This window comes from Pseudomonas sp. NPDC078416, assembly GCF_050268485.1.
Classification (GTDB): Bacteria; Pseudomonadota; Gammaproteobacteria; order Pseudomonadales; family Pseudomonadaceae; genus Aquipseudomonas.
This window is the reverse complement of sequence record NZ_JBNNGV010000012.1, coordinates 1-56745: the sequence shown is the minus strand read 5'-3', so window position 1 is coordinate 56745 and position 56745 is coordinate 1. Positions and strand designations below refer to the sequence as shown.

General features: G+C 60.5%; 52 protein-coding genes, 2 pseudogenes and 1 riboswitch (1 of these 55 only partly in view). Of the genes and pseudogenes, 24 read left to right on the top strand and 30 right to left on the bottom strand.

The features are described 5' to 3' along the window. The 7 genes and pseudogenes from dgcB to ACQKEN_RS13285 all read right to left on the bottom strand — a co-directional run. On the bottom strand, window positions 1-1195 hold the 5' portion of the coding sequence (gene dgcB, locus ACQKEN_RS13315) for a dimethylglycine demethylation protein DgcB (RefSeq protein WP_427686060.1). It extends 767 nt beyond the left edge of the window; 1195 of the gene's 1962 nt are visible here — the first part of the coding sequence; the start codon lies at window positions 1193-1195; its stop codon lies off the left edge, out of view. Between the two features lie 156 nt (window positions 1196-1351). Further along, complete coding sequence (gene dgcA / locus ACQKEN_RS13310) at window positions 1352-3412, bottom strand: dimethylglycine demethylation protein DgcA (RefSeq protein ID WP_427686058.1); 2061 nt, start codon at window positions 3410-3412, stop codon at window positions 1352-1354. A 15-nt stretch (window positions 3413-3427) separates the two neighbouring features. Further along, complete coding sequence (locus tag ACQKEN_RS13305; protein WP_133775540.1) at window positions 3428-3958, bottom strand: 4-vinyl reductase; 531 nt, start codon at window positions 3956-3958, stop codon at window positions 3428-3430. Window positions 3959-4046: 88 nt separating this feature from the next. Next, entirely contained in the window at window positions 4047-5024 is a 978-nt protein-coding gene (locus tag ACQKEN_RS13300) for a dipeptidase (protein ID WP_074886739.1), read from the bottom strand. A gap of 291 nt (window positions 5025-5315) precedes the next feature. Beyond that, the gene (locus ACQKEN_RS13295) at window positions 5316-5720 is read right to left on the bottom strand and encodes a hypothetical protein (RefSeq protein ID WP_427686055.1); all 405 of its coding nucleotides are present in this window, start codon (window positions 5718-5720) and stop codon (window positions 5316-5318) included. A gap of 480 nt (window positions 5721-6200) precedes the next feature. Beyond that, window positions 6201-6578 (bottom strand): hypothetical protein, encoded by a 378-nt coding sequence (locus ACQKEN_RS13290; protein ID WP_427686053.1) that lies wholly within the window; start codon window positions 6576-6578, stop codon window positions 6201-6203. A 228-nt stretch (window positions 6579-6806) separates the two neighbouring features. Beyond that, window positions 6807-6971, bottom strand: a pseudogene (locus ACQKEN_RS13285) (type VI secretion system tube protein Hcp); the annotation flags it as partial. A 329-nt stretch (window positions 6972-7300) separates the two neighbouring features. Between ACQKEN_RS13285 and ACQKEN_RS13280 the strand changes: the two are divergent. Beyond that, on the top strand, window positions 7301-7705 hold the full coding sequence (locus ACQKEN_RS13280; RefSeq protein WP_192135020.1) for a lysozyme inhibitor LprI family protein: 405 nt from the start codon (window positions 7301-7303) through the stop codon (window positions 7703-7705). Between the two features lie 47 nt (window positions 7706-7752). Further along, on the top strand, window positions 7753-8172 hold the full coding sequence (locus tag ACQKEN_RS13275; RefSeq protein ID WP_427686051.1) for a DUF3010 family protein: 420 nt from the start codon (window positions 7753-7755) through the stop codon (window positions 8170-8172). Between the two features lie 9 nt (window positions 8173-8181). On the opposite strand, the gene ACQKEN_RS13270 is transcribed toward ACQKEN_RS13275, so the two are convergent. Beyond that, on the bottom strand, window positions 8182-9357 hold the full coding sequence (locus ACQKEN_RS13270) for a hypothetical protein (RefSeq protein ID WP_427686049.1): 1176 nt from the start codon (window positions 9355-9357) through the stop codon (window positions 8182-8184). 67 nt (window positions 9358-9424) lie between these two features. Next, complete coding sequence (locus ACQKEN_RS13265) at window positions 9425-10381, bottom strand: GlxA family transcriptional regulator (protein WP_427686047.1); 957 nt, start codon at window positions 10379-10381, stop codon at window positions 9425-9427. Between the two features lie 248 nt (window positions 10382-10629). Between ACQKEN_RS13265 and ACQKEN_RS13260 the strand changes: the two genes are divergently transcribed. The 3 genes from ACQKEN_RS13260 (at window position 10630) to ACQKEN_RS13250 (ending at window position 13245) form a co-directional block, all read left to right on the top strand. Further along, entirely contained in the window at window positions 10630-11517 is an 888-nt protein-coding gene (locus ACQKEN_RS13260) for a 3-keto-5-aminohexanoate cleavage protein (RefSeq protein WP_065991245.1), read from the top strand. Between the two features lie 136 nt (window positions 11518-11653). Then, window positions 11654-12619, top strand: a complete 966-nt coding sequence (locus ACQKEN_RS13255) for an L-carnitine dehydrogenase (protein WP_427686045.1) — start codon at window positions 11654-11656, stop codon at window positions 12617-12619. Between the two features lie 137 nt (window positions 12620-12756). Beyond that, window positions 12757-13245, top strand: a complete 489-nt coding sequence (locus ACQKEN_RS13250) for a thioesterase family protein (RefSeq protein ID WP_427686043.1) — start codon at window positions 12757-12759, stop codon at window positions 13243-13245. Between the two features lie 75 nt (window positions 13246-13320). On the opposite strand, the gene fba is transcribed toward ACQKEN_RS13250, so the two are convergent. From fba to tkt, 6 genes are all read right to left on the bottom strand, one after another. Next, entirely contained in the window at window positions 13321-14385 is a 1065-nt protein-coding gene (gene fba, locus ACQKEN_RS13245; RefSeq protein WP_065991242.1) for a class II fructose-bisphosphate aldolase, read from the bottom strand. Between the two features lie 121 nt (window positions 14386-14506). Further along, complete coding sequence (locus tag ACQKEN_RS13240; protein WP_065991241.1) at window positions 14507-14830, bottom strand: MliC family protein; 324 nt, start codon at window positions 14828-14830, stop codon at window positions 14507-14509. Window positions 14831-14958: 128 nt separating this feature from the next. After that, complete coding sequence (locus ACQKEN_RS13235; protein WP_427686040.1) at window positions 14959-15186, bottom strand: hypothetical protein; 228 nt, start codon at window positions 15184-15186, stop codon at window positions 14959-14961. A 24-nt stretch (window positions 15187-15210) separates the two neighbouring features. Beyond that, on the bottom strand, window positions 15211-16374 hold the full coding sequence (locus ACQKEN_RS13230; protein WP_133775550.1) for a phosphoglycerate kinase: 1164 nt from the start codon (window positions 16372-16374) through the stop codon (window positions 15211-15213). Window positions 16375-16393: 19 nt separating this feature from the next. Further along, window positions 16394-17440 (bottom strand): erythrose-4-phosphate dehydrogenase, encoded by a 1047-nt coding sequence (gene epd, locus ACQKEN_RS13225; protein WP_427686038.1) that lies wholly within the window; start codon window positions 17438-17440, stop codon window positions 16394-16396. A 185-nt stretch (window positions 17441-17625) separates the two neighbouring features. Next, window positions 17626-19623 (bottom strand): transketolase, encoded by a 1998-nt coding sequence (gene tkt / locus ACQKEN_RS13220; protein ID WP_427686036.1) that lies wholly within the window; start codon window positions 19621-19623, stop codon window positions 17626-17628. A gap of 258 nt (window positions 19624-19881) precedes the next feature. Between tkt and ACQKEN_RS13215 the strand changes: the two genes are divergently transcribed. Both ACQKEN_RS13215 and metK read left to right on the top strand, forming a co-directional pair. Then, entirely contained in the window at window positions 19882-20880 is a 999-nt protein-coding gene (locus ACQKEN_RS13215) for an ArsR/SmtB family transcription factor (protein ID WP_427686034.1), read from the top strand. 17 nt (window positions 20881-20897) lie between these two features. After that, complete coding sequence (metK, locus tag ACQKEN_RS13210) at window positions 20898-22088, top strand: methionine adenosyltransferase (RefSeq protein WP_065991235.1); 1191 nt, start codon at window positions 20898-20900, stop codon at window positions 22086-22088. Between the two features lie 97 nt (window positions 22089-22185). Here metK and ACQKEN_RS13205 read toward each other — a convergent pair whose 3' ends face one another. Further along, the gene (locus tag ACQKEN_RS13205; RefSeq protein WP_427686032.1) at window positions 22186-22806 is read right to left on the bottom strand and encodes a LysE family translocator; all 621 of its coding nucleotides are present in this window, start codon (window positions 22804-22806) and stop codon (window positions 22186-22188) included. A gap of 190 nt (window positions 22807-22996) precedes the next feature. Here ACQKEN_RS13205 and ligB point away from each other — a divergent pair, with 190 nt between their 5' ends. Further along, window positions 22997-24682 (top strand): NAD-dependent DNA ligase LigB, encoded by a 1686-nt coding sequence (gene ligB, locus ACQKEN_RS13200; protein WP_427686030.1) that lies wholly within the window; start codon window positions 22997-22999, stop codon window positions 24680-24682. A 57-nt stretch (window positions 24683-24739) separates the two neighbouring features. After that, on the top strand, window positions 24740-25159 hold the full coding sequence (locus ACQKEN_RS13195; RefSeq protein WP_427686028.1) for a DUF1090 domain-containing protein: 420 nt from the start codon (window positions 24740-24742) through the stop codon (window positions 25157-25159). Window positions 25160-25344: 185 nt separating this feature from the next. Here the strand turns inward: ACQKEN_RS13195 and ACQKEN_RS13190 are convergent, their stop codons facing one another. Beyond that, on the bottom strand, window positions 25345-25731 hold the full coding sequence (locus ACQKEN_RS13190; protein WP_074886691.1) for an MAPEG family protein: 387 nt from the start codon (window positions 25729-25731) through the stop codon (window positions 25345-25347). A gap of 301 nt (window positions 25732-26032) precedes the next feature. Between ACQKEN_RS13190 and ACQKEN_RS13185 the strand changes: the two genes are divergently transcribed. The 7 genes from ACQKEN_RS13185 to ACQKEN_RS13155 all read left to right on the top strand — a co-directional run bounded on the left by ACQKEN_RS13185 (window position 26033) and on the right by ACQKEN_RS13155 (window position 33511). Then, a complete protein-coding gene (locus ACQKEN_RS13185; protein ID WP_427686025.1) occupies window positions 26033-26854 on the top strand; it encodes a DeoR/GlpR family DNA-binding transcription regulator in 822 nt (273 codons plus the stop codon). Window positions 26855-27054: 200 nt separating this feature from the next. Then, window positions 27055-28077 (top strand): L-threonate dehydrogenase, encoded by a 1023-nt coding sequence (ltnD, locus tag ACQKEN_RS13180; protein WP_281248159.1) that lies wholly within the window; start codon window positions 27055-27057, stop codon window positions 28075-28077. 10 nt (window positions 28078-28087) lie between these two features. Next, window positions 28088-29380 (top strand): 3-oxo-tetronate kinase, encoded by a 1293-nt coding sequence (gene otnK / locus ACQKEN_RS13175; RefSeq protein ID WP_427686023.1) that lies wholly within the window; start codon window positions 28088-28090, stop codon window positions 29378-29380. Then, window positions 29377-30039 carry an aldolase gene (locus ACQKEN_RS13170; RefSeq protein ID WP_427686021.1) on the top strand — a complete coding sequence of 221 codons (663 nt, stop codon included), beginning with the start codon at window positions 29377-29379 and terminating at the stop codon, window positions 30037-30039. Before otnK ends, ACQKEN_RS13170 begins: the two co-directional genes overlap by 4 nt. A gap of 84 nt (window positions 30040-30123) precedes the next feature. Beyond that, window positions 30124-31581 (top strand): SLC13 family permease, encoded by a 1458-nt coding sequence (locus ACQKEN_RS13165; protein WP_427686019.1) that lies wholly within the window; start codon window positions 30124-30126, stop codon window positions 31579-31581. Between the two features lie 22 nt (window positions 31582-31603). Next, complete coding sequence (gene otnI / locus ACQKEN_RS13160) at window positions 31604-32392, top strand: 2-oxo-tetronate isomerase (protein ID WP_427686017.1); 789 nt, start codon at window positions 31604-31606, stop codon at window positions 32390-32392. 57 nt (window positions 32393-32449) lie between these two features. Next, complete coding sequence (locus ACQKEN_RS13155; protein WP_427686015.1) at window positions 32450-33511, top strand: alpha/beta fold hydrolase; 1062 nt, start codon at window positions 32450-32452, stop codon at window positions 33509-33511. A gap of 54 nt (window positions 33512-33565) precedes the next feature. Here ACQKEN_RS13155 and ACQKEN_RS13150 read toward each other — a convergent pair whose 3' ends face one another. Then, on the bottom strand, window positions 33566-33970 hold the full coding sequence (locus tag ACQKEN_RS13150; protein ID WP_032625250.1) for an acyl-CoA thioesterase: 405 nt from the start codon (window positions 33968-33970) through the stop codon (window positions 33566-33568). A 196-nt stretch (window positions 33971-34166) separates the two neighbouring features. Further along, a riboswitch (S-adenosyl-L-homocysteine riboswitch) is annotated at window positions 34167-34275 on the top strand. Between the two features lie 21 nt (window positions 34276-34296). Between ACQKEN_RS13150 and ahcY the strand changes: the two genes are divergently transcribed. From ahcY to ACQKEN_RS13130, 4 genes are all read left to right on the top strand, one after another. After that, window positions 34297-35706 carry an adenosylhomocysteinase gene (gene ahcY / locus ACQKEN_RS13145; protein ID WP_133775567.1) on the top strand — a complete coding sequence of 470 codons (1410 nt, stop codon included), beginning with the start codon at window positions 34297-34299 and terminating at the stop codon, window positions 35704-35706. Window positions 35707-35895: 189 nt separating this feature from the next. Beyond that, window positions 35896-36744 carry a methylenetetrahydrofolate reductase [NAD(P)H] gene (metF, locus tag ACQKEN_RS13140; RefSeq protein ID WP_427686012.1) on the top strand — a complete coding sequence of 283 codons (849 nt, stop codon included), beginning with the start codon at window positions 35896-35898 and terminating at the stop codon, window positions 36742-36744. A 152-nt stretch (window positions 36745-36896) separates the two neighbouring features. Continuing rightward, the gene (locus tag ACQKEN_RS13135; RefSeq protein ID WP_427686178.1) at window positions 36897-37706 is read left to right on the top strand and encodes a substrate-binding periplasmic protein; all 810 of its coding nucleotides are present in this window, start codon (window positions 36897-36899) and stop codon (window positions 37704-37706) included. A gap of 276 nt (window positions 37707-37982) precedes the next feature. Then, on the top strand, window positions 37983-39896 hold the full coding sequence (locus ACQKEN_RS13130) for a DEAD/DEAH box helicase (RefSeq protein ID WP_427686010.1): 1914 nt from the start codon (window positions 37983-37985) through the stop codon (window positions 39894-39896). 277 nt (window positions 39897-40173) lie between these two features. Here ACQKEN_RS13130 and ACQKEN_RS13125 read toward each other — a convergent pair whose 3' ends face one another. The 3 genes from ACQKEN_RS13125 to ACQKEN_RS13115 form a co-directional block, all read right to left on the bottom strand. Further along, window positions 40174-40770 carry a YceI family protein gene (locus ACQKEN_RS13125; protein ID WP_427686009.1) on the bottom strand — a complete coding sequence of 199 codons (597 nt, stop codon included), beginning with the start codon at window positions 40768-40770 and terminating at the stop codon, window positions 40174-40176. 31 nt (window positions 40771-40801) lie between these two features. Beyond that, on the bottom strand, window positions 40802-41353 hold the full coding sequence (locus tag ACQKEN_RS13120; protein ID WP_065991217.1) for a cytochrome b: 552 nt from the start codon (window positions 41351-41353) through the stop codon (window positions 40802-40804). 205 nt (window positions 41354-41558) lie between these two features. Then, a complete protein-coding gene (locus tag ACQKEN_RS13115) occupies window positions 41559-43379 on the bottom strand; it encodes an FAD-dependent oxidoreductase (RefSeq protein WP_427686006.1) in 1821 nt (606 codons plus the stop codon). Window positions 43380-43614: 235 nt separating this feature from the next. Here ACQKEN_RS13115 and ACQKEN_RS13110 point away from each other — a divergent pair, with 235 nt between their 5' ends. Both ACQKEN_RS13110 and ACQKEN_RS13105 read left to right on the top strand, forming a co-directional pair. Further along, window positions 43615-45021: an adenosylmethionine--8-amino-7-oxononanoate transaminase gene (locus tag ACQKEN_RS13110; RefSeq protein WP_346630939.1), complete on the top strand. Its 1407-nt coding sequence runs from the start codon at window positions 43615-43617 to the stop codon at window positions 45019-45021. A 188-nt stretch (window positions 45022-45209) separates the two neighbouring features. Further along, a complete protein-coding gene (locus ACQKEN_RS13105) occupies window positions 45210-45929 on the top strand; it encodes a 16S rRNA (uracil(1498)-N(3))-methyltransferase (protein WP_427686004.1) in 720 nt (239 codons plus the stop codon). 178 nt (window positions 45930-46107) lie between these two features. Here ACQKEN_RS13105 and hydA read toward each other — a convergent pair whose 3' ends face one another. From hydA to trhA, 8 genes are all read right to left on the bottom strand, one after another. Further along, entirely contained in the window at window positions 46108-47544 is a 1437-nt protein-coding gene (hydA, locus tag ACQKEN_RS13100; protein ID WP_427686002.1) for a dihydropyrimidinase, read from the bottom strand. A gap of 13 nt (window positions 47545-47557) precedes the next feature. Continuing rightward, window positions 47558-48454: an allantoinase PuuE gene (locus ACQKEN_RS13095; RefSeq protein WP_427686000.1), complete on the bottom strand. Its 897-nt coding sequence runs from the start codon at window positions 48452-48454 to the stop codon at window positions 47558-47560. 52 nt (window positions 48455-48506) lie between these two features. Continuing rightward, window positions 48507-49379 (bottom strand): MurR/RpiR family transcriptional regulator, encoded by an 873-nt coding sequence (locus tag ACQKEN_RS13090; protein WP_192173220.1) that lies wholly within the window; start codon window positions 49377-49379, stop codon window positions 48507-48509. Window positions 49380-49397: 18 nt separating this feature from the next. Next, a complete protein-coding gene (locus ACQKEN_RS13085) occupies window positions 49398-50645 on the bottom strand; it encodes a cysteine desulfurase-like protein (protein ID WP_427685998.1) in 1248 nt (415 codons plus the stop codon). A 21-nt stretch (window positions 50646-50666) separates the two neighbouring features. Continuing rightward, window positions 50667-51401 (bottom strand): amino acid ABC transporter ATP-binding protein, encoded by a 735-nt coding sequence (locus tag ACQKEN_RS13080; RefSeq protein ID WP_427685996.1) that lies wholly within the window; start codon window positions 51399-51401, stop codon window positions 50667-50669. Next, entirely contained in the window at window positions 51398-52075 is a 678-nt protein-coding gene (locus ACQKEN_RS13075) for an amino acid ABC transporter permease (protein ID WP_191944630.1), read from the bottom strand. The genes ACQKEN_RS13080 and ACQKEN_RS13075 overlap by 4 nt, the downstream gene beginning before the upstream one ends. A gap of 64 nt (window positions 52076-52139) precedes the next feature. Continuing rightward, window positions 52140-52916: a transporter substrate-binding domain-containing protein gene (locus tag ACQKEN_RS13070; protein ID WP_427685994.1), complete on the bottom strand. Its 777-nt coding sequence runs from the start codon at window positions 52914-52916 to the stop codon at window positions 52140-52142. Window positions 52917-53415: 499 nt separating this feature from the next. Then, on the bottom strand, window positions 53416-54033 hold the full coding sequence (gene trhA / locus ACQKEN_RS13065; RefSeq protein ID WP_074893516.1) for a PAQR family membrane homeostasis protein TrhA: 618 nt from the start codon (window positions 54031-54033) through the stop codon (window positions 53416-53418). Window positions 54034-54199: 166 nt separating this feature from the next. Here trhA and ACQKEN_RS13060 point away from each other — a divergent pair, with 166 nt between their 5' ends. Continuing rightward, a complete protein-coding gene (locus ACQKEN_RS13060; protein WP_427685991.1) occupies window positions 54200-55120 on the top strand; it encodes a LysR family transcriptional regulator in 921 nt (306 codons plus the stop codon). Window positions 55121-55452: 332 nt separating this feature from the next. Beyond that, window positions 55453-55911, top strand: coding sequence for an REP-associated tyrosine transposase (locus tag ACQKEN_RS13055; protein ID WP_074893518.1), 459 nt, complete (start codon window positions 55453-55455; stop codon window positions 55909-55911). Window positions 55912-56138: 227 nt separating this feature from the next. Here the strand turns inward: ACQKEN_RS13055 and ACQKEN_RS13050 are convergent. Continuing rightward, a pseudogene (locus ACQKEN_RS13050) lies at window positions 56139-56745 on the bottom strand (hypothetical protein); the annotation flags it as partial.

The window sequence follows — 56745 nt, the reverse complement described above, 5'->3', positions numbered from 1 at the left end:
TCCTGTGGCTCATGATGTCCAGATTCAGGTCTGCCGCCCAGTTCATGCGTCCGCCCGGGGCGAAGCCGCCCGGGTTGTCCGTTGCGATGAGGTTTTCCAACACCTCGGCGCCCTTGTTGGGCGTTGCGCCTTTTTCGAGGGTCAGATGCCGGCGCATGTCGACGATGGCGTCCACGTGCTCGATCATCATCGGGCACTCTTCCACGCAAGCCCTACAGGTCGTACACGACCACAGGGTGTCGGCGTCGACCAGTCCATTGACGATGGGTTGATGGGGATTGCCGCCATGCTCGCCAACAGGCTTGCCTTGGCCGTCAAGGGACGGATAGGGACTTCCCGCAAAGTTTGCATCAGTGCCGCCCGCCAGGCCGACGACCATGTCTTGAATCAGCTTCTTCGGGTTCAGCGGCTGGCCCGCAGCGAAGGCCGGGCACGCAGCTTCGCACTTGCCGCATTGCACGCACGCATCAAAACCAAGCAACTGATTCCAGGTGAAGTCCTTGGGTTTCTCCACGCCCAGAGGCGCAGTCCTGTCTTTCAGATCGAGGGGTTTCAGCCCTGTCGAGCGGCCTCCGCCGAAGCGCTCGGGACGACGGTGCCATGCCAGGTGCAACGCGCCGGCGAAGGCGTGTTTCATCGGGCCGCCCCATGTCATGCCGAGGAACAATTCGCAGACGCCCCACAGCACGCCAATGCCCAGAATGATCGCCAGCAACCAACCGCCGAAGTTCGCCGGCAGCACGCCCGCAACGGGCAACGTGACGATAAAGAACGAGCCCGAGAACGCCAGCAGGCTTTTCGGCAGGCGCATCCACGGGCCTTTCGACAGGCGGCTCGGCGGATGACGACGACGCAGGTACATGAAGATCGCGCCGACGAACATCACGGCCGACATCAGCAGCAGGGCATAGCCGAGGACACGGTTGTGCAGGCCAAAACCGTGCACCAGAATCGCAAGTACGATGGACGCGACCGCGCCGCCCGCCGTGGCAACGTGGGTGTTGGCGATGTATTTGTCCCGCGCGACGACGTGGTGCAGATCGACCATGTAGCGCTTGGGCATCGCCAGCAATCCGCCGAGCAGATCAACCTTGGCGGCACGCCCGTTGCGCCACAGGCTCACCCGCCGCAGCGCGCCAAGGACCGCCAGGCCCAGGGCAGCGAAGAGCAGGATGGGAAGAAGGGTGTTTAGCATGTGGAGCTCCCAAAAAACCTCGGGTGTCACAAGGGCCTTGTAGGAGCCGGCTTGCTGGCGAACCGGGCGATGCGGTGTCTCTGAAGTTCCGCGTCATCGTTCTTCGCCAGCAAGCCGGCTCCTACAGAAGCTCGCCGTCTTCTGCGGGGCGCACTGTTAAAAGTCCTTGCAGAGCCGCAACGCGTCATAGATCGCCGCATGGGTATTGCGCTGTGCCACGCAATCGCCAATGCGGAACAACAGATACCCGTCACCCGGCTGACTCAACGACGGCTGCGGCTGAATCGCGAACAGGGCGTCGATGTCTATCTGGCCCTTGTTGCGCGAACCTTCCTTCATCCCGTAATACAGCGCTTCGTCAGGACGAACGCCGTTCTCGACCACCACTTGATCGACCACCCGCTCCTCTTTGGCGCCGGTGTATTCGTTCTCCAGCACCGCGACCAGCTTGTCGCCCTCGCGGTAGACCTTCTCTAGCATCATGTCGCCGGTCATGATCACTTCTTTGGGGTACATGCTGCGGTAGTAGGTCGGGAACGACGTACCACCGATGGCAACGCCGGGTTTGATGTCGTCGGTAACGATCTCGACCTGGCAGCCTTTGTCCGCCAGGAAGTCGGCCGTGGACATCCCGGTGAACTCGCAAATGGTGTCGTAGACCAGCACGTTCTTGCCCGGCGCGACTTTGCCGTCGAGGATGTCCCAGCTGCTGACAATCAGGCCTTCAGCGGCGCCCCAATGCTCGTTCTGCTCAATGAACGGATGACCGCCCACCGCCAGCACCACCACGTCAGGGCGCAGGTCCATGATGGTCGCGACATCTGCCGCCGTGCCCAGGCGCAAATCCACCTTCAAGCGCGCCAGCTCCAGCTGAAACCAGCGCGTGATCCCGGCGATCTGGTCGCGCTGCGGTGCTTTCGAGGCCGTGGTGATCTGTCCGCCGATGGCGTCTTTCTTCTCGAACAACGTCACGTCGTGACCACGCTCAGCCGAGACGCGCGCGGCTTCCATCCCCGCAGGGCCCGCACCGACGATCACCACTTTGCGTTTTACGCCGGTGGTTTTTTCGATGATGTGCGGCACGCCCATGTATTCGCGGGACGTGGCGGCGTTCTGGATGCACAGCACGTCCAGGCCTTGATACTGGCGGTCGATGCAGTAGTTGGCACCGACGCACTGACGGATCTGATCGACCTGGCCCATCTTGATCTTGGTGATCAAGTGCGGGTCGGCGATGTGGGCGCGGGTCATGCCGACCATGTCGACGTAGCCGCCTTCGAGAATGCGGGTCGCCTGATTCGGATCCTTGATGTTCTGCGCGTGCAGCACAGGCGCCTTGACCACCTCCTTGATACCGGCCGCCAGGTGCAGAAATGGCTCCGGTGGATAACTCATGTTCGGGATAACGTTGGCGAGGGTGTTGTGGGTGTCGCACCCTGATCCGACGACGCCAAGGAAATCGATCATGCCGGTCTGGTCGTAGTACTTGGCGATCTCCTTCATGTCCTCGTGACTGAGGCCGTCCGGGTGAAATTCGTCACCGCAGATACGCAGGCCGACGCAGAAGTCCGGGCCGACTTCCTTGCGCACGGCCTTAATCACCTCCAGCCCGAAACGCATGCGGTTTTCGAAGCTGCCGCCCCATTCATCGGTCCGCTTGTTGACCCGCGGGCTCCAGAACTGGTCGATCATGTGCTGGTGAACTGCCGACAGCTCGACGCCGTCCAGGCCACCGGCCTTGGCACGCGCCGCCGCGCTGGCGTAGTTGCCGATCACCCGCCAGATTTCTTCCGGCTCGATGGTCTTGCAGGTTGCGCGGTGAACCGGCTCGCGGATGCCCGAAGGCGACAGCAGCGTCGGCCAATGATCGCCGTCCCAACGCGAACGACGGCCCATGTGAGTAATCTGGATCATGATCTTGGCGCCGTGCTTGTGCATGGCGTCAGCGAGGTTCTGGAAGTGCGGAATGATCTTGTCGGTCGCCAGGTTGACCGATTTCCACCAGCCTTGCGGGCTGTCGATCGCCACGCTGGACGAACCGCCGCAAATGGCCAGACCGATGCCGCCCTTGGCTTTCTCCTCGTAGTACTTCACGTAACGGTCGGTGGTCATACCGCCGTCGGTGGCGTAGACCTCGGCGTGCGCGGTACTCAATACGCGGTTGCGTATGGTCAATTTACCGATCTGGATCGGTTGGAACATCGCTTCGAAAGCCATGACGGAAACCTCGACTTACAACGGCTTGACGACAAACAGGCCGTCGTCGTGGCCTTCTTCCGACCCGCCGTAAACCTGCTCGGCCACGGTGCGAATTTTACTGCCGCTGGCTTCCAGCACCTGGTCCATGGCGCCGGCAAACCAGCCGGTGAACATGTAATCGACCTTGCGCCCTACTTTGCCGTAGACGTAAACGAAGGCCGAGTGCTCGAGCTTGACGCTGGCGGTGCCTTTTTCCAGATCGATGTCCTGAATCTTGAACAGACCCCAACCGCGCTGGGACAGACGATTCATGTAGTGCTCGAACACCGCAACGCCTTCGATGCCATGGCATTCGGCTTCTTTCTCGCACCAGTGCCAGGCGGACTTGTAGCCGGCCTTGTAGAGGATTTCGGCATAGGCGTCGGCGCCCAGCACTTCTTCGATGCCCATGTGGTTGTTGACGAAGAAATGGCGCGGCACGTACAGCATCGGCAGGGCGTCGGAGGTCCAGACACCGGTCTCGCTGTCGACTTCGATTGGCAATTGCGGGGCGATCTTAGCCATGGAAACTTAACTCCGGAAAATTCGTGTGGATGCCCTCTCCGCGACGGGAGAGGGGAAAATTCAGTGATCGGCGAGTGGGGCCACAGGCCTATTCGCCCCAGACGTCGCCCAGGATGCGTACCCAGTTTTCACCCATGATCTTGCGTACCACGCGCTCGGAGTGGCCGCGTTTGAGCAGGGTTTCGGTGAGGTTCGGGAATTCGCCGACGGTGCGGATGCCCAGCGGATTGATGATCTTGCCGAAGTTGGTCAGGCGGCGGGCGTAGCCTTTGTCGTGGGTCAGGTATTCGAAGAATTCCTGGCCGTGACCCTGGGTGAAGTCAGTGCCGATGCCGATCGCGTCTTCGCCGACGATGTTCATCACGTACTCGATGGCTTCGGCGTAATCGTCGATGGTCGAGTCGATGCCCTTGGCCAGAAATGGCGCGAACATGGTCACGCCAACAAAGCCGCCGTGATCGGCAATGAATTTCAGCTCGGCGTCGGATTTGTTGCGCGGGTGTTCTTTAAGGCCTGAAGGCAGGCAGTGGGAATAGGTCACGGGCTTCTTCGATTCGAGGATGACTTCCTCGGAGGTCTTCGAGCCGACATGGGAAAGGTCGCACATGACGCCGACGCGGTTCATCTCCGCGACGATTTCACGACCGAAGCCCGACAGGCCGCCGTCGCGCTCGTAGCAGCCGGTGCCCACCAGATTCTGGGTGTTGTAGCACATCTGCACGATGCCCACGCCCAGCTGTTTGAAGATCTCGACGTAGCCGATCTGATCCTCGTAAGCATGCGCATTCTGGAAGCCGAAGAGGATGCCGGTCTTGCCCAACTCCTTGGCCTTGCGGATGTCGGCCGTGTTGCGCACCTGGATCACCAGGTCGCTGTTTTCACGAATCAATTTCTGGCTGGACGCGATGCTGTTGACGGTCTGCTGAAAACCTTCCCACACCGAAACTGTGCAGTTGGCCATGGTCAGGCCGCCTTTGCGCATGTCTTCGAACAGTTCACGGTTCCATTTGGCAATGATCAACCCGTCAATGACGATGCTGTCGGCGTGTAATTCGGCTGGGCTCATCAGGCGGTCCCCTGGGGTTCTTTAATGGCCGGAAGGTCTGCCGGCGCTTTGGGGTCAGCATATGCCTGAGGGTCGGAGGAGCCGGGTGCAAAAACGACAGGGGAATTGCCGAAAGCGTCAAGAAACGACAAAGGGGGGTGATGGCGTCTTGGTATTCGGTTTGTGAGTTTTCAGGAGGCGAAGCAGTGAAGGAAGAAGCGGCAGTGGCGCTCGTGAACTGGACGCCGTGCCGGAGGAGTGCGCGGAGCACAGGATGAAGTCCAATGGACGTGCTCAAGACCTTTCACCTGATTACCGTTCGTAAAAATACATCAATACACGAAAGAGACACATCGCGAGCAGGAAAATCAGGTTCAAAAGAACGGGAACAACGATCAGCTTTTTCAGCTTCTTCGGAAACGCTGCTACTTGCTCGGCGTCTACGAGACCATGCTTTAACAGCGAGTTGGGAAACATAAGGATATACGCTACCAGACCAAGCTTCTGGACATCCCCTGTCCACTCCCAACCGCCGAACCCAAACTGGCTGCGCGATAGAATGGAGCATCGAGAAAGGTGCATATCAACTTCGTCTTCCACTTTGTAGGCAATTCGGGCCATCACCAACAAATTAAGAATTCCTAGCCCCATTATCAACATGGCTACGAGGCCAGGTGCTAGATCATTCATTTCGGCTCCAGAATCAATGCCAGTCATTACTAAATGGTTCCTGAACCGGTTTTCCCTGGTGCATGAGCCTAACTACTCGATGGACGGATATCATAGAACCATATATAAAATCCGAAAGCGACCATCGTGAACGCAGCAAAGTAACTCAGACTCCAAGCACTCACAATTAAAAGGCCAAGACCCGATAGAAATCTCCGGACTTGCCCCTCATCAATAAGTTTCTTCCTGGCATAAAGTGTGGGAATCAACAACACAGTGAAAACTGTTCCTACCCTATGACATCAGCCATGAAACCTAACCCAACAAACGCTGCCTTATGATCAGCGACAACGGTGCATCTGGAGAGCAGCCTGTCGATTCTCCGCCGTGCCACGAAGGTTGTAATGACGAGGGAGATTAGACTGAGCAGCGCAAGCCCTATGACGCAAGTGGCAATCAATCCCGGATCTATTTTTTTCATCCCAAAAACCCTTTGGCAACATATATTTTCACTGACTGAGCGACTAGTTACGGACTATATGATTTCATCCATATACTCAAAATAACCAGCGCAAACATTAGTACAGCCAGCGCTAGCCACTGAGTAACAATCATCGCCTTCAGCCTTGCCGGGAAGGTGTTGACTTGCTCTTCATCGACAATGGTTTTATTTCCAAAGACTTTAGGAATAGTTAAAAGCGCCCCTGCAACCCCCACTCTGATAATGTCCCCCATAATTCCCAAGCCGCCTAACGTTTCCTTGTTGTCCACTATCACAGAACATCTGGACAGCAACTTATCAATTTTGTCGCGAGCGTAGATGGTTACAGCCACAAGGCATATAAGATTAATGAAAAGGAGCGGTAGGACAATAAGCCCAAATATTCCAGGATCGACGCCTTTCATTCGTGAATGACCCCATATAGCGTTTTTCCAGTTCCCTCACCCACTATGTCACCTATTTTTCCTCCACCCCAACCCACTGCCGCACCCGTGATCACTGTACATGCCAAAGCTCCTGGGCCTGTGGTGAGTCCAAGCACAGTGACGCAGACTGCCGTGGCTGCATAGCCGGCGAGGAGTCCCGCCCCTGCCGAGCCGAGTAATCCTCCTGCAAGCTTCCCGCCCTCAACATACAGTGGTCCGGCCAGACGAGGCGCCACCCGCAGAGGTTGCGGTCGCCGATGCGGTCTGATGGGTACCGAAGTTATAGCCGAGGATTTCGATCCAGTTCTTGTGCTGGTCGTCGAGGCTCTCACCCGGGATGCCGTCGAATTGGATAAATGCGTCGAGCGCCATGAGTTCTCTCCCTGAGTTGCTTGGTTATTTGAGAGTGCCGGTTAACGGCGCGGATTGGATCCTACCCAAAGAAACTCGCTACAAAAACCCTGATGGAAAATTTCAGACTTTTCCGTAGGACGGTTCTTTTACTTCGCGAATATTCGAGAAAACCCCCTATCTGACGCATCAGAAGTCCAAGCGTCGCGAGCAAAAACGACTGCAAAATGGTCGAAACCGTCAACAAGCGACGCTGGCTCACGGCGTACGGTCGATGCCCGCATTTGATACCTGTTCTTTGCCTCGCGCTTGGGCGAGAATCCATTCCATCTCTGACTCGGAAAGCCCTAATGAAAACCATGTTTCTGGCTCTGGCTCTATTCGCGACAGGTGCTCATGCAGCAGCCAATCCGGCCGCCAATCCTTGTGACGGCGTTGAAGAAGATCAGCAGACGCTTGAGTGCTCGGTGTACAGCCGTGACACGGCGGAGAAGTTGCTGACCGAGAATGTTCAGAACGTGCTTGAGCGTGTGCAGACGCAGTTCGGGGCGAACAAGGCCCAGGCCGAGGAATTCGCCACCAAACTCAAGGCGGCTCAGGAAGCCTGGAAAAAACTGCGTGACGCGGATTGCGCTGTTGAAGTGTTCCCGGCCAAGCCCGGTACCAAAGAATTCAACATCGACCAGAACGATTGCCTGACCCGCGCCAGCGACGAACGATCGGAGTATCTGGACACCGTCGCGCAGTCTGAGTGATCCCGAATGCGCTACCCTGACGCCCTTCCCGAGCTCAAGGTATGCACATGAACATCTGCGGCGTAGAAATCAAAGGCAGCGAGGCCATCTTCGCTGTCGCCACCCGCGCGTCCGGCGCGCTCGAACACGTTCCATTGCCAACCAAGAAGATCGCACTCGAAGACGACGATGAAGCCGCCAACGTCAAAGCGTTCGCCCGCCAGATCGAGGCCTTCGTGCGTGACAATGGTATTGGTCATATCGCGATCAAAAAGCGCAGCAAGAAAGGCGAGTTCGCCGGCGGCCCGACGACGTTCAAGATCGAGACCATCTTCCAGCTGCTGGAAGACTGTGTCGTCATCCTGCTGTCGCCTCAAACGATCAATGCACAGATGAAAAAGCACAGCTTTGAACTGCCGACGGCGCTGAACAAGTATCAGCACGAGGCTTACAAGGCGGCGTGCTCGGCGCTGATGAAGACCAAGTAAGCAATACGCTCACTTGGGCTTTCTTCGTTGCAGCAGCCATTCGCCGAGCGCCTTGTCTTCCAAGGCGTACGCGCCGCGACTGGATTTCCACACCAGCTCTTTGTCACGGAGCGCATCGATCGCCGCCTGGATGGTCTGAGTGCCAGGCACCACTTCGCTGCCCAGCGCCTCCAGTGCCTTGCTCACTGCAAGCAATGTCGCATCAGCGAAGGGTGCGAACGGCTGATTATCGAGGGCGCGGTCAGCCATCACTTCCAGCACCGCGCGCTGAGGCAACGTCAAGGCGTTGTAGGCGCTTTCGAACTCCTCCCACACGCCTGCTCGCAGCAACCGGGCGCTGTCATGCAGCAGTTGACCCAGATTCTCGGCGTCGCCCAGCTCAAGCGCCACATCGCCGATGATTGAACGCAGCATTTCGGGGCGGCGCCCTACCAGCTCGAATGCGGAGTCGATATCGGCTGCGGAAAACTGGTTGGTGAGGGCCAGATGGCTGTTGAGATGGGCCGTGTAGGCCTTCGTGAAGTCTTTGCCCAACAGCGGAAACGGAGTGATGCTCGATCCATAAAAAGGCTGATTTTTGTTCAATACCAGATGGGCCAGCTTGTCTCGGTTCGAGCCAGTCAACACTAGCCGCAAGGCGCCGTTGCCTTGCTCATGACCTTGATTCAGTTCGTCCCGTGCGGCCTTCAACGCAAACATTGCGTTGACCCCGGCTTCACTGGTCAAGGCGTGCTGAGCTTCATCGATGATCAGCACGATCATCTTCTGCGACGCACTGTGCAACAGCTGCAACGCCTGCGTTAACGTCGAGCCCGCTGGCAATTGCGGCGTGGTGAAGTCCCAGGACAGGGTGCGCAGGAAATTGAGTTTGTCCACGCCGGCTGATTTGGCGAGCTTGCGAATGCCCTTTTCGTACGGCACCAACGCAACCGCGATCGCCGCACTGATCAGGTCTGCAGGGTCCTGCTCCCGGTCAGCCCACAGATCAACGTAGACGGGCAGCCAGCCCTGGCTCAGACAGTGCGGTACCAGATCCTCGCGCAGGAAGGTGCTCTTGCCGGTACGACGTGGCGCCGCGAGGAACAGGCCTGATGAGTAATCGTGCAGTCCTTCGCCGGTCAAACCTTCGGCGACGGTGGACGCGAGGCCAGTGCGCTTGAACACAAAACCAGTGCGTTTGCTCATGATTTATACCCAATTATTGCTCGGACTATAATTTATAGTCGCGAGTATAATTTACAATAATCAGGAGTCAAACAGCCTTCACCTCACGCGTGCGGCCTCGATCCTCCCTCGGGCACACCACAAACCTCGCCCTGTAACTGCGGGTGAAATACGACGGCGACTCAAACCCGCACGCAATGCTGACTTCCAGCACGCTCATGTCGCTCTGACGCAGCAGCTGCCTGGCTTTGTCCAGCCGCAGGCCGAGGTAGAAGTTGCTCGGCGTGTCGTTCAGGTGTAGACGAAAGAGCCGTTCCAACTGGCGCCGCGTCACCTGAATCCCTTCTGCCAGTTCCAGCGTGCTCAGCGGCGGCTCGGTGTGCTGCTCCATCACGCCGATGACCTGAACCAGCTTCTTGTTGTTGATGCCGTAGCGCGTGGCGATTTGCATGCGCTGATGGTCCTTGCGCTGGCGTATGCGCCCGAGGACGAACTGCTCGGAGACCTTGATCGCCATATCCGCGCCATGGGCCTGCCCGATCAGGTCGAGCATCATGTCGATGGAGGCGGTGCCCCCGGCCGACGTAATACGGCGCCGGTCGATCTCGAACAATTCCTGCGTCGCTTGCAGCCGGGGGTAGGTTTCCTTGAAGGCGTCGAGCGCCTCCCAGTGCAGGGTCAGGCGATAACCTTCCAACAGACCGGCTTGGGCCAGGACAAAACTACCGGTGTCGATCGCCCCAAGCACCACGCCTTCCAGGTCCAGGCGGCGCAGCCAGTGCTCTAGCGTCCCCGTATAAAACTTCAGTGGATCGACGCTGCCCATCACCCACAATGTCGCACCTTTTTTCAGCGGCTCCAGCGCCGCATCGGCGTTCACCGACATGCCGTTGCTGGCAATCACGGGACCACCGTCGACGCTCAGGATGTGCCAGCGGAACAGCTCGCCGCCGAAGCGATTGGCGACGCGCAACGGCTCCAGCGCCGACACGAAGCCCATCATCGAAAAGCCGGGGATCAGCAGAAAGTAGAAATCCTGGGACATCGTGGGCGCGTTCCTTGGGATTTGAGCGGCTTGGGCGATTTGGGCTAGACGTGATCGGAAACGAAACTGCTTCCCGGGCCCGATCATCAAATACACCTCTTGCCGATTGGCAGCAACAGCACAGGTCGCTGCTGTGCAAGACCGTGTCGCCGCTGTGCGTTTTGAGGGGCTCGACGCTGCGTAGCTTTGCTTCTCAAAAGCGGGCCGCAAACGTCCGCGTCACCGCCGGCCTGCAAGGAACCTCACCCATGAATCACGACGTCATCATCACCTGCGCACTGACCGGTGCTGGCGACACGACCGGGAAAAGCCACCTGGTCCCTATCACGCCCAAGCAGATCGCCGCAGCCGCGGTCGAGGCCGCCAAGGCCGGGGCGACGGTCGTGCACTGCCATGTGCGCGATCCCGAGACCGGCAAGTTCAGCCGCGACGTCGAGCTTTACCGCGAAACCATGGACCGCATCCGTGAAGCGGACATCGACATCATCGTCAACCTGACTGCGGGCATGGGCGGCGATCTGGAAATCGGCCCGGGCGAACGTCCGACCGATTTCGGCCCCGGCACCGATCTGGTCGGTCCGCTGACCCGGCTCGCACACGTCGAAGCACTCCTGCCGGAAATCTGCACGCTGGATTGCGGCACCCTCAATTTCGGCGACGGCGACACCATTTATGTGTCCACGCCCGCGCAACTGCGGGCCGGGGCGAAGCGAATCCAAGAGCTGGGAGTTAAGGCCGAACTGGAGATTTTCGACACCGGCCACCTGTGGTTTGCCAAGCAGATGATGAAAGAAGGCTTGCTGGACAACCCGCTGTTTCAGCTGTGCATGGGAATTCCGTGGGGCGCGCCGGCGGACACCACCACGATGAAAGCCATGGTCGACAACTTGCCTGCTGACGCGGTGTGGGCTGCCTTCGGTATCGGCCGCATGCAAATGCCGATGGCGGCGCAGGCGGTATTGCTCGGCGGCAACGTGCGGGTCGGTCTGGAGGACAACATCTGGCTCGACAAAGGCGTGCTCGCCAGCAACGGCGCGCTGGTCGAGCGCGCCAGCGAGATTCTCAGCCGCCTGGGCGCCCGGGTTCTGACCCCGGCCGAGGGCCGCGTGAAGATGGGCCTGAAAAAGCGGTTTTGATCCCCACACACATCCTGCCGTGCAGGAGTGAGCTTGCTCGCGATAACGGTGTGTCAGTCACACATCGGGGCAGATAAGTAGCTATCGCGAGCAAGCTCACTCCTACAAGGTCCTCGACACTTTTTGAGTAACCGACATGACCTTCATCACCACCATCAAAACCTTCGCAGCTTTGGGCAGCGGTGTCATTGGCAGCGGTTGGGTGGCGCGCGCGCTGGCTCATGGCCTGGATGTCGTGGCCTGGGACCCGGCGCCGGGAGCAGAAGCAGCGCTGCGCAAACGCGTCGCCAACGCCTGGCCGGCGCTTGAGCAAAAGGGCCTGACGGCGGGCGCTTCCCAAGAACGTCTGCGCTTCGTCGACACCATTGAGGAGTGCGTTCGCGACGCCGACTTCATTCAGGAAAGCGCCCCGGAGCGCCTTGACCTCAAACTGGATCTGCACAGCAAGATCAGCGCGGCGGCCAAGCCTGACGCGATCATTGGTTCCAGCACTTCCGGCCTGCTGCCGTCGGAGTTTTACGAAAGCGCCACGCACCCGGAACGGTGCGTGGTGGGCCACCCGTTCAACCCGGTTTATCTGCTGCCGCTGGTTGAAGTGGTCGGCGGCAAAAACACCGCGCCGGAAGCGGTGCAGGCAGCGATTAAGGTCTACGAATCACTGGGCATGCGCCCTCTGCATGTGCGCAAAGAAGTCCCCGGTTTTATTGCGGATCGCTTGCTCGAGGCGCTGTGGCGTGAGGCCCTGCATTTGGTGAATGACGGGGTGGCGACCACCGGCGAAATCGATGACGCCATCCGTTTCGGCGCCGGCCTGCGCTGGTCATTTATGGGCACCTTTCTGACCTACACCCTGGCCGGCGGCGATGCGGGCATGCGTCACTTCATGGCGCAGTTCGGCCCGGCGCTGAAGTTGCCGTGGACTTATCTACCGGCACCGGAGCTGACCGACAAGCTGATTGACGATGTGGTCGATGGCACCTCGGATCAGTTGGGTACCCATAGCATTGCGGCGCTGGAGCGGTATCGCGATGACTGCCTGCTGGCGGTACTTGAAGCGGTCAAAACCACCAAGGCAAAACATGGAATGGCGTTTGAGGATTGATACGCCAGCATCACATCGACTGGACTCACGCCTTCGCGAGCAAGCTCACTCCTACAAGGGCATGGGATCACTTGTAGGAGCGCGCTTGCCCGCGAATAAGCCGTTCAGTTAACAAAGATTTCAGCCTTGGGAATCCTATGCCCGCACTCATTACTTACAAAACCTCGGTCCTCGCCGATTGGGTTGACTACAACGGCCACCTGCGCGACGCCTTTTATTTGCTGATTTTCAGCTTCGCCACAGACGCCTTCATGGACCGCATCGGCCTTGCCGGTGACGATCGGGATGCGAGCGGCCACTCGCTGTTCACGCTCGAAGCGCACATCAACTTTCTGCACGAGGTAAAGCTTGGTGAGCCGGTGGAAGTGCGTACGCAAATCATCGGACACGATGGCAAGCGGGTGCAGCTTTATCACGGGCTGTACAAGGCAGACGGGGATATCGAGTTGGCAGCGAGCGAGCAGATGCTGCTGCATGTGGATCTGGCGGCCGGGCCTAAATCGGCGCCGTTCAGCGAAGTGTCGCTGCAGGCGTTGCGATTGCTGAGCGAAGCCCAACATGACCAGTCGGCTCCGGCGCATGTCGGGCGGATCATCGCCCTGCCCGGCAGACAAAACACCCTGTAGAAACGAGGATTAAGGCCACAAAAAAGCCCGCATCACTGCGGGCTTCTTCATTTCGGCAAATCGTTCAGAAAACGATCAATTCACTTTGGCGTTCAGCTCGCCTTTGGCATAACGCTCGAACATCTTCTCCAGGGAGATCGGCTTGATCTTGGAGGCGTTGCCGGCGGTGCCGAATGCTTCGTAACGAGCGATACACACGTCGCGCATGGCCGATACGGTTTTCGCCAGGTACTTGCGCGGATCGAACTCGCTCGGGTTTTTCGCCATGAACTCGCGGATAGCACCCGTCGAGGCCAGACGCAGGTCGGTGTCGATGTTGACCTTGCGCACGCCGTGCTTGATGCCTTCAACGATTTCTTCGACCGGCACGCCGTAGGTTTCTTTAATGTCGCCGCCGTACTGGTTGATGATTTTCAGCCATTCCTGCGGAACGGAAGAAGAACCGTGCATCACCAGGTGGGTGTTCGGAATGCGCTTGTGGATCTCTTTAATCCGCTCGATCGCCAGGATGTCGCCAGTAGGCGGCTTGGTGAACTTGTAAGCGCCGTGGCTGGTGCCGATGGCGATGGCCAGTGCGTCGACCTGAGTTCTTTTAACGAAATCGGCCGCTTCTTCCGGGTCGGTCAGCATCTGGCTGTGATCCAGCATGCCTTCTGCGCCGACGCCGTCTTCTTCACCGGCCATACCGGTTTCCAGTGAGCCCAGAACACCCAGCTCACCCTCAACAGAAACACCGCAGGCGTGAGCCATGGCGACGGTTTCCTGAGTGACGCGTACGTTGTAATCGTAGTCCGCAGGGCTTTTGCCGTCTTCGCGCAGCGAACCGTCCATCATCACCGAGCTGAAGCCCAGCTGGATGGAACGTTGGCAAATGGCCGGGCTGGTGCCGTGGTCCTGGTGCATGACCACCGGGATGTGCGGGAATTCTTCGATTGCCGCCAGGATCAGGTGGCGCAGGAACGGTGCGCCCGCGTATTTGCGCGCACCGGCCGAAGCCTGAACGATCACCGGAGAATCGGTCTTGTCGGCCGCTTCCATAATGGCGCGCATTTGTTCCAGGTTGTTCACGTTGAATGCAGGGACGCCGTAACCGAATTCGGCTGCGTGGTCCAACATCTGGCGCATGCTGATAAGTGCCATTGTCTGTCTCTCTCCCGGTGGGGTCGTTAATCGTGCGTGCCGTATTGGCGGCTATTCAAATTATAGGGGTCGATTGCTCAGTCATCGCCCCGGTGCAGCCTCGTTCGAACTGCTCGGCCCTTTAGGGCGCCTTGCAGCCACGACCGATCAAATCGTTGGTAGCGTCCCAGTAGACCAGGCCTTCGCTGCCTTTGTTGTCGAACGCCAGCACGCCGTTACTGTAGAGCGCGCCGGAAGCCCCGGGCGACGCTTGCAGACGGAATACCTGCTCGCTCTGATTGAGGCGTACATCCACCTCCTTCTTCGCGGCATCGGCGTACTTCCAGAAAATCTCGGCTTTGCTGTCGCAGACCCAGTGGGTCCAGGGGGCTGCCGGTTCCGAAGCCTTCATGCTGGCGCAACCGCTCAGCAGCATCAGTGTCGCAAGGGCTAACAAGCCTTTCATTACTACTCCTGAATCCCTCGCATCGCATGACGGATGTCAATCACGGCGGGGGCAATGCTGTTCCTGTATTCCGGCACACCTTTCGCTGACATTCAGTGATCCACTGAAAATCAGTGGTCAACTGAAGATCAGTGACAGGGGACTGGTCCCACGGCAGGCATGAATTCGTATTTTTCCCAGACTTCAGGCCCGCCACGCTTGTAAACGATCGGAACGGTTTCCGCCTGCCAGCCCGCCTGATAGCAGCTGAGCTGAAGCAATCCCGGCGCCGCGCTCGACGCCGTTTCCGCTTCAGGCTTGCTCGCGCAGCCGACCAGCAAGCCCGCCATGATCAACAGCGGTAATGGCTTGACCATTTCACTCCCCTTCACCTTGGCCGGTCAGGCCTTGGCGCGTTGTTCCAGAACTTCCACGGCAGGCAGAACCTTGCCCTCGACAAACTCGAGGAACGCACCGCCGCCTGTAGAGATGTAGGAGATCTTGTCGCCTACACCGTATTTGTCGATGGCGGCCAAGGTGTCCCCCCCGCCAGCGATGGAAAATGCAGAACTCTCAGCGATTGCGTGAGCCAGCGTCTTGGTGCCTTCGCCGAACTGATCGAACTCAAATACGCCGACCGGGCCGTTCCACAGAATAGTCTTGGAAGATTTCAGCAGTTCGGCAAAGTGCGCAGCGGTCTGCGGACCGATGTCGAGGATCATGTCGTCCTCGGCCACATCGGCGATCAACTTGACGGTGGCTTCGGCATCGGCGGCGAATTGCTTGGCAACCACCACGTCGACCGGCAACGGCACGCTGACCTTGGCGGCGATGGCTTTGGCGGTCTCAAGCAGGTCCGGCTCGTACAACGATTTGCCAACCGGGTGACCCGCCGCCGCCAGGAAGGTATTGGCGATGCCACCGCCGACAATCAGCTGATTGCACTTCTCGCTGAGGCTGTTAAGCACGTCCAGCTTGGTGGAAACCTTGGAGCCGGCAACGATGGCCGCCATTGGCTGGGCCGGATTGCCGAGGGCCTTGCCCAACGCGTCAAGTTCAGCGGCAAGCAGCGGACCGGCCGCAGCGACTTTGGCGAACTTGGCCACGCCGTGGGTCGAGCCTTCCGCACGGTGGGCGGTGCCGAAGGCGTCCATCACGAACACATCACACAAAGCGGCGTACTTCTGCGCCAGCTCGTCAGCGTTCTTTTTCTCGCCCTTGTTGAAGCGCACGTTCTCGAACAGCACGATATCGCCCGCCTTGACGTCGACACCATCCAGGTATTCCGCGACCAGTGGTACTTCACGACCGAGGGCCTTGCTGAGGTAGTCAGCGACCGGCTTGAGGCTGTTCTCGGCGGAAAACTCGCCCTCGGTGGGGCGACCCAGGTGCGAGCAGACCATGACGGCTGCGCCTTTCTCCAGCGCCAGCTTGATGGTTGGCAGCGACGCGAGAATGCGCGCATCGCTGGTCACCACGCCGTCTTTGACCGGAACGTTGAGGTCTTCGCGGATCAGTACACGCTTACCTTGCAGGTCGAGGTCGGTCATCTTCAACACGGTCATGAGGCATTCCCTGTTTTTACTATTGTTTATGAATGGTGTGCAGGTAGTGATCGGCGACATCCAGCATGCGATTGGCAAAACCCCACTCGTTATCGAACCAGGCCAGGATGTTCACCAGCCGAGGGCCCGAGACCCGCGTCTGGCTGGCATCAATGATGGCCGAGTGCGGGTCGTGGTTGAAATCGCAACTGGCATGCGGCAATTCGGTATACGCCAGCAGTCCCTTCAGAGGGCCGCGGGTAGCGGCCTCGCGCAGGATACGGTTGACCTCGACAGCATCGGTATCACGAGCGACCTGCAGCGTGATGTCCAGGCACGAGACGTTCACCGTCGGCACACGAACTGCTTTGGCCTGAATTCGGCCGGCAAGTTCCGGAAGCAGCCGCTCGATGCCCCGCGCCAGACCAGTGGACACCGGGATGATCGATTGAAAGGCCGAGCGCGTGCGGCGCAAGTCTTCATGATGATAGGCGTCGATCACCGGTTGATCGTTCATCGCCGAGTGAATCGTGGTGATGGTCACGTATTCGAGGCCCAGCTCGCGATTCAGCAGGTCGAGCAACGGCACGCTGCAATTGGTGGTGCACGACGCGGCAGACACCAGCCGCTCATCGCCCGTCAGGGTTTCCTGATTGATGCCGTAGACGATGGTGGCGTCCACGTCGGCTTCGCTGGCCATGGGCTGGGAAAACAACACCCGTGGCGCGCGGGCCGAAAGAAAGCGCTCGCCGTCAGCACGCGTGTTGTAGACGCCGGAGCATTCGAGCACCAGATCCACGTCGAGCGAGCCCCAGTCGATGCCTTCCGGCGTCGCGCTGCGAAACACTTTGATGACGTGGTCGTTGATGTGCAGAAAATCGCCTTCGACCCGCACATCGCCGGGAAACCGGCCATGGGTGGAGTCAAAGCGCGTGAGGTATTCGAGACTGGCCATGTCGGCCAGGTCGTTGATTGCCACTACGTCAAAGCCAGCCTTCGCCCCTCGCTCGCACAGCGCGCGCAGCACGCAGCGGCCGATGCGACCGTAACCATTAAGGGCGACTTTATAAGGGCGTGGCTGAGGCATGGGGTTCTCAAAATCTTGAGTGGTACAGAGAACCTGTAGGAGCGTGGCTCGTCCCGCGATCTGCCGGGGACCGGCAGCAGACCCGCGAATGCAGTGTGTCAGTTACACCGATTCGCATGAGTCTACTGCCGCATGCGGCAGATCGCGGGACAAGCCACGCTCCTACAAGGGCAACGCAGTAGTGCTTAGTCTTCCAGCAGCTCTTCAGCCGTGGAAAGAACGTTCTCCAGCGTGAAGCCGAACTCTTCAAACAGCAGGTTGGCAGGTGCCGACTCGCCGAAGGTGGTCATGCCGATCACGCGACCTTCCAGGCCCACGTATTTGTACCAGTAGTCGGCGTGAGCCGCTTCGATGGCGATACGCGCGCTGACTTCCAGCGGCAGAACCGACTGCTTGTACTCGGCGCTCTGAGTTTCGAAAACGCTGGTGCACGGCATGGACACCACGCGGACGTTCTTGCCGTCTGCGGTCAGCTTGTCGTAGGCCTGAACAGCCAGGCCGACTTCGGAACCGGTAGAGATCAGGATCAGATCAGGCTCGCCACTGCAGTCGCGCAGCACGTAACCACCGCGGTTGATGTTTTCCAGCTGCTCGGCATCACGCGCCTGATGTTGCAGGTTCTGACGGGAGAAGATCAGCGCCGACGGGCCGTCATCACGCTCGATGGCGTGTTTCCAGGCGATGGCAGATTCAACGGCATCAGCCGGGCGCCAGCAGTCCAGGTTCGGCGTGGTACGCAGGCTGGTCAGCTGCTCGATCGGCTGGTGCGTCGGGCCGTCTTCGCCCAGGCCGATGGAGTCATGGGTGAATACATAGATGATGCGCTTCTTCATCAGCGAAGACATGCGCACGGCGTTGCGGGCGTATTCCATGAAGATCAGGAAGGTCGCGCCGTATGGCACGAAACCGCCGTGCAGGGCGATGCCGTTCATGATTGCGCCCATACCGAACTCACGAACACCGTAGTGCAGGTAGTTGCCGGTGGCGTCTTCGCCGGTGATGCTGCGGCAGCCTTTCCAGATGGTCAGGTTGGAGCCTGCCAGGTCAGCGGAGCCGCCGAGGAATTCAGGCAGCAGCGGACCGAAGGCGCTCAAGGCGTTCTGACTGGCCTTGCGGCTGGCAATGGTTTCGCCCTTGGCGTTGACTTCAGCCACGTAGGCAGCGGATTTCTCGGCGAAGTCAGCAGGCAGTTCACCGCTCATGCGGCGGATCAGCTCGTTGGCTTCAGTCGGGAAGGCAGCGGAGTAGGCAGCGAAACGCTGGTCCCATTCGGCTTCGACGGCCAGGCCTTTTTCCTTGCCATTCCATTCGCTGTAGATGTCGGCCGGGATTTCGAACGGGCCGTGGGTCCACTTCAAAGCAGCGCGGGTCAGGGCGATTTCGTCAGTGCCCAGCGGAGCGCCGTGGCAGTCTTCCTTGCCCTGCTTGTTCGGCGAACCGAAACCGATGGTGGTCTTGCAGCAGATCAGCGTCGGCATGTCGCTCTTGTGAGCGGTGTCGATGGCGGTTTTGATCTCGTCGGCATCATGGCCGTCGACGTTGCGGATGACCAGCCAGCCGTAGGATTCGAAACGCTTAGGGGTGTCGTCGGTGAACCAGCCTTCGACTTCGCCGTCGATGGAAATCCCGTTGTCGTCGTAGAACGCGACCAGCTTGTTCAGGCGCAGGGTACCGGCCAGAGAAGCGACTTCGTGGGAGATGCCTTCCATCATGCAGCCATCACCCATGAACACGTAGGTGTGGTGGTCGACGATGTTGTGGCCTGGGCGGTTGAACTGGGCCGCCAGAGTTTTCTCGGCAACCGCGAAACCGACGGCGTTGGCAAAACCCTGACCCAGTGGGCCGGTGGTGGTTTCAACGCCCGGGGTGTAGCCGTATTCCGGGTGGCCCGGCGTGCGGCTGTGCAGCTGACGGAAGTTTTTCAGGTCTTCGATGGACAGGTCGTAACCGGTCAGGTGCAGCAGCGAATAGATCAGCATCGAGCCGTGGCCGTTGGACAGGATGAACCGGTCGCGGTCGGCAAACATCGGATTGGCCGGGTTGTGCTTCAGATAATCGCGCCAAAGGACTTCAGCGATATCCGCCATGCCCATCGGGGCACCCGGGTGGCCGCTATTGGCCTTTTGCACGGCATCCATGCTGAGGGCACGAATGGCATTGGCTCGCTCACGACGGCTTGGCATCGCTGATCTCCTGGGGCAGATAAAAGTGGGACCGGAAAAAGGCGGCCATTTTCCCTCAGGCACCCTCCGGGGGCAATGACAGATCACACACCATCGGTGTTTTCCTCTGCCGCTGACGTGTTTTCGTACACCGCGGCCCACGCCCGACGGCAAACGGCAGAATCACGGCGCCGGGGTGTCGCCATTGATCGACCAATATCAAAACTTTTTGATATTGCCCTTGCGACAGTCCCGGTCGATAACTAGACTGCCTGCCTTATGAATCTTCGCGTGCCTGCCATTAGCCACGATGAATGCGACGAGCTGGCTGCCCTGTGCAAAGCCGGCGGCGATCCGCTGCGACTGAATGTCTTGCGCGCGCTGTCGAACGATTCCTTCGGCGTGCTGGAGCTGGCGCAGATTTTCGCCATTGGCCAGTCCGGCATGAGCCACCACCTCAAGGTCCTGGCCCAGGCCGATCTGGTGGCGACGCGGCGTGAAGGCAACGCGATCTTTTACCGACGCGCCCTGCCCCACACCGAACACACCGGCGGCAAGCTGCACGCGGCGATGCTTGAAGAAGCCGACAACCTGCGCCTGCCCGATGACGTACAGACCCGGATCGGGCTGGTGCATCGCCAGCGGGCTAACGCCAGTCAGGACTTCTTCGCACGCACTGCCGAGAAATTTCGGGCCCAGCAGGACCTGATCGCAGGACTGCCGCAATACCGCGACAGCCTGCTGTCGTTGCTGGACAAACTGAGCTTTCCCGCCGATGCCACCGCGATAGAAGTCGGGCCCGGTGATGGCGGTTTTCTGCCGGACTTGGCGCGGCGTTTCCGACATGTGACGGGCTTGGACAACAGCCCGGAAATGCTCGATCTGGCGCGCAAGATCTGCACGCAAAAGGCGCTGGTTAACGTCGAGCTGAAACTGGCCGATGCACTGACCAACGCTAATATCTCCGGCAACTGCGTGGTGTTGAATATGGTGTTGCACCATTTCGCCGCGCCCGCCGAAGCGCTCAAACAATTGGCCAACCTGTTGCAACCGGGCGGTAGCCTGCTGGTGACAGAGTTGTGCAGCCATGACCAGAGCTGGGCCAAGGAGGCCTGTGGCGATCTCTGGTTAGGCTTCGAACAGGAAGATCTGGCCCGTTGGGCCATCGCTGCGGGGCTGGTCCCCGGGGAAAGCCTGTACATAGGCTTACGTAATGGTTTCCAGATCCAGGTCCGCCATTTTCAGCGACCGGCTGGCAACACTCACCATCGGTACTAATCAGGAAAACCGTCGAGATGAGCGAATACTCCCTTTTCACCTCCGAGTCCGTGTCTGAAGGACATCCGGACAAAATCGCCGACCAGATCTCCGATGCGGTGCTGGACGCCATCATTGCCCAGGACAAGCAGGCTCGCGTTGCCGTGGAAACCCTGGTCAAGACCGGTGTGGCCATTGTGGCCGGCGAAGTCACCACCACCGCGTGGGTCGACCTTGAGCAGATCGTTCGTGACGTGATCTGCGAGATCGGCTACACCAGCTCCAACGTCGGTTTTGACGGTGCGACCTGCAGCGTGATGAACATCATCGGCAAGCAGTCCCCCGACATCAACCAGGGTGTCGACCGCGCAAAACCTGAAGATCAGGGCGCCGGCGACCAGGGCCTGATGTTCGGCTACGCCAGCAACGAAACCGCCGAGCTGATGCCCGCGCCGATCGCGTTCTCGCACCAGTTGGTGCACCGCCAGGCCGAAGCCCGTAAATCCGGCCTGCTGCCGTGGTTGCGCCCGGACGCGAAATCCCAGGTCACATGCCGCTATGAAAACGGCATCGTGGTGGGCATCGACGCCGTTGTTCTGTCGACCCAGCACAACCCGGAAGTGTCCTACAAAGACCTGCGCGAAGGCGTGATGGAGCTGATCGTCAAGCACGTGCTGCCGGCCGAACTGCTGCACAAAGACACCCAGTTCCACATCAACCCGACTGGCCAGTTCATCATCGGCGGCCCGGTGGGCGACTGCGGTCTGACCGGTCGCAAGATCATCGTCGACAGCTACGGCGGCATGGCCCGTCACGGCGGCGGCGCGTTCTCCGGTAAAGATCCATCCAAGGTTGACCGTTCGGCTGCGTACGCTGGCCGTTACGTTGCCAAGAACATCGTCGCCGCCGGCCTGGCCGAGCGCTGCGAGATTCAGGTGTCCTACGCCATCGGCGTTGCACAGCCGACGTCGATCTCGCTGAACACCTTCGGCACCGGCAAGATCAGCGACGACAAGATCGTCCAGCTGGTCCGCGAGCACTTCGACCTGCGTCCATACGCGATCACCACCATGCTCGACCTGCTGCACCCGATGTACCAGGAAACCGCAGCCTACGGCCACTTCGGCCGCACGCCGCAAACCAAGACCGTGGGCGACGATACGTTCACCACGTTCACCTGGGAAAAAACCGACCGCGCCGACGCATTGCGCGCCGCTGCCGGTTTGTAATCCTACTGGGTGCATTGCGCCTAGCGGCACCCGGTAAAAGAAAAGCCCCTGGCGATGGAAGTCGTCAGGGGCTTTTTGCATTCGACTGACGGAATGATCAGCTTCGGCGCGCCACCAGCAAAAACGACGCCGCACTGGCCAACAACCCCGCGCACACTCGATTGAACAGACGCTTGCCACTTGGCTTGGCAAACAGCCGACGGGCATGCACGCCTATCCAGCAATAGAGCGCGATGGCGATACACTCCAGCGCCAGAAACATCACGCCCAGTTGTGCGAATTGGGTGCTCACTACGCCAGATCGATCAACGAACTGCGGCAGAAACGCGGTGAAGAGCAGAATGGCTTTGGGGTTACCGATGGCGACCAGAAATTCCTGGCGCGCCAGCCTCTTCACTCCGGCCTGCGCGCCGGCTTCGATATCGTGCGCCTCGCATGGCGCTTGCCACAGTTGTAACGCCAGATAGAACAGATACGCCGCCCCCACAATCTTGATCGTATGAAACAGCCATTCGGATGTATGCAGCACCGCTGTAAGCCCAACCGCTGCAAGCGCAATCATGATCGCGAATGCCAGCAACCGACCAATGCCGCCCGAACAGGCACTGATAAATCCGTAGCGCGACGCATTGCTGATCGACAGCAGATTGTTAGGGCCGGGCGCCATGTTCAGGGCGAAACAGGCGGGGATGAAAACAGCGAGGGTCGACAGGTCCATGGCAGTGTCTCTTCCAGTTGCCGGGATGAAACATCATTTTGCATTCCTTGCGCTGCGGCTCAAGGTACAGCTGGGCCGGGAATCAGGGGCTGGCTGTATCGGTGCGGGACAAACCCGGTAACCAAGGCGCGATGAAACACCCCTGCGGAAAACCTAGCCTTGCGGTCCCTCTCCCGGCAAGGACGCTCCGATGTTGACCCTCTTCCGCGCGATGACCTGCGCCTTGATCGCCCTGATTCCTACTGCAGCCAATGCCACCACCTGCCCCGACTGGCCACCGGCCCAAGCCCGCAGCGAAATCCTTTCGCTGCAAAATCAGATCACCCAGTGGGACGACAGTTATCACCGCCAAGGCGTTTCTCTGGTCGCCGATGAGCTCTACGACCAATCCGTTCAGCGACTCGCTGATCTGCGCGGCTGTTTCGCCGCCACTTCGGCGTCGCCTTCCAATCCGCTGAAAACCGCGCGCGGTCCTGTCGCGCATCCTATCCCTCACACCGGCCTGACGAAATTGCCGGGCGAGGCCGCCGTTCAGGCGTGGCTTAAAGACCGACGCGATCTGTGGATTCAGCCAAAAGTGGATGGCGTGGCGGTCACGCTGGTGTATGTCGACGGCAAACTGGTGAGCGCCATCAGCCGGGGCGACGGGGTCTTCGGTCAGGACTGGACCGGGCATGCTCATCAGATCGAGGCGATTCCTCGGCATCTCGCGTGGGAAAAGACTGTGATCCTTCAAGGCGAGCTGTATTGGAAGCTGACAGATCATGTTCAGGCCGACGCCGGCAGTCTGAACGCTCGAAGCAAAGTCGCCGGGTTGCTGGCGCGTCACGCCATCAGCGAAGAGGAAGGTGCGCAGGTTGGCGTGTTCCTCTGGGACTGGCCGGAAGGTCCGTCGGACATGACCGAGCGACTGGCAGGGCTCAGGGCCATGGGTTTCGAGGACAGCGCACGCTTCAGTGAGCCATTGGAGGGCTTCACCCAGGCGAAGAACTGGCGAGAGCATTGGTACCGCTCGGCGCTGCCGTTTGCCACTGATGGTGTGGTTATCCGCCAGGGCGAGCGCCCATCGGCCGAGCGCTGGCAGGCGAAAGCGCCTTACTGGATCGCGGCCTGGAAGTACCCGTTTGCGCAGGCGTTGGCGGAGGTGCGCAAGGTTCATTTCAACGTCGGGCGCAGCGGCAAGATCACGCCCGTGCTGGACATAGAACCGGTGCGACTGGATGACCGCATGATCACCCGCATCAGCGTGGGTTCACTGAAGCGCTGGCAGGAGATGGACATTCGGCCTGGGGATCAGGTGGCAATCAGCCTGGCCGGGCTGACGATCCCGCGTCTGGATGAGGTGGTATCGCGCAGCATTGAGCGCGCACCGCTGGCTGTGCCGCGCGCCGAGGATTTTCATTCCCTGAGTTGCTGGCAGCCGGTCGAGGGCTGCGAAAGCCAGTTCCGCGAACGGCTGAAATGGCTGAGCGGGAAGAAGGGATTGGCGCTCAGCGGCGTAGGACCGGGCACGTGGGACAAGTTGATTCAGGCAGGGCAAGTGAGCGGTTTGTTGGACTGGATGACCCTCGACGGTGCACAGCTTGCTAACATTCCCGGCCTGGGCGAACGCAGCAGCGCTAAACTGCTGGCAAGTTTCCAGACCGCACGTGAAAAACCGTCTGTTGCCTGGCTTAAGGCCATCGGTTTGCCGCCGGCGACGGGCGTTGATCTGGGAGAGTCCTGGGCGACGCTGGCCTCGCGAAGCGTCGAGCAATGGCAGGCAGAACCCGGCATTGGCTCGGGACGAGCGAAGCAGTTACATGCATTTTTTCAAGACCCGCAGGTGCAGGCGTTAAGCAGGCAGTTGCGGGAGCAAGGCATCAACGGTTTTTAGTTTTTAGGGCCGCATGATTGTGTCGAGCGTGCGGCTATTTGTGTTCAAGGAGTATTCATGAAATTCCTGTCATCCCTTTTTGCATTCACCGCGTGCGGGTTTCTGGCCGCGCCGGTATTCGCCGCTGAACAGGCACCAGACCCTTCCGGATGCGCCGCCAAGCGCCAGGACATCACCACTCAGATCGAAAACGCCAAGGCCGCCGGCAATACCAATCAACAGGCCGGTCTGCAAAAAGCCCTGAGCGAGCTGAACGCCAACTGCACCGATGCCGACGTGCTCAAGCAGCAGGAACAGAAGGTTCTGGATGCCAAACGCGAAGTCAGCCGTCGTCAGGCAGATTTGAACAAGGCCATGAGCAAGGGCGATCCGGAGAAAATCGACAAGCGCAAAGACAAGCTGGCCGAGTCCCGCAAAGAACTGCAGGACGAACAGGAAAAGCTGGAGAAGGTGCAGCCCGACGAGGATTACGAGTAAGGACGTCTGCGGGCATCAGTCCTTAATCTGTAGGAGTGACCGGGGTGGCGCTCCACCTTGCTCGCGAAGCGGTGTTGAATCTGCGGGAATTCGGCGCGTGTACTGGCCTATTCGTGAGCAAGCTCACTCCCACACGGTCTTTTTGCTCGGCAAGATCTCAGGGTGTCAGAGCGACCGTTGAGCGATCAAACTGAAACGCCAAACAGCGCAATCACCAGCCCCATCCCGACAATCCAGGCCAGCGAACGCAACGCCGCGAGATCCGCCAGATAAAAGATGATGTAGAGCAGGCGACTGGTCACGAACAGCACGGCGAGTACGTCGATCGTGACCAACTGCGCGACACCGGCGACGTGGGCGATGATTACGCCAGCGGCAAACCCGGGAATCGCTTCAAAACTATTGAGCTGCGCGTTGTGGGCGCGCCGCGGGAGACCTTCGAGGCGGTCGAGAAAGTCCCGGGGATCATGATTGTGCCGTGCACTGAATTTGCCGCTGCTGAACTTGGCAATGCCGGCGCACCCTATCGGCAACAGAATTACGATCAACACGCACCAAAAAGCAACGGTCATAACCACATCCTTTTTTTAGAATTTGAGCTTCATCAGAAGCATACCGAGTAATACCTATCTAAAGGCTAAGAGCCACGGCCCGCTTAAAGGTTCTTACAGGCAACGAATGCAATCGCAGGACCGGCTTAGCCGGGAACCCACTAAAAACATCGCATTCAGTCAGTTGAACCGGAAAGGCCTTACCATCACATCCAGCAACCCGCGCGCAGATTGCTCGTCATTACTGCCACCGCCATCCCGATTGGCTAAGATGCCAGCCACCCAGCCGACCTCGGCTGTATCTCGTAGCCCAGGAGCCTGCATGTCCAGCGAAGAAGACGCCACCCTCAGTGGCGCAGCGCCGATGATTCCCGATCAGCGCCGGGAGTTGATGCTGCGTCAGTTGCGCAAGCATCAGGTGCTCAGCGTCCATCAGCTCATGGAAATGTTCGACTGCTCGCACATGACCGTTCGCCGTGACATCGCGCTGCTTGAGCAAAGTGGCCGTGCCTATTCGGTGACCGGCGGGGTACGCATCGCCAGTCAGGTTCACAGCGAGCCGAGCCATCAGTCCAAGGCAGTGGTCGAGCTGCCGCACAAACAGGCGATGGCGAAACTAGCCGCCAGCCTGCTGCACCCCGAGATGACCGTGTACCTGGACGCCGGCACCAGCACACTGGAAATCGTCCCGCACATCGTCGCGCTGGCGGGCATGACCGTGGTCACCAACGACTTCGGCGTGGTCAACGCCCTCGCCGATGCGACCCATGTGGACGTGATTCATACCGGCGGGCTGCTCGACCATCCGAACCGGTCCTGTGTTGGCGGGCTGGCCGCCGCGACGTTGCGGCAATTGGCAACGGATGTGGCGTTCATGTCGACCAGCTCATGGGACCTGCAACGAGGCACGACCACGCCCTCCGCGCTCAAGGTTGAGGTCAAGCAGGCAGCCATGCAGTCGGCGTCGCGCACGGTGTTGCTGACGACCAGCACAAAATACGGCACGTTCGGCATGTACAAGGTAGCCGGCCTGGAGCAGTTCGACACCATCATCAGCGACGACCGCCTCGCCCACGGCGCTGCGGACAGCATTCGCGGGCTGGGGGTTGAATTGATGTTGGCGTCGATGGACACGCCTCGCTGACCGGCATCACCCTCAATCCGTAGGAGCCGGCTTGCTGGCGAAGGCGTTGAATCAGGCGATGGACCCTAGATGGGGCGACCGGGTTCGCCAGCAAGCCGGCTCCTACAGACTCAATCGTCCCCACCGCAGATAAGCAGTCCTGTTAAAGCCCCGGCAGCCCAACGGGGCTTTTTTTCGCCCACTCGTGGCAATGTTAATTTTTGTTAACCCAAAAAAGCACTTCACATTATCCGATCACAGGTTCACTATCTTTAACAGATCAGAACAAACACCGTTCGAGTGCTGATGAACTTCGGCGCTCACCCGAGGAGAGATTCATGAATAACAAGAATGTCGGCGTCATTGGTCTGGGTGCGATGGGCCTGGGCATTGCGCGTTCCCTGCTGCGCAGCGGCTTCAACGTTCATGCCTGTGACGTGCGCGCGGCCGTCACCGAGCAATTCGCCAGTGAAGGCGGCGTTGCCTGTGAATCTCCTGCGACTATGGCCGCGGCCTGCGACGTGATCATCACCGTCGTGGTCAATGCCGAGCAGACCGAGACCGTATTGTTCGGCGACAACGGCGCAGTCGCCGCCCTGCGCCCGGGCAGCCTGATCATCGGTTGCGCCACGGTCGCACCGACCTTCGCCATCGAACTGGGTCAGCGCCTCACCGAAAAAGGCCTGCTTTACCTCGACGCGCCGATCTCCGGCGGTGCCGCCAAAGCAGCCGCTGGCGAGATGACCATGATGACCTCCGGCCCGGCTGATTCCTACGCCAAGGCCGACGCGATTCTCAACGGCATGGCGGGCAAGGTCTATCGCCTGGGCGACGTTCATGGCCTGGGCTCGAAAGTCAAAATCATCAATCAGCTGCTGGCCGGCGTACACATCGCCGCCAGCGCCGAAGCCATGGCGCTGGGCCTGCGCGAAGGCGTGGACGCGGACGCGCTGTACGAAGTGATCACCAACAGCGCCGGCAACTCGTGGATGTTCGAGAACCGCGTGCCGCACATCCTCAAAGCGGACTACACACCGCTGTCGGCCGTGGACATCTTCGTCAAAGACCTGGGCCTGGTGCTGGATACAGCCCGCGCCAGCAAATTCCCGCTGCCGCTGTCGTCCACCGCCCACCAGATGTTCATGCAGGCCTCCACCGCGGGCTTTGGCCGCGAGGACGACTCTGCCGTGATCAAGATTTTCCCGGGCATCGAACTGCCGACCGCCAAGCCTGAAAACAACTGAGATGACGCTGATGAGCACTACGACTCCGCGCCCTCTGTTGGGCTGCATCGCCGATGACTTCACCGGCGCCACCGACCTGGCCAACATGCTGGTGCGGGGCGGCATGCGCACCGTGCAAAGCATTGGCATCCCGAGCGCCGAAAGCCTGGCCGAACTGGACGCCGACGCCATCGTTATCGCGCTGAAATCCCGCACCACGCCGGCTGCAGAAGCGGTTGAGGAATCCCTCGCCGCGCTGCAATGGCTGCGTGATCAGGGCTGTGAGCAGATCTTCTTCAAGTACTGCTCGACGTTCGATTCCACCGCTAAAGGCAACATCGGCCAGGTCAGCGAAGCGCTGCTCAAGGCGCTGAACAGCGACTTCACCCTGGCCTGCCCGGCGTTTCCGGAGAACGGTCGCACGATTTTCCGCGGTCACTTGTTCGTGCAGGACCAACTGCTCTGCGAATGCGGCATGCAAAACCACCCGCTGACGCCGATGACCGATGCCAATCTGGTGCGCGTGCTGCAATCGCAGACCACGCAAAAGGTGGGCTTGCTGCGTTACGACAGCATCGCCAAAGGCGTCGATGGCGTGCGTGCGCGCATCCAGGCGCTGCGTGGAGAAGGCGTGGTCATGGCGATTGCCGACGCGCTGTCTGACGCTGATTTGTACACGCTGGGCGAAGCCTGCGCCGACCTGCCGCTGCTCACGGGCGGCTCGGGTCTGGCGCTGGGTTTGCCGGGCAATTTCCGCAAAGCGGGCAAGTTGCGTGACATCGATGCGGCGAAGCTTGAGCACGTCGACGGCGGCGAAGTGGTGTTGGCCGGCAGCGCATCGGTCGCCACCAACGGTCAGGTTGCCGCCTGGCTTGAGGCCAACAGGCCTGCACTGCGCATCGATCCATTGGCATTGGCTGAAGGCAAACCGGTGGTGGCAGACGCCTTGGCGTTCGCCCGCGATGCCGGGCAAACCGTACTGATCTACGCCACCAGCAGCCCGGAAGAAGTCAAAGCCGTGCAGCAAAAGCTCGGCGTCGAACGTGCCGGTGCGCTGGTCGAAGACGCGCTGGGGCAGATCGCTCGCGGCCTGCTGGACGCGGGCGTGAAACGCTTCGTCGTCGCCGGCGGCGAAACTTCCGGTGCGGTGGTTCAGGCCCTGGGCGTGAGCCTGCTGAAGATCGGCGCGCAGATCGACCCGGGTGTTCCAGCGACCATCAGCAGCGGCGCGAAGCCTCTGGCTCTGGCCCTGAAGTCCGGGAATTTTGGTGGCCGCGACTTTTTCGACAAAGCCCTCAAGCAGCTGGCAGGGAGTGCCCAATGAGCAACGTAACCAGCAGTTCGGTGAGCGCCGAAAACAAGCAGCGTGAAGAAATCTGCGCCATCGGCCGTCTGCTGTTCGGGCGCGGCTACACCGTCGGCAGCGCAGGCAATATCAGCGCCCGCCTCGACGACGGCTGGCTGATCACGCCAACCGACGCCTGCCTGGGGCGTCTCGATCCGGAGGCCATCGCCAAGGTCAATCTGGCCGGCGAATGGGTTTCCGGGGACAAGCCGTCGAAGACTTTGGCCCTGCATCGTCAGGTCTACGACCGCAATCCTGGCGTGGGCGGCGTGGTGCACACCCATTCGACGCATCTGGTTGCGCTGACCCTGGCCGGCGTCTGGAAACCGGACGACATCCTCCCGCCCATCACGCCGTATCAGGTAATGAAGGTCGGGCACATTCCCTTGATTGCCTACGAGCGCCCCGGCTCGCCGAACGTCGCCGATCAGGTGGCGAAACTGGCGAACAGTGTGCGCGGCGTGATGCTCGAGCGTCTGGGCCCGGTGATCTGGGAAAGCTCGGTCGCCAAGGCTTCGTATGCGCTGGAAGAGCTGGAGGAGACGGCTCGTCTCTGGCTGATGAGCAACCCCAAACCTGAACCGCTGGACGCAGCGGCGCTGGAAGAACTGCGCCAGACGTTTGGCGTGAACTGGTAACCCCAACGGCGTTTAGATCGAAAACCGGCCTTCCGGTTTTCGGCGGACCGGCTTCGCCGGAAAACAATAACAACGGGACACAACATGACTCCTCTATTCCTCATGATCGTCGCCGGAGCCGGCATTGCGCTGTTGCTGCTTCTGGTCTTGAAATACAAATTCCAACCGTTCGTGGCGCTGATGCTGGTCAGCATTATCGTGGCGCTGGTGGCCGGGGTTAAACCGGGCGATCTGGTAGCGACCATCGAAGGCGGCATGGGCAAAACCCTCGGCCACATCGCGATCATCATCGCCCTTGGCGCGATGATCGGCCGCATCATCGAGCTGTCCGGCGGCGCGGAAGCGCTGGCCAAGACGCTGATCAACCGCTTCGGCAACCGGCGCACGCCGCTGGCCCTGACCGTCGCGGGCTTCATGGTCGGGATTCCGGTGTTCTTCGAAGTGGGCGTGATCATCCTTATGCCACTGGCCTACGGTGTCGCCCGTGCCGCGCGTAAACCGCTGCTGATTTTCGCGCTGCCCATGTGCGCCGCGCTGCTGTCGGTACACGCCTTCCTGCCGCCACACCCGGGCGCCGTCGCAGCGGCCGGTCAACTGGGTGCGGACCTGGGTCGCGTGTTGATGTTCGGGCTGCCGATCGTTGCTGTGTTGTGCCTGATCGGCTACCTGATTGCCGGTCGCATCACCCGCAAGACCTACCCGATGACTGATGATATTCGGAGCGAAGTCTACGGTCCGCACATCACTAACCAGGATCTGGTGGCGTGGGCGAACAACGATTACTCAACGACTTCCGAAGCAGCACACTCCAAGGTGCTGGGGCTGGAAGAAAACGCCAGCAGCCTGGCGGCACGTCTGCCGAAGGCTCCGGCGCCGGGCGCAGGGATCATCATCGCGCTGATTCTGCTGCCGATCATCCTGATTCTGCTCGGCACGCTGGCGACCACCATGCTGCCTGCCGACTCAATGCTGCGCAGCGTGCTGACCGTCCTTGGCGCGCCGCTGGTGGCATTGCTGATCGACACACTGCTGTGCGCCTGGCTGCTGGGTTCGCGCCGTGGCTGGAGCCGCAGTCAGGTGTCCGATGTCGTGGGTTCGGCATTGCCCGGCGTGGCGATGGTGATCCTGATTGCAGGTGCTGGCGGCGTGTTCGGCAAGGTGCTGGTGGATACCGGTATCGGCGCAGTGGTGTCCGAAGCGCTGCGTAACACCGGCCTGCCGGTTCTCGCCCTGGGCTTTCTGCTGACGCTGTTGTTGCGCGCCGTACAGGGCTCGACCACAGTGGCGCTGGTGACCACGGCCGGCATTCTCAGCCCGCTGATCGCCACGCTGAACCTGAGCGCCAACCACATGGCCCTGCTCTGCCTGGCCATGGGCGGTGGCGGTCTGGCGATGTCGCACATCAACGACGCCGGTTACTGGATGTTCACCAAACTGGCGGGCCTCAACGTTGCAGACGGCCTGCGCACCTGGACCTTTCTGGTGACCATTCTGGGCACCCTCGGGTTCTTGATGACGCTGCTGCTCTGGCCATTCGTCTAACGGCTTCAATTGGGAGATAACCATGCCTCGCTTCGCTGCCAACCTCAGCATGATGTATCCGCAACACGACTTTCTGGCGCGTTTCTCGGCTGCGGCGAGTGACGGTTTCAAGGGCGTGGAATACCTGTTTCCGTACGACTTCAAGGCCGAGGAAATCAAGCTGCGTCTGGACGACTTCGGCCTGACCCAGGCGCTGTTCAATGCCCCGCCCGGCGATTTCACCAAGGGCGAGCGCGGCATTGCATCGTTGCCGGGCCGGGAGAGCGAATTTCGCGACGGCTTTCAGAAAGCGCTGGATTACGCAGCGGTGCTGGGCAACGACCGGATTCACGTTATGGCCGGCCTGCTGCCCAGTGAAGACCTGCGCCAGAAGCATCACGCGGTGTACCTGGAAAACCTGAGCTTCGCCGCACAACAGGCGGCAAAGGTCGGGCTGACGGTGTTGATCGAACCGATCAACACCCGCGACATTCCGGGCTTTTTCCTCAACCGTCAGGATCAGGGCCAGGCGGTGCTTAAAGAAGTCGGCGCCGACAATCTGCGGGTGCAGTTCGACTGCTATCACTGCCAGATCGTCGAGGGCGACGTCACCAGCAAACTGCGCCGCGACTTCGCCGGCATCGGCCACATCCAGATCGCGGGTGTGCCGGACCGCCATGAACCGAGCGTGGGGGAGGTGAATTACCCATGGCTGTTCGAAGAGATCGACCGCCTGGGCTACATCGGCTGGGTCGGCTGCGAATACCGCCCAAAAGGTGATACCAGCGAAGGCCTGCAATGGCTGCGGGATTGGCAGAGCCTCAAGCGCTGATTCCAGTTGGCCCTCAGCAACACCTAAGCCTCATAAAAATAAAAAGAGGAACTGACAATGCGAGGTTTCAAAATTGGCCTGTGCGCTGCGCTGCTGATCGTAGCGCAAACGGGGATGGCCTTTGCGGCAAGCGTTCCAGCAGCAGTGGAAGGGGTATGGACGGCACCAAGCTTCACGTTTCACACCGGTGAAAAACTGGACAACCTGCGGATGAGCTACATCACCGTCGGCGATCCGAAGAACCCGGTGGTGCTCTATCTGCACGGCACCAATCGCCCCGCCAGTGACATGATAGGCAAGGAATTTGGGGGTGAGCTGTTTGGCCCGGGCCGACCGCTGGATGCCGGCAAGTACTACATCATCGCCCCCGATGGCATCGGCGTCGGCAAGTCGAGCAAGCCGTCTGACGGTTTGCGCATGAAGTTTCCTGCCTACAACTACGACGACATGGTCCAGGCGCAGTATCGCCTGCTGACCGAAGGGATGGGCATCAAGCATTTGCGTCTGGTCATGGGCAATTCCATGGGCGGCATGCAGACCTGGATGTGGGGCCAGAAATGGCCGGACATGATGGACGCTCTGGTACCGATGGCCTCGCAGCCCACAGCGATGTCGGCGCGCAACTGGATCATGCGCCGCATGTTGATCGAGTCCATCAAGCAAGACCCGGCCTGGAACGAGGGCAATTACACCAGCCCGCCGCCCTCCCTTCGTCTGGCCAATGTGATGTTTGGCTTCAGCACCAGCGGCGGCACCCTGGCTTATCAGGCCTTGGCGCCTACGCGAGCTCAGGCAGACAAACTGGTTGATGAACGGCTGGCAGCGCCTTTGCCGGGGGACGCCAACGACTTCATCTACCAATGGCAGTCATCGGCGGACTACGACACCGCGCCGAAGCTCTCGGCAATCAAAGCGCCGGTGCTGGTAATCAATAGTGCAGACGACGAGCGTAATCCACCTGAGACCGGGACCCTGCAGAAATCCCTCGCCCAGCTGAAAAACGCACGTCTTGTATTGATTCCTGCCAGTGCAGAAACCCGCGGGCACGGTACGACCAATATGGCCCGTTTCTATGCCGAGCCGCTGGGTGAGTTCATGAAGGCAACTGCCCGGCCTTGATGGTGCCGAGATGTTTACCTGCAACCCCACACAAGGATGCGGGCCATTGCGGTATCAGCCGTCGATCGCCTCTTCCTTGAACTGATCCTTCACGTAGGTGATTTCGGTCTTGCCGTGTGGCGCCGGCAAGCCGTCTTCGCCCAGATTCACGAAGACCATTTTCTCGACCGTGAGAATGCTCTTGCGGGTGATCTTGTTGCGCACCTGGCAGGTCAGCGTGATGGACGTGCGGCCAAACTCGGTGGCGGTGATCCCCAGTTCGATGATGTCGCCCTGACGCGAGGCGCTGACGAAGTTGATCTCGGAAATGTACTTGGTCACGACGCGCTGATTGCCCAACTGAACAATGGCGTAGATGGCCGCTTCTTCGTCGATCCAGCGCAACAGGCTGCCGCCGAACAACGTGCCGTTGGGGTTGAGGTCTTCGGGTTTTACCCATTTGCGGGTGTGAAAGTTCATGGGGGCTCCGGGGTGTTTGGGAGGCGGTGATGGATGTGCCCCAGCTTCAAGCTTCAAGCCTGAAGCTGCAAGTTAAAAGCAGGTCCGCTGTTGTTTACCGCTTGCCGCTTGCAGCTTGCCACTTGCAGCTCAAAGAAAGATAATCGCCACCGCTTCAAAAAACGGTCATCACACCTTGTTACCGTTTTCCCGCCACCTGTCCGAGGGGCGCTGCAGCAGGTCAGACCTGTCAGGCTCGGAGAGGGCGTTGTTTGATCAGGCTTCTCGCCGGTCAAGCTTTAAACGCACAACGGCGCCCATTCGCACCCTACGAATGGAGACTCTTTATGAGTGCTGTACTGACGCCCAACGATTTCAACGACTACAAAGTCGCCGACATGTCCCTGGCTGCCTGGGGCCGCCGCGAAACCATCATCGCCGAATCCGAAATGCCTGCCCTGATGGGCCTGCGTCGCAAGTACGCTGGCGAACAACCGCTCAAGGGCGCGAAGATTCTCGGCTGTATCCACATGACCATTCAGACTGCCGTGCTGATCGAAACCCTGGTTGCCCTGGGTGCCGAAGTACGCTGGTCGTCCTGCAACATCTTCTCGACTCAGGATCAGGCCGCTGCTGCCATTGCTGCTGCCGGCATTCCTGTTTTCGCCTGGAAAGGCGAGACCGAAGCCGAGTACGAGTGGTGCCTGGAGCAGACCATCCTCAAGGACGGTCAGCCATGGGACGCCAACATGATCCTCGACGACGGCGGCGACCTGACCGAGCTGCTGCACAAGAAATACCCGGCCATCCTGGACCGCGTCCACGGCGTGACCGAAGAGACCACCACGGGCGTTCACCGCCTGCTGGACATGCTGGCCAAGGGCGAACTGAAGATCCCTGCGATCAACGTCAACGACTCGGTCACCAAGAGCAAGAACGACAACAAGTACGGTTGCCGTCACAGCCTGAACGACGCCATCAAGCGTGGCACCGACCACCTGTTGTCCGGCAAGCAGGCGCTGGTCATCGGCTACGGTGACGTGGGCAAGGGTTCGGCTCAGTCGCTGCGTCAGGAAGGCATGATCGTCAAGGTCACCGAAGTCGACCCGATCTGCGCCATGCAAGCGTGCATGGACGGTTTCGAACTGGTTTCGCCTTTCATCGACGGCGAGAACGACGGCACCGAAGCAAGCATCGACAAAGCACTGCTGGGCAAGATCGACCTGATCGTCACCACCACCGGTAACGTCAACGTCTGCGACGCCAACATGCTCAAGGCCCTGAAGAAACGCGCAGTGGTCTGCAACATCGGTCACTTCGACAACGAAATCGATACGGCTTTCATGCGCAAGAACTGGGCATGGGAAGAAGTGAAGCCGCAGGTGCACAAGATTCACCGCACCGGCGCTGGCGCGTTCGATCCTCAGAACGACGACTACCTGATCCTGCTGGCCGAAGGCCGTCTGGTGAACCTGGGCAACGCCACCGGTCACCCGAGCCGCATCATGGACGGCTCGTTTGCCAACCAGGTGCTGGCGCAGATCTTCCTGTTCAACCAGAAGTACGCTGATCTGAGCCCTGCTCAGAAAGCCGAGCGTCTGACCGTTGAAGTGTTGCCGAAGAAGCTGGACGAAGAAGTGGCGCTGGAAATGGTACGTGGCTTCGGCGGCGTCGTGACCAAGCTGACCAAGACCCAGGCCGACTACATCGGCGTGACCGTCGAAGGTCCGTTCAAGCCGCACGCTTACCGTTACTGATACGTCTGCGGGGCGTGCTCGTCATTTCGGGCACGCTGACCCCGCATGAACGGCCGCAACTTGTAGGAGCCGGCTTGCTGGCGAAAGCGTCAGGTCAGACACCTCGATGTCGACCCAACTGTCGTTTTCGCCAGCAAGCCGGCTCCTACAGGGTTCGCGTCAGGCTTTTGAGCTTCCAAGGTTATGACCATGTCCCAAGACCGTAGCTACAGCTTCGAATTCTTCCCGACGAAGACCGACGCTGGTCATGAAAAACTGCTTGCCACGGCGCGTACGCTGGCCAGCTACAACCCCGAATTCTTCTCCTGCACTTACGGTGCCGGGGGCTCCACGCGCGACCGCACGATCAACACCGTGCTGCAGCTGGAAAAAGAAGTGCACGTCCCGGCCGCACCGCACTTGTCGTGTGTCGGTGACAGCAAGGCCGATCTGCGCAGCTTGCTGACGCAGTACCGGCAAGCCGGTATCAAACGCATCGTCGCCCTGCGCGGTGACCTGCCCTCCGGCATGGGCATGGCCAGCGGGGAGCTGCGTTATGCCAATGACCTGGTGAGCTTCATCCGTGAAGAAACCGGCGATCATTTCCACATCGAAGTCGCGGCCTACCCCGAGATGCACCCGCAGGCGCGTAACTTCGAAGACGATCTGAAAAACTTTGCACGCAAGGCCAACGCCGGCGCCAACAGTGCGATCACCCAGTACTTCTTCAACGCCGACAGCTACTTCCACTTCGTCGAGCGCGTGCAGAAGATGGGCGTCGATATCCCGATCGTGCCAGGCATCATGCCGATCACCAATTACAGCAAACTGGCGCGCTTCTCCGACGCGTGCGGTGCGGAGATCCCGCGCTGGGTTCGCAAGCAGCTGGAAGCGTACGGCGATGACACGGCGAGCATTCAGGCGTTCGGCGAGCAGGTCATCACCGAAATGTGCGAACGACTGCTGCATGGCGGCGCCCCTGGCCTGCATTTCTACACGCTGAATCAGGCCGAACCGAGCCTGGCGGTCTGGAACAACCTGAAGCTTTCTGCTGGATAAGGGCTTCAATTCAAACGGATTGAAAACGAACAGGCGTCTACTGCAGGCTTCGTCACCACGAGGCCTGCCAGTCCCGTCGTTGAGCCTTGCATTCTGTTTTTGTTGAGCATCACTGCTTCTATTTAATGAGCTCGCGTCGTAATCTCGCGCGCATGCCGCCCATCCTCTCAATATCCGCTGCTGCCCTCCTCGCCTGCCTGAGCTTCAGCGCGTTGGGTGAAAAACTTCGGATCGTCACCGAACCCTGGTCCCCCTACGTCATCGTGGACGGCAACCACGCTTCAGGGCTGGATTACGACGCGACGGCGATTGTCTTCGAACGCATGGGCATCGACGTCGAGTGGCAGTTTCTTCCTTGGAAGCGCTGCCTGATGATGCTCAGTGAAGGCGAGGCCGACGGTATTCTCGATATAAACAAGGAAGAGGCGCGCGCCGATCTGTTGTATCCGGATGAACCGTTGTCGAGCATCGACTGGGTGATCTTTCAGGCCAATGTCAGGCCCCATGCTTTCAATAGAGTGGAAGACCTGCACGGGCTGACCGTCGGCGTCTCTCCGGGTTATCGATACAGCCCCGCGTTCGACAGCTCGACCGAGTTCATCCGGGAGCCTGCGCCAAGCCATGAGGCGAACTTCGGCAAATTGATTCGCGGCCGCATCGATTTGATGGTGACTGATCGCCTGCTGGGCCGGCAGATGATCGAGCGGCTCAAGCTGGAAGGCCAGGTCAGTCAGTTGCCGACCGTGCTCAATCACCGGGGCCAGTATCTGGCGCTACGCCGCAACGCCGGCATGGACCTGCTGGCCCAGCGGTTCAGCGCAGAACTGAAGCGATTCAAGCGTGAACCCGCGTACGCAGAACTGGTGGAGCGGTACACCGGGGAAATTTCGACGGCACTCCCTGAAGAGCCGGATAAAAGTGTCGATAAAACCGTTGAGCAGCAGGAAAGCGGCGCGTTGTGATTGCTCTGTTATACTCCGGCGTCCCCGCCAGGCTTGCGCCCGGGTGCACGGTCTCACAGAAGACTTCTCGAACACGTCAGCAGCGCACTTTTAGCGCCCCTGCCCGAGTTGAACTTACAGACCTCCACAGGACCGGACGCCATTGCACCTTCCAAGGACTGTGCGATGACCGCAGCAGGGTCGAGCGCATTCACGTTAGTGCAGAACCTTTAGTCTGCGCCTGGAAGATCATCCCTATTTGGGCCTCTATGGCCCCAACTCAAGACAGGATTACTCATGTCCTTTGCTTCCCTCGGTCTCTCCGAGGCTTTAGTCAGCGCCATCGAGGCTGCTGGCTACACCCAGCCTACCCCAGTGCAACAGCGGGCCATTCCCGCCGTGTTGCAAGGCCGCGATCTGATGGTCGCCGCCCAGACAGGTACTGGTAAAACCGGTGGTTTCGCCCTCCCGATCCTGGAGCGGTTGTTTCCCAACGGTCATCCGGACAAATCCCAGCGTCACGGCCCGCGTCAACCGCGCGTTCTGGTCCTGACCCCGACTCGTGAACTGGCCGCTCAAGTCCACGACAGCTTCAAGATCTACGCCAAGAACCTCAAGTTCGTCAGTACCTGCATCTTCGGCGGTGTCGGCATGAACCCGCAGGTTCAGGCCATGGCGCGCGGCGTTGACGTACTGGTCGCCTGCCCGGGTCGTTTGCTCGATCTGGCCGGTCAGGGCAGCGTCGATCTGTCCCACGTTGAAATCCTCGTGCTGGACGAAGCCGACCGCATGCTCGACATGGGCTTTGTTCACGACGTGAAGAAAGTCCTCGCCCGCCTGCCGTCCAAGCGTCAGAACCTGCTGTTCTCGGCAACGTTCTCGCAGGACATCACCGCGCTGGCCGGCAAACTGCTGCACAATCCGGAACGCATCGAAGTCACGCCGCCGAACACCACGGTCGAGCGCATCGAACAGCGCGTTTTCCGTCTGCCGGCCAACCACAAACGCTCGCTGCTGGCGCACTTGATCACTCAAGGCGCGTGGGAACAGGTGCTGGTGTTTACCCGCACCAAGCACGGCGCCAACCGCCTGGCCGAGTACCTGGACAAACACGGCCTCAGCGCTGTGGCGATCCACGGCAACAAGAGCCAGAACGCGCGCACCAAAGCGCTGGCTGACTTCAAGGCCGGGACCGTTCGCATCATGGTCGCGACCGACATCGCTGCCCGTGGTCTGGACATCGACCAGTTGCCCCACGTGGTCAACTTCGAACTGCCTAACGTCGACGAAGACTACGTGCACCGCATCGGTCGTACCGGTCGCGCAGGCCGTAGCGGCGAGGCGATCTCGCTGGTTGCGCCGGACGAAGAGAAGCTGCTGAAGAGCATCGAGCGCATGACCAAGCAGAAGATTGCCGACGGCGATCTGATGGGCTTCGACATCACGGCCGTTGAAGCCGAAAAACCGGAAGTCCGCGAGCGTCCGGATGTGCGTAACCCGCGCAATGCCCGTGGCCCCCGTGGCGATGGTCCGAACGGCGGCGGTGGTGGTGGCGGTCGCAAGGACAAAGGCAAAGACAAGGGCAAGGAAAAGCCGGCATCGGCAGCGGCCGCACCTTCGGGCGAGCGCCCGGCACGTCCGGCGCGCCCGCAAAAGCCGCGTCAGGGCACAGCGTCGAGCGAGTCACGTCAGTCGCAGCCGGCAGCGTCAGGTGCGAATCGCGCACCCGACGAGTTCCTGGATGATGAAGTGGACAATTTCGGCAACCGTGCCGACTACGTCAGCCCGTACCAGAACAAGAACCAGAGCCGCGGCCGTCGTCCGGGCGCTCCTGCCACGGGCGCTGCACCGGCACCTCGCGGTCAGGCGCCAGGCCGTAGCGGTCCGCGCAGCGGTTCGGCAACGGGCGCACCCGCCAGCACCGACACCGCCGGCGCTCCGGCCAAACGCAGCGGCCCTCGCAACGGTTCCGGCCGTGACGGTCAGGCTCGCCGCGAAGACCAGCCTCGTGCTCGTCGTCCGGCACGCGAAGACCAGCCAGCGCGTCAGGAGCCAGCGGTTCGCGGGCCTCGCGACGGTCAGCCAGCACCGAAGATCATGCACAAAGAGTCCAAGGGCGATCGTTTCCCTTCGGCTGAACAACTTGATCAACTGCCAAGCCGCCCACGCGGTGAAAAACCAGCCCTGCTAACCCGCAACCGCGAAGGTTAAGCAGCGCCGGTTGTTCTGCAGCACATAAAAACGCCCCGACTGGTTCGGGGCGTTTTTGTTTGCGTGATTAGACGACGAATGACGGTAGGAGCGTGGCTTGTCCCGCGATCGGCGGGGCACCCGTCGTAAACCTGATATCCGCGATCGTGAATCCGGACAGGCAAACCGGCTGCCGCTGCGCGCCAGTTCGCGGGACAAGCCACGCTCCTACAAAAGCGACGGCAGACACAAAAACGCCGACCCAAAGGTCGGCGCTTTATCACCACAACAACTCGTCTTACTTGGCTTTGACGCCTTCGAACGAGATCATCAGGTCCATAGTGTCGGACTGTGGGCCCAGGTCCATCATCTTGCCGAAATCAGAACGCTTGATCGAGGTAGTGCCCTCGAAGCCCGCGCGGTAGCCGCCCCATGGATCCTTGCCTTCACCCAGGAAGGTGGTTTTGACGGTGACCGGCTTGGTCACGCCGTGCAGGGTCAGGTCGCCGATCACGTCAGCAGTGGTCTTGCCGTCAGCATTCTTGCCGACGTTGGTGACCTTGGTGGAAACGAACTTGGCGTCAGGATAGGTCGCGACGTCGAGGAAGTCCTTGCTGCTGATGTGCTTGTCACGTTCAGCGTGGTTGGTGAAGACGCTGGCGGTCTTCAGGTCGATGCTGATCTTGCTGTCTTCAGGCTTGGCGGCGTCGAAGCTGAATGTGCCGGTCCAATCCTTGAACGTACCGTAGATGAAGCTGTAGCCCAGGTGGCTGATCTTGAAGTTGATGAAGGCGTGCTGGCCTTCCTTGTCGATCGTGTAATCAGCGGCCATTGCCTGACCAGCTGTCAGCAGCGCGGTACCGAGGGCCAGTGCAGCAAGTGTCTTTTTCAACATACGTCATCTTCCTTTCTAGTCGAATTGAGTATCAGGCCTTGCGGCCAAGCATACGTACAAGCGTGGCATCACGATCAACGAAGTGATGCTTCAAAGCGGCCAGCCCGTGGAGTCCTGCAAAAATCACCAGGGTCCAGGCCAGGTACAAGTGCACGGTGCCTGCGACGTCTGCCTGGTCTGGCAGTCCGCTGATCAAGGCAGGCACTTCGAACAATCCAAACACCGGAATCCCGACACCGTCTGCGGTGGAAATCAGGTAACCGGCGAACATCACCAAAAACAGGTCCAGGTACAGAAACGCATGCCCCAGCTTTGCAGCCGTTTTCACAAACCGGCTGTGTGTGGCAGGCGCTGCCGGCGGCGGGCTGACGAAGCGCCAGATCACCCGGATCAGCATGAACAGGAACAGCGTGATGCCGATGCTCTTGTGCAGGTCCGGGCCAGCCTTGCGCCACGTGTCGTAATAGCCCAGCCCCACCATCCACAACCCTAGCGCAAACATGCCAAACACCGTCAGCGCGACACCCCAATGCAAAACGATGCTGACCCAGCCATAGCGAGAAGAAGAGTTGCGTAGCTGCATGCTGAATATCCTGTAGGGGCCGAGGGAGAGACTAGCGCTTTACCTATCGAAAGAAAGCGCAAAATGTTGCTTTGATGAATCAGGAAATCCGATTGAAATCTCCTGACATATTTTCGTCCGAATGAGATTAAGCCAGCGTTACGGTTCATCCAGGCGAAAAAAAGGCGCGGTATCAAGCCGCGCCTTTATTTTCAGCCGTTACCGATCAGTTTTTGCTGTCGGTCGCGGGTGCTGCCGGAGCCGTTGCCGGAGCCGCCGGAGTGGCCGGTGCCGCCTTATCACCCGTGGTCTTGGCCGGCGCTTTTTTCGCAGCGTCGGCTTTGGCAGGGGCTTTGTGGGTGGCGGCCGGCTTGGCCGGGGCCTTTTTGACGGGCTCCTTCTTCGCCGGTTCTTTCTTGGCCGGTGCCTTCTTCGCAGGTTCCACGACCGCAGGCTTGGCCGGTTCAACCACTGGAGCCGGCGGCGGCGTTACCGGGGCAGGCGCTGGAGCCGGGGCCGGGGCCGGAGCAGGTGCTGGCGCTTTCTCGGCCGGTTTTGGCTCAGGCTTGGAACCGCCGAACATGTTCGAGAAGAAGCCGCCAATGCCGCCGCTGCTTTCCTTGGCCGGTTCAGGGGCCTTCGGTGGCGGCGCTTTGACCGGTTCGAACGACTTGCCTTCAGACAGCCCCTGCACCTGAATCGCCGCGCGCTGGCCGGAACGCAATGCGCCTTCCAGGGTGCCCGGGTACAAGGTGTCGGTGTGTTCGCCGGCAAAGGCTACGCGCTGCAGCGGTCGTTCCCACAAGCGCCAGTATTTGCTGATCTGGCCCGGGCCGAACGCCAGGTACGCGCCGCCGCTGGACGGGTCAATGCTGGAGCGACGCAGTTCATAGCCGGTGAATGCCCCGCGCGCTTGTGGATAGAACGCCTGCATGCGGATCAGCACCTGATCCACCAGTTGCTTGTCGCCGAACGCCTGCATGATGCGAGCGTTGTCGCCGGACAGGTTGATGACGACGTTGGCGCCGCCCTTCAACGCAGGCTCGACCCACAGCATGCCCAAACCGGTGTTGCTGTAAATCTCGCCAGACATGCGCGCCTTGCTGTCCCAGACCGGGGTCTTGAACTTGAGCATGATCTGGTCGTGCCAGCCGTAGTTGGTGCTCTTGATCGCGCCCAGACGCTGGGCGTCCAGTGCCGGCGTCATCTGAATCTTGCTGAGCGCGCGCAACGGCACGGCCAACACGACATATTCGGCTTCGTAGCCCAGCGAACCGACCTTGACGGTCACGCCGTCCTTGTCCTGGTTGATGGCCGACACCGGCGAATTGGTCTTGATCACTTTCAGCTGTTTGACGAACTCCTCGGCCAACACGGCGCTGCCACCCGGCAGGCGAGCGGCGCGACGGTCGCGGTCGTCGATGTTGCGATTGACCCGCGTTTGCTGTGCGAGGTAGAGCAGCGATAGACGCGAAGGCTCGTCGTAGCGCGTACGAATCTGCTGGTTGATCAGTTGGCGCGCGGTCGGTGGCAGGCTCAGACGGTCCAGCCAGTTGGCAACCGTGATCTGGTCCAGTGCAAACAACGTGCTGTTGGCAGCCGGGTTGTCCGGGTCGGTGATCGAGCGGGCCAGGTCATCCACCGCCGCTTCGTAGCGCTTGATGGCTTCGGCGGTCGCCGGTTGTTTGGTCGCCAGGTCGGCGCCGGTGAAGTACTCGCCTTCGATCAGATAGCTCGGGGTCCGCACGAATTCCGGCGCGGGCACCGCCTTGATCTTGAAGCGATCGATGTATTGATTCAGCACCGGCTGGGCCTTGGCGTTGCCGATCCACTCGCTGCCGGCCAGACCGGAGCGGCCGCCGACGTTGGGTTTGGCTTCCAGCAAGGTGACTTGCCAGCCTTTGCTCTGCAGCTCGTAAGCCGTCGTGAGTCCCGCCAGACCGCCGCCGACGACAATCACCGTATGCGGTTTATCCACGGCAAGCGCTGAAGCGCTGACCAGCCCAACCATCACCAGCGCACAGGCGCGCAGCCAACCAGAAAGCATTCAGCGAACTCCGGAGAAAAACGGGGGGAATTGTCGGATTTTGTTGTCCGATTTTTCGAAGAGCGCGAAGGATACGCGAGCCGCGAAACGCCCGCCAGCAATGTCCGTCAGCCTTGAAAGCAGCGTTCGCGGCGATTGAAAGAACGCGCTAAAGGTTGTCCCGCTGGCATGCATTGCATAGGCTTGCGCGATTGTTTGCCCTCGCGTCATGCGAGCCGCTATGTGGAGAAGAGTAATGGGCCTTAACGACCAGTGGATGCAGCGCGACCTGAAGGTCCTTTGGCACCCCTGCACCCAGATGAAAGACCACGAAAAACTGCCGCTGATTCCGATCAAGCGTGGCGAAGGGGTCTGGCTGGAAGACTTCGAAGGCAAGCGCTACCTCGACGCGGTCAGCTCGTGGTGGGTCAATGTATTCGGCCACGCCAACCCGCGCATCAATCAACGCATCAAGGATCAGGTCGATCAGCTGGAGCACGTGATTCTGGCGGGCTTCAGCCATCAGCCGGTCATCGAGTTGTCCGAGCGCCTGGTGGCGATGACGCCCGAAGGCCTGACGCGCTGCTTCTACGCCGACAACGGTTCGTCCTGCATCGAAGTCGCGCTGAAGATGAGCTTTCATTACTGGCTCAATCGCGGCAAGCCGGACAAGAAACGCTTCGTCACCCTGACCAACAGCTACCACGGCGAGACCATGGCGGCGATGGCGGTCGGTGACGTGCCGCTGTTCACCGAAACCTACAAAGCGCTGCTGATGGACACCATCAAGGTGCCGAGCCCGGACTGTTATCACCGGCCTGAAGGCGTGAGCTGGGAAGACCATACCCGCACGATGTTCGCGGTGATGGAGCAAACCCTGGCCGAGCATCACGACAGCGTCGCGGCGGTGATCATCGAGCCACTGATTCAAGGTGCGGGCGGCATGCGCATGTACGACCCGATCTACCTCAAGCTGCTGCGCGAGGCCTGCGACCGGTATGGCGTGCACCTGATCCATGACGAAATCGCCGTGGGCTTCGGCCGCACCGGGACCATGTTTGCCTGCGAGCAAGCCGGCATCCGTCCGGATTTCCTGTGCCTGTCGAAAGCGCTGACCGGCGGTTATCTGCCGTTGGCGGCGTGCATCACGACCGATGATGTGTACGACGCCTTTTACGATGATTACCCGACCCTGCGCGCCTTTCTGCACTCCCACAGTTACACCGGCAACCCGCTGGCGTGCGCCGCGGCGTTGGCGACGCTGGATATTTTCGAGCAGGACAACGTCATCGAAAACAACAAGGCACTGGCCCAGCGCATGAAGACCGCGACGGCCCATCTGGTCGATCACCCGAACGTCGCTGAAGTGCGGCAGACCGGGATGGCGATTGCTATCGAGATGGTGCAGGACAAAGCCAGCAAAACGCCGTATCCGTGGCAGGAACGGCGCGGGCTGAAGGTGTTCGAGCACGCGCTGACCCGAGGTGCTTTGCTGCGTCCGCTGGGCAGCGTGGTGTACTTCCTGCCGCCGTATGTGATCACGCCGGAGCAGATCGACTTTCTGGCCGACGTGGCGACCGAAGGGATCGACATCGCGACGCGCAGCAGCGTGAGCGTGGCGGTGAGAGAGAACTTCCATCCGGATTTCCGTGATCCGGGGTAGCAGACCGTTACACCCATTCTGTAGGAGCGTGGCTTGTCCCGCGATCGGCGGGAACCGCCGTAAATTGCGTAAACGCGTTAACTCTGACTCGACGAGTTCACCATTCTTGCTGCCGCTTCGCGCCAGATCGCGGGACAAGCCACGCTCCTACAGGTGCTGCCTTCAACACAATATTTAGAGAAACAACCATGAGACTGTCCCGCTTTTTCGTCGATGCCACCCTCAGCGTCGGTGAGCACGAACTGCCAGAGGCCCAGGCCCACTACATCAGCCGCGTGTTGCGCATGTCCCAAGGCGACGCGGTGCAGCTGTTCGATGGTTCGGGCAACGAGTTTCGCGCCACGCTGGCGGAAGTCGGCAAAAAGCAGGTGCGGGTGGAGGTGACGGAGAGCTTCGCCGGTCAACCGGAGTCTCCGCTGCACATCCATCTCGGCCAAGGTCTTTCCCGGGGTGAGCGGATGGACTGGGCGATTCAGAAAGCCACCGAACTGGGCGTGACGCAAATCACCCCGATCATCAGCGAGCGCTGCGAAGTGCGCCTGAAAGATGAGCGTGCGGAAAAGCGTCAGGCGCACTGGCAGCAGATCGCGATCAGTGCCTGCGAACAGTGCGGGCGCTCGGTGGTGCCGGTGATTCATGGGCCAGTGACCCTGGCTGACTGGCTGAAGCAGACGGAAGCGGACTTGAAGCTGGTGCTACACCCTGTCGCGGCGCCGCTGACCAGTCATGAAAAGCCCGGCAGTCTGGCTTTTTTGATTGGCCCTGAAGGCGGCCTGAATGACGCCGAAGTGGCTCAGGCGCAGGACGCCGGTTTCCACGCCGCCCGGCTCGGCCCACGCGTGCTGCGCACCGAAACCGCGCCAGTGGTGGCGCTGAGCATCGCCCAGCAGTTGTGGGGGGATTTTTAGTACGGGAAAGCGCAGATCACACTGTAGGAGCCGGCTTGCTGGCGAATGCGGGGTGTCATCCAATAAATGATCCGCCCACCTGCCGGGTTCGCCAGCAAGCCGGCTCCTACGGTTTTTGTCTCGCCCGTAATCCACGGGGAGCCCAATCAAGTGAGTGTTATTGACGCGCCCTGGGAAATCACTCAGGCAGTTCCGACTCTCGTCGCCGTGCTTTCGCCGGTTCCGGCCGGGCGCAGGGCAGAAACTCTCCGCGCCCAGGTTCACCCAACGGACTGCCGTCCCACACCCGCTCCCCTCTGGCGAAGGTCATCGCCGGCCATGCACTCAAGCGCATACCCTCGTACGGGGTGTAATCGACGTTGTGGTGCAGCATTTCGTTGGTCAGCTCGATGTCCAGGTCTTCATCCCAGATCACCAGATCCGCATCCGATCCAATGGCGATGCTGCCCTTGCGCGGATATAAACCGTACAGCCGCGCGGCATTGGTGGCCGTCAGCGCGACAAACGCCTGCGGGCTGATGCGCCCCTTGCGCACGCCTTCCGACCAGAGCAGCGCCATGCGCGTCTCGACGCCCGGAATGCCATTGGCCACTTCGGAAAACGGCGCCGTCTCGCCATGGGCACGTTTGCCGTCCGGGCCGCCGTAGCGGAACGGCGCGTGATCCGACGAAAACACTTCAAACGAGCCATTCTGCAGGCCGTCCCAGACCACTTGCTGATTGCCGGCGTCTCTCGGCGGCGGGCTGCAGATGCACTTCGCGCCTTCGAAGCTGTCATCGCAGCCCAGCGAATCTGCGGTCAGAAACAGATACTGCGGGCAGGTTTCACCGTAGACCTTCAAGCCGTGGCTCTGGGCCCAGCGGATCTGCTCGATGGCCTCGCGCCCGGACACATGGACGATGAGAATCGGCACATCCACCAGTTCGGCCAGCGCAATGGCCCGATGCGTGGCTTCCCGTTCGACCAGCATCGGCCGAGACGTGGCGTGATAACGCGGCGCGCTGAGACCGGCGGCGAGCAGGCGTTCGGTCAGCCAGGCGATGCAGTCGCTGTTTTCGGCGTGGAGCATCACCATCGCGCCTTCGGCCCGCGCCACCGACAGGGTTTCAAGAATCTCCCGGTCGTTGAGCTTCAGCGCGTCGTAGGTCATGTAGATCTTGAACGAGGTGTAGCCCTCGGCGATCAACTCGGGCAGCTCGCGGCGCAGCACGTCTTCGGTGGGGTCGGTGACGATGAGGTGAAACGCATAGTCGATCAGCGCCCGACCGTCCGCGCGCCGATGGTAATCCTCCACCGCCGCCCGCAGGGTCTGGCCCTTCTGCTGGCAGGCAAAGGGAATCACCGTTGTCGTCCCGCCACAGGCCGACGAGCGGGTGCCGCTTTCGAAGTCATCGGCCATGACCGAGCCATCGCCGGTCGGCTGATCCAGGTGCACATGGCTGTCGATCCCGCCGGGCGTTACGGCTCGCCCTCGTGCATCAACCTCCTGCGCCGCACCTTGCAGGCCAAGGCCCAGCGCAACAATTCGGCCGTCGCGCACGCCGATGTCGCACAGAAAACCGTCCGCCGCCGTCACCACATTGGCGTTGCGGATGATCAGATCAAAAGCCTGCATGTCGTTCACTCCGTCAGGCGCGGGTCAGCCAGGCCTTGGCGATCTCTTCGCGGGTGGTGAACCAGACGCCTTCGCGGGCCTGGGCGTACTCGATGAAATGCTTGATCGCGCGGACCCGACCCGGACGCCCGACCATGCGCGGGTGCAGCCCGATGGACATCATTCGCAAGCCGTCGGCCGACTCTTCATACAGCACGTCGAAGCTTTCCTTCATGTACTCAAGGAAATCGGAGGCCTGGGACAGGCCCGGGGAGTTCCAGTAACGGAAGTCGTTGACGTCGCTGGTGTACGGCACCACCAAGTGTTGCTTGCCCTCGACGTCGACGAAATACGGCACGTCATCGTTGTAAGCGTCTGAGTCGTAGAGAAACCCGCCCTCTTCCGCCACCAGCCGCCGCGTATGAACGCTGGCACCATAGCGGCAATACCAGCCCACCGGACGCTTGCCGCAGGTGCGCTCGAATGACTTGATCGCCAGACGAATGTGCTCGCGTTCCTCGGCCTCGGTCAGGCGAAACACCTCTTCCCAGCGATAACCATGGCTGCAGATTTCATGACCCAGCTCGACCGCCGCCTTAGCGACATCCGGGTTCTGCTCGAAAGCCACCGCGCAGGCATGAAAGGTCGCCGGGACGTTGGCCTGTTGCAGGATGTCGAGGATCCGCCAGATGCCGACGCGGGCGCCGTACTCGTACATCGATTCCATCGCCAGATTTCGCACGCCATCGGGAAACTGATAGCTGCCCCACTCGGTCATGCTCTCCTGGTCAGGATCACCCATGGCCAGGGACCGCTCCGACCCTTCTTCGTAATTGATGACAAAGTTGACGGCCAGGCGCGCGCCGTTGGGCCAGGTGCCTTGGGGACGCTGCCGGCCGTAGCCGACCAGATCTCGAATGGGTGATGCCATAAAAGCCTACTCCTGCAACGTTCGAACAGTCGGCAGACCGCCAAGCCAGGGCTCAGCAGTCGATGGTTTTCAATGCATCGTGGTCAGGGCCATCGAGGTTCTGGCCGGTGCGAAAGGCCAGGCCCATGGCCAGGGTCTGCGCAATGCAGAACGCAGCGGTCAGGGAACGGAAGCCCAGCAGCTCAGCGTCGTTGACCTCGATCATCACCGACGCGGTTTGTCCGATGGGGCTGAGAATGCTGTCGGTGATCGCCACGATGGGTGTCCCTGCTGCAACGGCTTGCTCGCAGGCGTCGATGGTTTCCTGCGCGTACGGCGGAAAACTCACCGCCACCAGCACGTCATCGCCGTGCAGTGCGCCGACCTGCTCGCGCAAACTGCCGCCCAGGCCGCTGATGTGTACGGCACGACGACCAACACGGCTGAGCGCGTAACTCAAGTAGGACGCCATGGGAAACGAGCGACGCATGCCGACCACGAAGGTGGTGCGCGCCTGCTCCAACAGCTCGATGGCGCGCTCGATGGCTTCGACTTGCTCGCCTTCGGCCAAGTGTTCGAGCGACACAATATTCGCGCGGCTGAACGCCGAGAGCATGGCGCCAACATCGGTGGGATCGTCGAGCAATTGCTCGCCGCGATAGTGCCGGATGCGCTCTTTGAAACTGCCCTGCCCGGCCTGCTGCAACGGCTGCTTGAACAGGCGCTGCAGGTCGCTGAACCCGCCGAAGCCCAGCGCCTGGGCCAGCCGAATGAACGCCGACGACGGGATGCCGGAGATTTTCGCCAGCGCCGCGACCGTGTTCAGTGCCACGTCGTGGGGGTGCTCGTTCAGGTAGTGCGCCGCGTCACGCTGCCGCGCGGTCAGGCGTTCCTGATGTTCGACGATGGCGGCACGCAGCTCGGCCAGGGTTTGGGGTACAGGCATAAAAAGGCTCGATAGAAGTCAGGATGGACGCAGTTCTGTGATCGCCCGGGCCAAGTGCTCAACCAGACGATTCAGCTCATCGACGCTGTTGTAGTGCGCGATCGACACACGAACCACGCCGCCGTAAGGGGTCAGACCCAACTGTTCGATCAGGCGGCGAGCATAGAAGTCACCAAAGCGGATGCCCATGCGGTGGTTGTCCATGCGGCGCACGATGGCTTCGGACTGAATGCCCTCCACCACAAAACTGATGGTCGGCACGCGGTCGCCGTCGGTGACACAGGATTTTCCGATGATTCGTACGCCCGGCGTCTCCCGCAGAAACGCCAGCAGTGTCTCGGCCAGCAGGTCTTCCTGCACTTCAAAGGCATCGAACGCCGCCTGCATCAACTGGCGTTCACTGCCGCTGGCGCCGAGACGTCGGCCGATGTCGATCAGGTAATCGCTGATGCCTATGCAGCCGTAGGACAGTTCGTAGTTCAAATTGCCAGGCTGCAGCTTGTAGGGAATGACCTCCTGACCGATGAAAAAGTGGTTCAGGCTCGGCAGCTCCAGCAAGGCCTCGCGCTGGCCCCACAGCACGGCGAAGTGCGGGCCGAAGGTCTTGTAGAAACTGAACACGTAGTAATCGGCGCCGCTGGCCTGCACATCGACCAGCCGATGGGGCGCGTAGGCCACGGCATCGACGCACAACTTGCCGCCCACCGCGTGCACCCGGCGCGCCACTTCGGCGACCGGGTTGACGCTGCCGAGGATGTTCGACGCATGGGTCATGGCCAGGTAGCGGGTCTTGTCGCTGAGCAGCGCATCCAGATCAGCCAACTCCAGGTCCATGCTCTGGGCGTTGACGGCCCAGACGCGCAACGTCGCGCCGCGCTCTTCGCACAGCCGCACCCACGGCCCGATGTTGGCTTCATGGTCGCAGTTGGTGACGATGATTTCGTCGCCGGGATTGATCGACGGAGCGATGGCCCGGCAAAGGATCTGCAGCAAATGGGTGGTCGAGCCGCCCATCACGCACTCTTCCGGGTAGCGCGCGTTGATCAGTTGCGCGACCGATTCCCGCGCCTGCATGACCCGCGCCCCTGCATCGACCGACTCGCTGTAGGAGGCCCCCAGTTGCACGGCGCTGTTGAGCAAGTAATCGGTGATGCGGTCGGCGACCGGCTTGAGCACGGCCGAGCCGCCGGCGTTGTCCAGGTAGGCGTAGCCGCTGCCGAGCGCGGGAAACTGGCTGCGTACGTAATCGATGTCCAAGGCATTCAAGGGATGAACTCCAGAGTCTGGTCAGTGATGCAGGATGGCCTGCAAAAACGCGCGGGTTCTCGGCTCTTGCGGGGCCGTGAAGAAATCGTGCGGGTTGTTCTGTTCAATGATTCGGCCGTTTTCCATGAAGATCACCCGGTCGGCGACCTTGCGCGCAAAGCCCATTTCGTGGGTTACGACGACCATGGTCACGCCCGAGCGGGCGAGGTTCTGCATGACGTCCAGCACTTCGCCGACCATCTCCGGGTCGAGTGCGGAAGTGGGTTCGTCGAACAGGATCACCCGTGGCTCCATCGCCATGGTCCGGGCGATGGCCACGCGCTGCTGCTGGCCGCCGGACAATTGGCTCGGGTATTTCGTCGCGTGGGCGCCCATGCCGACTTTCTCCAGCAACAGGCGCGCGCGTTCGTTGGCGTCACGGCGCGACATGCCGCGCACCCGGACCGGCGCCAGCGCCACATTGGCGAGCACGGTGAGGTGGGGGTACAAATTGAAATTCTGAAAGACCATGCCGACTTCGCAACGGATGCCCGCCAGTTTCGGGCCCGTTTCAACCCGTTGACTGCCGACGCGAATGTCGCCCTGCTGGTATTCCTCCAGCAGATTGATGCAGCGGATCAGTGTCGACTTCCCGGAGCCCGACGGCCCGAGGATGACCACAACCTCGCCTTGATCGACGGTCAGGTTGATGTCGGTCAGGGCCTGGAAGGGACCGTAGAATTTGGCCACGCCTTCCATTTCGATCACGGTGCTCATGCGCTTTTCCTCCCGGCGCCGTTACGTCGCTCGATCCAGCTCACCAGTTGCACCAGAGGCAGAAGCAGCAACAGGTACATGACCGCCGCGCCCACCAGTGGTGTGGGGTTGGCTGCCAGCGCCTGGGCCTGAGTGGCTTGTTTGAGCAAATCGGGCATCGCCACGACCGACGCCAGCGCGGTGTCTTTCATGACGTTGATGCAGTTGCTGGTCATGGGCGGCATGACGATGCGCATGGCCTGGGGCAGGATGATGTCGCGCATGGTGTTGAAAAAGCTCATGCCCTGGGAGGCCGAGGCTTCGAATTGCCCGCGGGGAATGGCTTCGATGCCGGAGCGAAAAATCTCCGCCGAATACGCGCACGACACCAATGACAGCGCCGCCGTGGCCGCCGCGAACGACGACAGGCGAATGCCCACGAACGGCAGCGCGTAATAGATCAGCACCAACAGCACCAGCAATGGAATCGAGCGCAGCACGTCGATGTACACCCGCGCCAGAAACCGCACCGGCGCGTACCCGTACAACCGCAGCATCGCCAGCACCAGCCCGCCCACCAGGCCGAGAATGATGCTGACCACGCCGAGCATCACGGTTACGCCCAGGCCGCGGAGCATCAGTGGCAGCGCATCGACGAACACGCTCCAGTTGAAGAACGTTTCTAACAACTCCATTGCGATTCCTTGATGGCGAGCAGTGTGACGAGCAGTCACGGGCGCGAGCTTGGGCGGTCAGGGATTACTTGAGTACGTCGACCACTTTGACGGTGCTGGACTCCGGATCAGCGTCGGCACCGAACCACTTCTTGTGCAAGTCGGCAATCACGCCTTCTTTCTTCATCGTGGTGATGATGTCGTTGACCTGGCCGGCCGAGGCCCAGCCCTTGGCGTGCATTAACGAGTACTTCTCACCGGTAGGAATCTTCGCGACGACTTTGTACTGCGGCTTGTCCTTGATGTAGTACAGGACCGCAGGGATATCGCTGACGTAGCCGTCCATGCGGCCGGACGCGAGATCGAGCATCGCAGGCGACAGCCCTTCGTAGCGTGAGACTTCCTTGAACTTGTATTCGGCCTGATGGGCGTTGACCCACATGTCGCCGGTGGAGCCGGTGTCGACGCCGACCACCTTGCCGTCCATGTCCTTCAGGCCGTTGATGCCGGATTTGGCGAGCACCGACAGGGATTGATCGCTGTCGTAGTACGGCTGGGCGAAGCCGACCGACTCAAGGCGCTTGGGTGTGATGGTGATCGAGGAAATGGCGATGTCAGCGCGCTTGGATTGCACGGCGCTGAACAGGCCGTTGAAGGGGATATTGACGAACTCCACGGTCTTGCCGGCGCGTTTGGCGACTTCTTTCACCACGTCGACTTCAAAGCCGACGATCTCGCCTTTGGCGTCCTGAAACTCCCACGGCACGTTGCCCACGTTGGCGCCGACCGTCCAGTCAGCGGCCCAGGTGGATGCGGAAAAGGCGGTTGCCACGGCCATGCTCAAGAGTACTTTCACATTCATGTCTTGCTCCCCGATTGATCAGTCAGTTCAAGAAGGCCGCCTTACCACAGAGGGGGCGTTTCGAGGATCAGACTAGGATGACGAATCAAATAATTCAACAAATAAAATAAATGAATTAAATGCTTCAATCGGGTGCGAAAGTTATCCGCATTGGTGCAGGTGGGAAAGCACGCAAGGCTGCGGGGTGTACAGAAAATAATCAGCGATTTGAAAAGTGCCATGCACCGAAGCGGCGCATGGATCGCTCGAATGCATAATCTGCGGCCGGCTTGCTGGCGAGCCGGCGCCGGATGTGTAAGCCGCAGATTGTGTGTCTGCCGTAATCCAGTGTAGGAGCGCGCTTGCCCGCGAAGAGGTCGGTACAGGCGACACATCTCTGTCGTCCTAACCAATGCCTTCGCGGGCAAGCGCGCTCCTACATGTTCTTCGTCGAATCCAGATGCAATGGCTGGCGTGTAATCCGTAGGAACCGAGGTTTCAGCGGTCTACCGCTCTAGCCTCACAACACATAGCGCATGATCGCGACAAAGTGCAGAAGGCTGCCGGCGATGACGAACAGATGCCAGACCCCATGGAAGTGTCTGACCCTGGTGTCGAACGCAAAGAAAATGATCCCCACGGTGTAGAACACCCCGCCCAGCGCCAGACAGACGAAGCCGGCCATGCCCAGCGCAGCGATCAGCGGATTGACCGCGACCAGGACAATCCAGCCCATGACCGCGTAGATGACAATGGACATCACCCGCGCTTCGGAGCGCGGTTTGATCTCCTGCAGAATGCCGATGATCGCCAGCGCCCAGACGATGCCGAACAATGTCCAGCCCCACGCCCCGTGCAGTGTCACCAGACAAAACGGCGTGTAACTGCCGGCGATGAGCAGATAGATCGAAAAGTGATCAACCTTTTGCATGATCACTTTGGCCCGACCGCGAACGCTGTGATAAACCGTCGACGCGCTGTACAGCATGACCAACGCCACGCCGTAGACCGCGACGCTGATGATCTTCCAGATATCCCCTGTCATCGTCGCGACAACCAGCATCCACACCGCGCCGATCGTCGCGAGAATCGCGCCGACCAAGTGGGTCCAGGCGTTGAATTTTTCTCCGTAGTACATCCGCACACTACCTCTCTCAATTGCATGACACGCGCCAAGCGTCCTGCTTCTGAACCTCAATGACAACGCATTGTGTCGTGTTATCGAGAATTTAATGCAGTCAGCCGCCGATCTCTTCGGCACAATCGGGCGCTCTCAAAACAAGAATCCGGCGCGGGCCCCCACGATGCAGATCGACGAAGAGCTCACCCTCAAGAAGCTGGAAATCTTCCTGGCATTCATGCGCACCGGCAATCTGGCCCGCGCGGCGGCGGAGTTGCAGACCAGCACGGTCAGCGTGCACCGGGCGATTCACTCGCTGGAAAGCGCGTTGCGTTGCCCGCTTTTCAAGCACGAGGGTCGCAACCTCACGCCCCTCGAAGGCGCTTATGTGCTGGAGGAGCGCGCGCAGAAGCTGGTGCAGGACGTACTCAGCACCATCGAACAGACGCGGCAGGCGGCGGGGTTTTCGGCGGCGCGGTTCAAGCTGGGCGCGTTGTATTCACTAACGGTCAAAACCGTGCCGCAGCTGATCATGGGCCTGAAGATCCGCCGCAGCGAACTCAACATCGACCTGATTCTGGGCTCGAACATTGACCTGTTCTACAAGCTGAAGAACATGGAAGTCGACGCTGCACTGGTGTCGCTCAACGAGAGCGTGAGCGATCCGGATTGTGAGCAGCTGCCGCTGTTCTCCGACGATATTTTCCTCGCCACGCCGGCCGACTCGCCCTTCGCGCTACAGAGCGAGGTGGACCTGAGCGATCTGCGGGAAATGACCTTCATTACCCTGACCCAGGGCTTCGCCACCCACCGCGATGGCGCACGGGTGTTCGAGCAGGCCGGGTTCGAGCCGAAGGTGGCAATGCAAGTGAACGACATCTTCACGCTGCTGAGCATGGTCAGCTCGGGAGTGGGCTACGCCTTGCTGCCGGGGCGAATCGCCGCCGTCTACGAAAACCGCGTCCGCCTGGTGCCGCTGCAAGCGCGATACCGCATGCAGCAACACATCGGCCTGGTCTTCCTCAAAGCCCGCGAGCGCGACCCTAACCTGCTAGCGCTGCTGGCGGAATGCCGGATGTACTCGAATCGGCTGGCCCAGGCCTGAGTCGACGCCCTGTGGGAGCGCGCTTGCCCGCGAAGAGGCCGGTGCAGCCCAAATTTCTCTATCGTCCGAACCAAAGCCTTCGCGGGCAAGCGCGCTCCTACAGGTTTTGTGGCAGACGCCACATCCACGTCTGCCCGCGAGAATAACGCCGCATCAAGATTTGCTCGTTGAGGTCCGCCGCCGAGGCTACGTCGAACCCGCTTCTGCCGAAGGCGTAGGAGCGCGCTTGCCCGCGAATGCGTCATCACGGACACATCCGGAATATCTGTTTGCCGCAGGGGTGATTGTCTGTGCACTAGCCTGATCCCGCACATCTCACAACGCGCAAAGGAATGCCAATGTCACAAAGAAGCGCTGATCTCCGACTAGGCCGTTATTCGGGAGTAGGACAGATTTATCTTCTGACCTCCGTAGTGAATGGCCGACAACCGCTGTTCACCAACTGGCGCACCGGCCGGCTGGTGGTCGAAGAGTTTCGACGGGCCCAGCAAGCTGGTATTGCAGAGTCTCTGGCGTGGGTCGTCATGCCGGACCATTTTCACTGGCTAGTGGAGTTGAGAGAGGGAACGTTGGGAATGCTGGTGCGCCGGGTTAAATCCGGCAGCGCGCTGGCGATCATGCGGTCGGGTCACACACCGCTTCGGGTATGGCAGAAGGGTTATCACGACCGGGCGGTTCGGCGGGAGGAAGATTTGCAGGCCGTCGCACGTTACATCGTTGCCAATCCGTTGCGGGCCGGGCTGGTGAAACGCGTGGGAGACTATCCACTCTGGGATGCTGTGTGGCTGTGAGATTTTTCGCGGGCAAGCGCGCTCCTACAGGTTTGGCGGCGAACGCCAAATTCACGTCTGCCCGCGAGAATAACGTCGCATCCAGATCTGCTCGTTGAGGTCCGCCGCCGAGGCCTTGCCGGACCCGCTTCTGCCGAAGGCGTAGGAGCGCGCTTGCCCGCGAACAGGCCGGTGCAGCCGACGCATCTCTATCGTCAGAATCAAAGTCTTCGCGGGCAAGCGCGCGCCTACAGGTTTTGCGGCGGATGCCACATCCATGTCTGCCCTCGAGAATAACCCCGCATCGAGATTTGCTGGTTGAGGTCCGCCGCCGAGGCCGCGCCGAACCCGCTTCTGCCGAAGGCGTAGGAGCGCGCTTGCCCGCGAAGAGGCGGGTGCAGCCGACGTATCTCGATCGTCCGAACCAAAGCGTTCGCGGGCAAGCGCGCTCCTACAGGTTTTGCGGCGGACGCCAAATCCACGTCCGCCCGCGAGAATAACCCCGCATCGAGATTTACTCGTTGAGGTCCGCCGCCCAGGCTACGTCGAACCCGCTTCTGCCGAAGGCGTAGGAGCGCGCTTGCCCGCGAAGAGGCCGGTACAGCCAACACATCTCTATCGTCCGAACCAAAGTCTTCGCGGGCAAGCGCGCTCCTACAGGTTTGCGGCGGATGCCACATCCATGTCTGCCCGCGAGAAGAGCGCCGCATCAAGATTTGCTCGCTGAGGTCCGCCGCCGAGGCTACGTCGAACCCGCTTCTGCCGAAGGCGTAGGAGCGCGCTTGCCCGCGAACCGGCCGGTACAGCCGACGCATCTCGATCGTCAGAAACAAAGCCTTCGCGGGCAAGCGCGCG

Bases quoted from the DNA above. Each gene is read 5' to 3' on its own strand.
- dgcA (WP_427686058.1), bottom strand. From the start codon at position 3,412: ATGGCTTTCGAAGCGATGTTCCAACCGATCCAGATCGGTAAATTGACC.
- ACQKEN_RS13305 (WP_133775540.1), bottom strand. From the start codon at position 3,958: ATGGCTAAGATCGCCCCGCAATTGCCAATCGAAGTCGACAGCGAGACC.
- ACQKEN_RS13300 (WP_074886739.1), bottom strand. From the start codon at position 5,024: ATGAGCCCAGCCGAATTACACGCCGACAGCATCGTCATTGACGGGTTG.
- ACQKEN_RS13295 (WP_427686055.1), bottom strand. From the start codon at position 5,720: ATGACTGGCATTGATTCTGGAGCCGAAATGAATGATCTAGCACCTGGC.
- ACQKEN_RS13290 (WP_427686053.1), bottom strand. From the start codon at position 6,578: ATGAAAGGCGTCGATCCTGGAATATTTGGGCTTATTGTCCTACCGCTC.
- ACQKEN_RS13280 (WP_192135020.1), top strand. From the start codon at position 7,301: ATGAAAACCATGTTTCTGGCTCTGGCTCTATTCGCGACAGGTGCTCAT.
- ACQKEN_RS13275 (WP_427686051.1), top strand. From the start codon at position 7,753: ATGAACATCTGCGGCGTAGAAATCAAAGGCAGCGAGGCCATCTTCGCT.
- ACQKEN_RS13270 (WP_427686049.1), bottom strand. From the start codon at position 9,357: ATGAGCAAACGCACTGGTTTTGTGTTCAAGCGCACTGGCCTCGCGTCC.
- ACQKEN_RS13265 (WP_427686047.1), bottom strand. From the start codon at position 10,381: ATGTCCCAGGATTTCTACTTTCTGCTGATCCCCGGCTTTTCGATGATG.
- ACQKEN_RS13260 (WP_065991245.1), top strand. From the start codon at position 10,630: ATGAATCACGACGTCATCATCACCTGCGCACTGACCGGTGCTGGCGAC.
- ACQKEN_RS13255 (WP_427686045.1), top strand. From the start codon at position 11,654: ATGACCTTCATCACCACCATCAAAACCTTCGCAGCTTTGGGCAGCGGT.
- ACQKEN_RS13250 (WP_427686043.1), top strand. From the start codon at position 12,757: ATGCCCGCACTCATTACTTACAAAACCTCGGTCCTCGCCGATTGGGTT.
- fba (WP_065991242.1), bottom strand. From the start codon at position 14,385: ATGGCACTTATCAGCATGCGCCAGATGTTGGACCACGCAGCCGAATTC.
- ACQKEN_RS13240 (WP_065991241.1), bottom strand. From the start codon at position 14,830: ATGAAAGGCTTGTTAGCCCTTGCGACACTGATGCTGCTGAGCGGTTGC.
- ACQKEN_RS13235 (WP_427686040.1), bottom strand. From the start codon at position 15,186: ATGGTCAAGCCATTACCGCTGTTGATCATGGCGGGCTTGCTGGTCGGC.
- ACQKEN_RS13230 (WP_133775550.1), bottom strand. From the start codon at position 16,374: ATGACCGTGTTGAAGATGACCGACCTCGACCTGCAAGGTAAGCGTGTA.
- epd (WP_427686038.1), bottom strand. From the start codon at position 17,440: ATGCCTCAGCCACGCCCTTATAAAGTCGCCCTTAATGGTTACGGTCGC.
- tkt (WP_427686036.1), bottom strand. From the start codon at position 19,623: ATGCCAAGCCGTCGTGAGCGAGCCAATGCCATTCGTGCCCTCAGCATG.
- ACQKEN_RS13215 (WP_427686034.1), top strand. From the start codon at position 19,882: ATGAATCTTCGCGTGCCTGCCATTAGCCACGATGAATGCGACGAGCTG.
- metK (WP_065991235.1), top strand. From the start codon at position 20,898: ATGAGCGAATACTCCCTTTTCACCTCCGAGTCCGTGTCTGAAGGACAT.
- ACQKEN_RS13205 (WP_427686032.1), bottom strand. From the start codon at position 22,806: ATGGACCTGTCGACCCTCGCTGTTTTCATCCCCGCCTGTTTCGCCCTG.
- ligB (WP_427686030.1), top strand. From the start codon at position 22,997: ATGTTGACCCTCTTCCGCGCGATGACCTGCGCCTTGATCGCCCTGATT.
- ACQKEN_RS13195 (WP_427686028.1), top strand. From the start codon at position 24,740: ATGAAATTCCTGTCATCCCTTTTTGCATTCACCGCGTGCGGGTTTCTG.
- ACQKEN_RS13190 (WP_074886691.1), bottom strand. From the start codon at position 25,731: ATGACCGTTGCTTTTTGGTGCGTGTTGATCGTAATTCTGTTGCCGATA.
- ACQKEN_RS13185 (WP_427686025.1), top strand. From the start codon at position 26,033: ATGTCCAGCGAAGAAGACGCCACCCTCAGTGGCGCAGCGCCGATGATT.
- otnK (WP_427686023.1), top strand. From the start codon at position 28,088: ATGAGCACTACGACTCCGCGCCCTCTGTTGGGCTGCATCGCCGATGAC.
- ACQKEN_RS13170 (WP_427686021.1), top strand. From the start codon at position 29,377: ATGAGCAACGTAACCAGCAGTTCGGTGAGCGCCGAAAACAAGCAGCGT.
- ACQKEN_RS13165 (WP_427686019.1), top strand. From the start codon at position 30,124: ATGACTCCTCTATTCCTCATGATCGTCGCCGGAGCCGGCATTGCGCTG.
- otnI (WP_427686017.1), top strand. From the start codon at position 31,604: ATGCCTCGCTTCGCTGCCAACCTCAGCATGATGTATCCGCAACACGAC.
- ACQKEN_RS13155 (WP_427686015.1), top strand. From the start codon at position 32,450: ATGCGAGGTTTCAAAATTGGCCTGTGCGCTGCGCTGCTGATCGTAGCG.
- ACQKEN_RS13150 (WP_032625250.1), bottom strand. From the start codon at position 33,970: ATGAACTTTCACACCCGCAAATGGGTAAAACCCGAAGACCTCAACCCC.
- ahcY (WP_133775567.1), top strand. From the start codon at position 34,297: ATGAGTGCTGTACTGACGCCCAACGATTTCAACGACTACAAAGTCGCC.
- metF (WP_427686012.1), top strand. From the start codon at position 35,896: ATGTCCCAAGACCGTAGCTACAGCTTCGAATTCTTCCCGACGAAGACC.
- ACQKEN_RS13135 (WP_427686178.1), top strand. From the start codon at position 36,897: ATGCCGCCCATCCTCTCAATATCCGCTGCTGCCCTCCTCGCCTGCCTG.
- ACQKEN_RS13130 (WP_427686010.1), top strand. From the start codon at position 37,983: ATGTCCTTTGCTTCCCTCGGTCTCTCCGAGGCTTTAGTCAGCGCCATC.
- ACQKEN_RS13125 (WP_427686009.1), bottom strand. From the start codon at position 40,770: ATGTTGAAAAAGACACTTGCTGCACTGGCCCTCGGTACCGCGCTGCTG.
- ACQKEN_RS13120 (WP_065991217.1), bottom strand. From the start codon at position 41,353: ATGCAGCTACGCAACTCTTCTTCTCGCTATGGCTGGGTCAGCATCGTT.
- ACQKEN_RS13115 (WP_427686006.1), bottom strand. From the start codon at position 43,379: ATGCTTTCTGGTTGGCTGCGCGCCTGTGCGCTGGTGATGGTTGGGCTG.
- ACQKEN_RS13110 (WP_346630939.1), top strand. From the start codon at position 43,615: ATGGGCCTTAACGACCAGTGGATGCAGCGCGACCTGAAGGTCCTTTGG.
- ACQKEN_RS13105 (WP_427686004.1), top strand. From the start codon at position 45,210: ATGAGACTGTCCCGCTTTTTCGTCGATGCCACCCTCAGCGTCGGTGAG.
- hydA (WP_427686002.1), bottom strand. From the start codon at position 47,544: ATGCAGGCTTTTGATCTGATCATCCGCAACGCCAATGTGGTGACGGCG.
- ACQKEN_RS13095 (WP_427686000.1), bottom strand. From the start codon at position 48,454: ATGGCATCACCCATTCGAGATCTGGTCGGCTACGGCCGGCAGCGTCCC.
- ACQKEN_RS13090 (WP_192173220.1), bottom strand. From the start codon at position 49,379: ATGCCTGTACCCCAAACCCTGGCCGAGCTGCGTGCCGCCATCGTCGAA.
- ACQKEN_RS13080 (WP_427685996.1), bottom strand. From the start codon at position 51,401: ATGAGCACCGTGATCGAAATGGAAGGCGTGGCCAAATTCTACGGTCCC.
- ACQKEN_RS13075 (WP_191944630.1), bottom strand. From the start codon at position 52,075: ATGGAGTTGTTAGAAACGTTCTTCAACTGGAGCGTGTTCGTCGATGCG.
- ACQKEN_RS13070 (WP_427685994.1), bottom strand. From the start codon at position 52,916: ATGAATGTGAAAGTACTCTTGAGCATGGCCGTGGCAACCGCCTTTTCC.
- trhA (WP_074893516.1), bottom strand. From the start codon at position 54,033: ATGTACTACGGAGAAAAATTCAACGCCTGGACCCACTTGGTCGGCGCG.
- ACQKEN_RS13060 (WP_427685991.1), top strand. From the start codon at position 54,200: ATGCAGATCGACGAAGAGCTCACCCTCAAGAAGCTGGAAATCTTCCTG.
- ACQKEN_RS13055 (WP_074893518.1), top strand. From the start codon at position 55,453: ATGCCAATGTCACAAAGAAGCGCTGATCTCCGACTAGGCCGTTATTCG.